General features: G+C 69.0%; 54 protein-coding genes and 2 pseudogenes (2 of these 56 only partly in view). 27 read left to right on the forward strand and 29 right to left on the reverse strand.

The features are described from left to right. The 9 genes and pseudogenes from BJK06_RS04455 to BJK06_RS04490 form a co-directional block, all read right to left on the reverse strand. A protein-coding gene (locus BJK06_RS04455) for an NADPH-dependent FMN reductase (RefSeq protein ID WP_070416869.1) crosses the window boundary here: on the reverse strand, positions 1-485 show its 5' portion. 34 nt of this gene lie to the left of the window's left edge; 485 of the gene's 519 nt are visible here — the first part of the coding sequence; the start codon lies at positions 483-485; its stop codon lies off the left edge, out of view. A gap of 159 nt (positions 486-644) precedes the next feature. Further along, positions 645-1,820, reverse strand: a pseudogene (locus tag BJK06_RS18975) (NtaA/DmoA family FMN-dependent monooxygenase); the annotation flags it as partial. Next, entirely contained in the window at positions 1,799-3,067 is a 1,269-nt protein-coding gene (locus tag BJK06_RS18120; RefSeq protein WP_219810658.1) for an NADH:flavin oxidoreductase/NADH oxidase, read from the reverse strand. The gene BJK06_RS18120 and the pseudogene BJK06_RS18975, both read right to left, overlap by 22 nt. After that, positions 3,067-4,401, reverse strand: coding sequence for an NtaA/DmoA family FMN-dependent monooxygenase (locus tag BJK06_RS04465; RefSeq protein ID WP_022907949.1), 1,335 nt, complete (start codon positions 4,399-4,401; stop codon positions 3,067-3,069). Before BJK06_RS04465 ends, BJK06_RS18120 begins: the two co-directional genes overlap by 1 nt. A gap of 42 nt (positions 4,402-4,443) precedes the next feature. Beyond that, positions 4,444-5,220: an ABC transporter ATP-binding protein gene (locus BJK06_RS04470; RefSeq protein ID WP_070416871.1), complete on the reverse strand. Its 777-nt coding sequence runs from the start codon at positions 5,218-5,220 to the stop codon at positions 4,444-4,446. Further along, positions 5,217-6,065, reverse strand: coding sequence for an ABC transporter ATP-binding protein (locus tag BJK06_RS04475; RefSeq protein ID WP_070416872.1), 849 nt, complete (start codon positions 6,063-6,065; stop codon positions 5,217-5,219). Before BJK06_RS04475 ends, BJK06_RS04470 begins: the two co-directional genes overlap by 4 nt. Positions 6,066-6,084: 19 nt before the next feature. Beyond that, on the reverse strand, positions 6,085-7,707 hold the full coding sequence (locus BJK06_RS04480; RefSeq protein WP_070416873.1) for an ABC transporter substrate-binding protein: 1,623 nt from the start codon (positions 7,705-7,707) through the stop codon (positions 6,085-6,087). A gap of 85 nt (positions 7,708-7,792) precedes the next feature. Next, positions 7,793-8,698 carry an ABC transporter permease gene (locus tag BJK06_RS04485; RefSeq protein ID WP_070416874.1) on the reverse strand — a complete coding sequence of 302 codons (906 nt, stop codon included), beginning with the start codon at positions 8,696-8,698 and terminating at the stop codon, positions 7,793-7,795. Beyond that, positions 8,698-9,828: an ABC transporter permease gene (locus tag BJK06_RS04490; RefSeq protein WP_083295049.1), complete on the reverse strand. Its 1,131-nt coding sequence runs from the start codon at positions 9,826-9,828 to the stop codon at positions 8,698-8,700. The genes BJK06_RS04485 and BJK06_RS04490 overlap by 1 nt, the downstream gene beginning before the upstream one ends. A gap of 254 nt (positions 9,829-10,082) precedes the next feature. Between BJK06_RS04490 and BJK06_RS04495 the strand changes: the two genes are divergently transcribed. From BJK06_RS04495 to BJK06_RS04505, 3 genes are all read left to right on the forward strand, one after another. Beyond that, on the forward strand, positions 10,083-10,811 hold the full coding sequence (locus BJK06_RS04495; protein WP_022907943.1) for a GntR family transcriptional regulator: 729 nt from the start codon (positions 10,083-10,085) through the stop codon (positions 10,809-10,811). Positions 10,812-10,900: 89 nt separating this feature from the next. Beyond that, the gene (locus tag BJK06_RS04500; RefSeq protein WP_083295050.1) at positions 10,901-11,710 is read left to right on the forward strand and encodes an Ltp family lipoprotein; all 810 of its coding nucleotides are present in this window, start codon (positions 10,901-10,903) and stop codon (positions 11,708-11,710) included. Positions 11,711-11,770: 60 nt separating this feature from the next. After that, the gene (locus tag BJK06_RS04505) at positions 11,771-12,205 is read left to right on the forward strand and encodes a VOC family protein (RefSeq protein WP_070416875.1); all 435 of its coding nucleotides are present in this window, start codon (positions 11,771-11,773) and stop codon (positions 12,203-12,205) included. Between the two features lie 6 nt (positions 12,206-12,211). On the opposite strand, the gene BJK06_RS04510 is transcribed toward BJK06_RS04505, so the two are convergent. Next, on the reverse strand, positions 12,212-13,165 hold the full coding sequence (locus tag BJK06_RS04510) for a manganese catalase family protein (protein WP_070416876.1): 954 nt from the start codon (positions 13,163-13,165) through the stop codon (positions 12,212-12,214). Positions 13,166-13,331: 166 nt separating this feature from the next. On the opposite strand from BJK06_RS04510, the gene BJK06_RS04515 reads away from it, so the two are divergent. Together BJK06_RS04515 and BJK06_RS04520 are read left to right on the forward strand one after the other, a co-directional pair. Further along, positions 13,332-14,300 (forward strand): helix-turn-helix transcriptional regulator, encoded by a 969-nt coding sequence (locus tag BJK06_RS04515; RefSeq protein ID WP_070416877.1) that lies wholly within the window; start codon positions 13,332-13,334, stop codon positions 14,298-14,300. 9 nt (positions 14,301-14,309) lie between these two features. Further along, the gene (locus BJK06_RS04520; protein ID WP_070416878.1) at positions 14,310-15,185 is read left to right on the forward strand and encodes a DUF808 family protein; all 876 of its coding nucleotides are present in this window, start codon (positions 14,310-14,312) and stop codon (positions 15,183-15,185) included. Between the two features lie 51 nt (positions 15,186-15,236). On the opposite strand, the gene BJK06_RS04525 is transcribed toward BJK06_RS04520, so the two are convergent. Further along, positions 15,237-16,076: a glycoside hydrolase family 16 protein gene (locus BJK06_RS04525; RefSeq protein ID WP_070416879.1), complete on the reverse strand. Its 840-nt coding sequence runs from the start codon at positions 16,074-16,076 to the stop codon at positions 15,237-15,239. Between the two features lie 187 nt (positions 16,077-16,263). On the opposite strand from BJK06_RS04525, the gene BJK06_RS04530 reads away from it, so the two are divergent. Both BJK06_RS04530 and BJK06_RS04535 read left to right on the forward strand, forming a co-directional pair. Next, positions 16,264-16,617: a helix-turn-helix transcriptional regulator gene (locus BJK06_RS04530; RefSeq protein WP_070416880.1), complete on the forward strand. Its 354-nt coding sequence runs from the start codon at positions 16,264-16,266 to the stop codon at positions 16,615-16,617. Then, positions 16,614-17,297 (forward strand): cation diffusion facilitator family transporter, encoded by a 684-nt coding sequence (locus tag BJK06_RS04535; RefSeq protein ID WP_070416881.1) that lies wholly within the window; start codon positions 16,614-16,616, stop codon positions 17,295-17,297. The genes BJK06_RS04530 and BJK06_RS04535 overlap by 4 nt, the downstream gene beginning before the upstream one ends. Before the next feature lie 15 nt (positions 17,298-17,312). On the opposite strand, the gene BJK06_RS04540 is transcribed toward BJK06_RS04535, so the two are convergent. From BJK06_RS04540 to BJK06_RS04550, 3 genes are all read right to left on the reverse strand, one after another. Next, positions 17,313-19,274, reverse strand: coding sequence for a potassium transporter Kup (locus BJK06_RS04540; protein WP_258027702.1), 1,962 nt, complete (start codon positions 19,272-19,274; stop codon positions 17,313-17,315). A 371-nt stretch (positions 19,275-19,645) separates the two neighbouring features. Then, positions 19,646-20,533, reverse strand: coding sequence for a serine hydrolase (locus tag BJK06_RS04545; protein WP_070416882.1), 888 nt, complete (start codon positions 20,531-20,533; stop codon positions 19,646-19,648). A gap of 157 nt (positions 20,534-20,690) precedes the next feature. Continuing rightward, entirely contained in the window at positions 20,691-21,095 is a 405-nt protein-coding gene (locus BJK06_RS04550) for a hypothetical protein (RefSeq protein ID WP_070416883.1), read from the reverse strand. A gap of 141 nt (positions 21,096-21,236) precedes the next feature. On the opposite strand from BJK06_RS04550, the gene ppk2 reads away from it, so the two are divergent. The 5 genes from ppk2 to BJK06_RS04575 all read left to right on the forward strand — a co-directional run bounded on the left by ppk2 (position 21,237) and on the right by BJK06_RS04575 (position 25,345). Beyond that, on the forward strand, positions 21,237-22,145 hold the full coding sequence (ppk2, locus tag BJK06_RS04555; protein WP_070416884.1) for a polyphosphate kinase 2: 909 nt from the start codon (positions 21,237-21,239) through the stop codon (positions 22,143-22,145). Between the two features lie 72 nt (positions 22,146-22,217). Further along, entirely contained in the window at positions 22,218-23,033 is an 816-nt protein-coding gene (locus tag BJK06_RS04560; protein WP_070416885.1) for a glycosyltransferase family 2 protein, read from the forward strand. Then, positions 23,030-23,866: an endonuclease/exonuclease/phosphatase family protein gene (locus BJK06_RS04565; RefSeq protein ID WP_070416886.1), complete on the forward strand. Its 837-nt coding sequence runs from the start codon at positions 23,030-23,032 to the stop codon at positions 23,864-23,866. The genes BJK06_RS04560 and BJK06_RS04565 overlap by 4 nt, the downstream gene beginning before the upstream one ends. After that, a complete protein-coding gene (locus BJK06_RS04570) occupies positions 23,863-24,486 on the forward strand; it encodes a hypothetical protein (RefSeq protein ID WP_083295052.1) in 624 nt (207 codons plus the stop codon). Before BJK06_RS04565 ends, BJK06_RS04570 begins: the two co-directional genes overlap by 4 nt. A gap of 94 nt (positions 24,487-24,580) precedes the next feature. Beyond that, positions 24,581-25,345 carry a carboxymuconolactone decarboxylase family protein gene (locus tag BJK06_RS04575; RefSeq protein WP_070416887.1) on the forward strand — a complete coding sequence of 255 codons (765 nt, stop codon included), beginning with the start codon at positions 24,581-24,583 and terminating at the stop codon, positions 25,343-25,345. Positions 25,346-25,433: 88 nt separating this feature from the next. Here BJK06_RS04575 and BJK06_RS04580 read toward each other — a convergent pair whose 3' ends face one another. From BJK06_RS04580 to BJK06_RS04595, 4 genes are all read right to left on the reverse strand, one after another. Further along, positions 25,434-26,270, reverse strand: coding sequence for an alpha/beta fold hydrolase (locus BJK06_RS04580; protein ID WP_070416888.1), 837 nt, complete (start codon positions 26,268-26,270; stop codon positions 25,434-25,436). A 56-nt stretch (positions 26,271-26,326) separates the two neighbouring features. Then, positions 26,327-27,043, reverse strand: coding sequence for an alpha/beta fold hydrolase (locus BJK06_RS04585; RefSeq protein WP_070416889.1), 717 nt, complete (start codon positions 27,041-27,043; stop codon positions 26,327-26,329). A gap of 138 nt (positions 27,044-27,181) precedes the next feature. After that, on the reverse strand, positions 27,182-29,905 hold the full coding sequence (locus tag BJK06_RS04590) for an AAA family ATPase (protein ID WP_083295053.1): 2,724 nt from the start codon (positions 29,903-29,905) through the stop codon (positions 27,182-27,184). 124 nt (positions 29,906-30,029) lie between these two features. Further along, complete coding sequence (locus BJK06_RS04595) at positions 30,030-30,773, reverse strand: IclR family transcriptional regulator (RefSeq protein ID WP_070416891.1); 744 nt, start codon at positions 30,771-30,773, stop codon at positions 30,030-30,032. 101 nt (positions 30,774-30,874) lie between these two features. On the opposite strand from BJK06_RS04595, the gene BJK06_RS04600 reads away from it, so the two are divergent. The 5 genes from BJK06_RS04600 to BJK06_RS04625 all read left to right on the forward strand — a co-directional run bounded on the left by BJK06_RS04600 (position 30,875) and on the right by BJK06_RS04625 (position 36,432). After that, entirely contained in the window at positions 30,875-31,489 is a 615-nt protein-coding gene (locus BJK06_RS04600) for a nuclear transport factor 2 family protein (protein WP_070416892.1), read from the forward strand. Beyond that, positions 31,486-32,937, forward strand: coding sequence for an amidohydrolase family protein (locus BJK06_RS04605; protein WP_070416893.1), 1,452 nt, complete (start codon positions 31,486-31,488; stop codon positions 32,935-32,937). The genes BJK06_RS04600 and BJK06_RS04605 overlap by 4 nt, the downstream gene beginning before the upstream one ends. A gap of 515 nt (positions 32,938-33,452) precedes the next feature. Continuing rightward, positions 33,453-34,547, forward strand: a complete 1,095-nt coding sequence (locus BJK06_RS04610) for a hypothetical protein (protein ID WP_156794758.1) — start codon at positions 33,453-33,455, stop codon at positions 34,545-34,547. Continuing rightward, complete coding sequence (locus tag BJK06_RS18460; RefSeq protein WP_156794759.1) at positions 34,547-34,939, forward strand: hypothetical protein; 393 nt, start codon at positions 34,547-34,549, stop codon at positions 34,937-34,939. Before BJK06_RS04610 ends, BJK06_RS18460 begins: the two co-directional genes overlap by 1 nt. 330 nt (positions 34,940-35,269) lie before the next feature. Then, a protein-coding gene (locus tag BJK06_RS04625) for an IS3 family transposase (protein ID WP_156794760.1) occupies positions 35,270-36,432 on the forward strand; the annotation gives its coding sequence in 2 pieces (ribosomal slippage) (positions 35,270-35,552 and positions 35,552-36,432; 1,164 coding nt in all). A 572-nt stretch (positions 36,433-37,004) separates the two neighbouring features. Here BJK06_RS04625 and BJK06_RS04635 read toward each other — a convergent pair. Beyond that, on the reverse strand, positions 37,005-37,409 hold the full coding sequence (locus BJK06_RS04635) for a GNAT family N-acetyltransferase (protein ID WP_070419222.1): 405 nt from the start codon (positions 37,407-37,409) through the stop codon (positions 37,005-37,007). A 54-nt stretch (positions 37,410-37,463) separates the two neighbouring features. Further along, entirely contained in the window at positions 37,464-37,916 is a 453-nt protein-coding gene (locus BJK06_RS04640) for an NUDIX domain-containing protein (protein ID WP_070416899.1), read from the reverse strand. A gap of 919 nt (positions 37,917-38,835) precedes the next feature. Here BJK06_RS04640 and BJK06_RS04650 point away from each other — a divergent pair. After that, complete coding sequence (locus BJK06_RS04650) at positions 38,836-39,672, forward strand: hypothetical protein (RefSeq protein ID WP_070416901.1); 837 nt, start codon at positions 38,836-38,838, stop codon at positions 39,670-39,672. Positions 39,673-40,354: 682 nt separating this feature from the next. Here the strand turns inward: BJK06_RS04650 and BJK06_RS18980 are convergent. Beyond that, a pseudogene (locus tag BJK06_RS18980) lies at positions 40,355-40,585 on the reverse strand (ATPase); the annotation flags it as partial. A gap of 316 nt (positions 40,586-40,901) precedes the next feature. Here BJK06_RS18980 and BJK06_RS04660 point away from each other — a divergent pair. The 5 genes from BJK06_RS04660 (at position 40,902) to BJK06_RS04680 (ending at position 45,907) form a co-directional block, all read left to right on the forward strand. Beyond that, positions 40,902-42,239 (forward strand): MFS transporter, encoded by a 1,338-nt coding sequence (locus BJK06_RS04660; RefSeq protein WP_181015146.1) that lies wholly within the window; start codon positions 40,902-40,904, stop codon positions 42,237-42,239. Beyond that, entirely contained in the window at positions 42,236-43,186 is a 951-nt protein-coding gene (locus tag BJK06_RS04665) for a sugar phosphate isomerase/epimerase (RefSeq protein ID WP_258027703.1), read from the forward strand. The genes BJK06_RS04660 and BJK06_RS04665 overlap by 4 nt, the downstream gene beginning before the upstream one ends. Further along, a complete protein-coding gene (locus BJK06_RS04670; RefSeq protein ID WP_181015147.1) occupies positions 43,183-43,968 on the forward strand; it encodes a hydroxypyruvate isomerase family protein in 786 nt (261 codons plus the stop codon). Before BJK06_RS04665 ends, BJK06_RS04670 begins: the two co-directional genes overlap by 4 nt. A 50-nt stretch (positions 43,969-44,018) precedes the next feature. Continuing rightward, entirely contained in the window at positions 44,019-45,065 is a 1,047-nt protein-coding gene (locus BJK06_RS04675) for an alcohol dehydrogenase catalytic domain-containing protein (protein ID WP_070416904.1), read from the forward strand. 212 nt (positions 45,066-45,277) lie between these two features. Then, positions 45,278-45,907: a GntR family transcriptional regulator gene (locus BJK06_RS04680; RefSeq protein ID WP_258027704.1), complete on the forward strand. Its 630-nt coding sequence runs from the start codon at positions 45,278-45,280 to the stop codon at positions 45,905-45,907. A gap of 864 nt (positions 45,908-46,771) precedes the next feature. On the opposite strand, the gene BJK06_RS18985 is transcribed toward BJK06_RS04680, so the two are convergent. From BJK06_RS18985 to BJK06_RS04690, 3 genes are all read right to left on the reverse strand, one after another. Beyond that, positions 46,772-46,897, reverse strand: a complete 126-nt coding sequence (locus tag BJK06_RS18985; RefSeq protein ID WP_258027705.1) for a hypothetical protein — start codon at positions 46,895-46,897, stop codon at positions 46,772-46,774. A 301-nt stretch (positions 46,898-47,198) separates the two neighbouring features. Continuing rightward, positions 47,199-47,822 carry a flavodoxin family protein gene (locus BJK06_RS04685; protein WP_070416906.1) on the reverse strand — a complete coding sequence of 208 codons (624 nt, stop codon included), beginning with the start codon at positions 47,820-47,822 and terminating at the stop codon, positions 47,199-47,201. Between the two features lie 1,494 nt (positions 47,823-49,316). Then, on the reverse strand, positions 49,317-49,694 hold the full coding sequence (locus tag BJK06_RS04690; protein ID WP_070416907.1) for a helix-turn-helix domain-containing protein: 378 nt from the start codon (positions 49,692-49,694) through the stop codon (positions 49,317-49,319). Positions 49,695-49,837: 143 nt separating this feature from the next. On the opposite strand from BJK06_RS04690, the gene BJK06_RS04695 reads away from it, so the two are divergent. From BJK06_RS04695 to BJK06_RS04710, 4 genes are read left to right on the forward strand one after another with little or no spacing between them, the layout of a single operon-like run. Next, positions 49,838-50,863, forward strand: a complete 1,026-nt coding sequence (locus BJK06_RS04695; RefSeq protein ID WP_258027706.1) for a zinc-binding alcohol dehydrogenase family protein — start codon at positions 49,838-49,840, stop codon at positions 50,861-50,863. A gap of 38 nt (positions 50,864-50,901) precedes the next feature. After that, positions 50,902-51,309 (forward strand): heme-binding protein, encoded by a 408-nt coding sequence (locus BJK06_RS04700; RefSeq protein ID WP_070416908.1) that lies wholly within the window; start codon positions 50,902-50,904, stop codon positions 51,307-51,309. Then, entirely contained in the window at positions 51,306-52,034 is a 729-nt protein-coding gene (locus BJK06_RS04705) for an SDR family oxidoreductase (RefSeq protein ID WP_070416909.1), read from the forward strand. The genes BJK06_RS04700 and BJK06_RS04705 overlap by 4 nt, the downstream gene beginning before the upstream one ends. A gap of 12 nt (positions 52,035-52,046) precedes the next feature. Further along, positions 52,047-52,340, forward strand: a complete 294-nt coding sequence (locus tag BJK06_RS04710) for a putative quinol monooxygenase (protein WP_083295056.1) — start codon at positions 52,047-52,049, stop codon at positions 52,338-52,340. Positions 52,341-52,395: 55 nt separating this feature from the next. On the opposite strand, the gene BJK06_RS04715 is transcribed toward BJK06_RS04710, so the two are convergent. From BJK06_RS04715 to BJK06_RS04735, 5 genes are all read right to left on the reverse strand, one after another. Beyond that, entirely contained in the window at positions 52,396-53,115 is a 720-nt protein-coding gene (locus BJK06_RS04715) for an SDR family oxidoreductase (protein ID WP_070416911.1), read from the reverse strand. A 36-nt stretch (positions 53,116-53,151) separates the two neighbouring features. Further along, the gene (locus tag BJK06_RS04720) at positions 53,152-53,814 is read right to left on the reverse strand and encodes an NAD(P)H-binding protein (RefSeq protein ID WP_070416912.1); all 663 of its coding nucleotides are present in this window, start codon (positions 53,812-53,814) and stop codon (positions 53,152-53,154) included. Between the two features lie 10 nt (positions 53,815-53,824). Then, the gene (locus BJK06_RS04725) at positions 53,825-54,559 is read right to left on the reverse strand and encodes a hypothetical protein (RefSeq protein WP_070416913.1); all 735 of its coding nucleotides are present in this window, start codon (positions 54,557-54,559) and stop codon (positions 53,825-53,827) included. 13 nt (positions 54,560-54,572) lie between these two features. Continuing rightward, positions 54,573-55,454 (reverse strand): alpha/beta fold hydrolase, encoded by an 882-nt coding sequence (locus tag BJK06_RS04730; protein ID WP_070416914.1) that lies wholly within the window; start codon positions 55,452-55,454, stop codon positions 54,573-54,575. A 120-nt stretch (positions 55,455-55,574) separates the two neighbouring features. Next, positions 55,575-56,580 carry the 3' portion of a sodium:proton antiporter gene (locus BJK06_RS04735; RefSeq protein WP_070416915.1) on the reverse strand. The gene runs 569 nt beyond the window's last position, so the window shows 1,006 of its 1,575 coding nt (coding positions 570-1,575); its start codon lies off the right edge, out of view; the stop codon is at positions 55,575-55,577.

Consider the following 56,580-nt stretch of genomic DNA (forward strand, 5'->3'; position numbering starts at 1 on the left):
GCGGCGGCGAGGACGACGTCCCGCCAGCGGGCGAGCCAGCCCTCGGTCGACGACTCGTCGGTGTAGTGCTTGTCGTTCAGGTACAGCCCCTGCACGGGCACGGTGGCGCCGAGCTCGACGAGCACGGGCTTGAGGAACACCTCGGGGGCCATGTGGTGCGCGGGACCGGCGCCGAGCATGAGCGGGACGGCGGTCACCCCGGCGAGCCCGTCGGCCGTCGTGAACTGGTCGAGGAACAGCTTCAGGACGCCCGTGTAGGTGGCCTTGAACGTGGGCGAGGCGACCACGACGAGGTCGGACGCGGCGACGGTCGCGACCGCGGCCTGCACTCCGGGGTCGCCCCAGCCGAGGATCCCCGGTCCGAGGGCGATGACGTCGACGACGTGGTCGGGCGCGGACCCGGTGAGTCGTTCGGCGACGATCGTCGCGGCCTCGAGCGTGTGCGAGCCGGGCTTGGGGTTGCCGGCGACGACGGTGGTGATCATGGCGACCGTTCCTCTCTCTCGGATCTCATCCAACGCCGTGGCGGTTACCCCGTCGTGAAGGTGCCGTTACCGTTCATTGCGCGAGCCGCCCTGGTGGTGGCCACACGGAAACCGCAGGTCAGGGGCGGAGTCGAGCCGCGCCTCCCGGGAACTCGCGTGTCAGAACGCGAGCAGGTTCTCGCGGAACGTCTCGTGCTCGTAGCCGTCCCTGATCAGACCGCGACGCCGGAGCACCGGCGCGAGTCCGTCGCAGACCTCGGTGAGGTTCTTCCGGGTCACCGGGAGTCCGACCAGGAAGCCGTCGGCGCCGGAGGCGGCGATCGCCTCCTCCATCTGGTCGGCGACCGTCTCGGGGCTGCCGACGAGCCGGACCGATCCCGTGGTGTCGCGCTGCGCGGGGAGGGCCTCGCGGAGCGTCTTGCCGTCGGCCTTCGCCAGGAACGCCTCGATGACGCTCTGGTGCCCGTTGCTCTTGCCCTTGAGGTCCGCCGGGAGCGGTTCGTCGAGGTCGAACTGCGCGAAGTCGAACCCGGACGTGTACGACAGGTTCGCCAGCTGCGCGTCGATGTTCTCGCGGGTGGCGGCGAGCTGTCGGGCCTGCTTCGCCTCGGCCTCGTCGTCGGTGTCGGCGAGCACGGGCTCGACGAGGAACAGGATCTTCGCGTCCGTCTCCTCACGGCCGAACCCGACCATCCGTCGGTGCATGTCGTCGACGTACTCGCGCATGGCGTCGACGCCCGGTGCCGAGGCGATGAGCGTGTCGGCGTTGCGCGCGCCGAGGTCGCGACCCGCCGGGGAGCCGCCGGCCTGGCAGACCACCGGGTGTCCCTGGGGGCTGGCGACCGTGTTGAGCGGCCCACGGGTGCGGTAGTACTTCCCCGCGAAGTCGGCGTACCGCACCTTCGTGTGGTCGGCGAAGACACCGGTCGCCTCGTCGAGCACGAGGGCGTCGGCGTCCCACGTGTCCCAGAGCGCCCGGACCGCGTCGATCCACTCGTCGGCCATCGCGTACCGCTCGTCGTGCTCGAAGTGCTGGTCGTAGCCGTAGTTCTGCGCGGCCGCGTGCGGTGAGGCCGTGACGAGGTTGATGCCGACACGGCCGTGCGTCAGGTGGTCGAGCGTGGACATCAGCCGGGCCGCGAGGAACGGCGGGTAGAAGGGCGTCGCGGCGGTCGCGATGATGCCGAGGTGCTTCGTCGCGGCGGCGAGCAGCGGGACCAGCGGCATGGGGTCGTGCCGCACGATCGCGGAGCGCAGCGAGTGCTCGAACGAGGAGCCGAACACGTCGGGGAGGACGGACGAGTCCTCGAGCATCATGAAGTCGAACCCGGCCCGCTCGAGCGAGGTGGCGGCGTCGACGAAGAGCTGCGGGTTGGCGACGTCGTGGCGGACGTTGCCGGACCACTGCCCGTTCCAGCCGTAGACGCCGAAGCCGTAGCCGAGGAACCAACCGAGGTGGAACATGGGTGTGCCTTCCGTGGGAGGTGGTGTGGTGCCGGACGGTGCTGCGCCCGGTGGTACGGCAGCGGGTGGTAGTCGATGGAGGCGCCGAGCTCGGCGGCGGCGCGGAGCCCGAAGCGCGGGTCGCGCAGGAACTCACGGCCGACGAACACGACGTCCGCCCGGCCCTCGGCGATGACCGCCTCGGCCTGGTCGGCGGTGGTGACCAGCCCCACCGCGCCGACCGGTGCACCGGTGGCGGCCCGCAGCCGTTCCGCGTGCCCGACCTGGTAGCCCGGGAACACCGGGATCTCGGCGTGCGGGACCATCCCGCCGGTGGACACGTCGAACAGGTCCGCGCCGGCCGCCACCGCCCAGGAGGCCGTGGTCGCCGTGTCCTGCTCGGTCCAGCCCCCGGGGACCCAGTCGGTCGCCGAGAAGCGCACCAGGATCGGGAACCCGTCGCCGAGGGCGGCGCGCAGGTCGCGGACGACGTCGAGCAGGAGGCGGGCCCGTCCGTGCAGCGAGCCGCCGTACTCGTCGTCGCGCGTGTTGGCGAGCGGGGACAGGAACTGGTGCAGCAGGAACCCGTGCGCGGCGTGCAGCTCGACGAACTCGAACCCCGCGTCGCGCGCCCGGACGCCCGCCGCGACGAACGCCCGGTGGATCCCGCGGACCTCGTCGTTGCTGAGTTCCCGCGGGGCCGCGTACCCGGTGTACGGCACGGTGGACGGTCCCACGACGGGCCACCCGCCGTCCGCCACGGGCACGGTGCCGCGGACCCGGTCCCAGCTCCGCCCGGTGGACGACTTGCGACCGCCGTGGCTCAGCTGGATGCCGATGCGGACGCCCTGGTCGCGGACGAACGCGGTGGTCGGGCGCCAGGCGTCGCGCTGCGCGTCGTCCCAGAGCCCGAGGTCGTACGGCGTGACCCGGCCCTCCGGGGTGACGGCGGTGCACTCCGCCACGATCGCCCCGGCGCCGCCGAGCGCGAGCCCGCCGAGGTGCACGTGGTGGAACGGGGTCAGCATGCCGTCCCGGGCCTCCACCGTGAACATCGTCAGCGCGGGCACCCAGAGCCGGTTGCGGAACCGGGTGCCGCGCAGCTCGATCGCCTCGAACAGCGCCGGGGCGCCCGGCATCAGAACGCCCGCAGGTTCTCGCGGAGCGTCGTGCCGGTGTACTCGTCGCGGATGAGCCCCCGGCGGCGCAGGGCCGGGGAGAGGCCGTCGGCCACCATGGCCATGTTGAGGCGGGTCGTCGGCATGTAGACGAGGAAGCCGTCGCCGCCGACGTGCTCCATGAACTCGCCCATCTTCGCCGCGACGGTGTCCGGCGAGCCGACGAACCCGAGGTCGTTCACCTGGTGCGAGGAGGCGACGACCTCGCGCAGCGTGCGGCCCTGCTGCCCCTCGAAGAGCTTCTCGATCGAGGTGTACTCGCCGTTCTGCTTCGAGATGTCGATGTCCTCGACCCGGGTGTCCGGGTCGATCGCCCCGAAGTCGATGCGACCACCGGACGTGTACGACATGTTCCAGAGGTTGTACTCGATCGCTTTGTCCGACGACATCGCGAGCCGGGCGGCCTCCGATGCGGCCTGCGCCTCGGCGTCGGTGGCGGCGATGGTCGGCGTGACGATGAACAGGAACTTCACGTCGTCCGGGTTCCGGCCGGCGGCGGCGACCCGGGCGCGCATGTCGTCGCGGTACGCCTTCGCGCTCTCGGGCGTCTTCGACAGGGCGATCATCGTGTCGTCGTGGAGCGCGGCGAGCTGCCGGCCCATCTCCGATCCACCGGCCGAGCAGATCGGGACGACGCCCTGCGGCCCCGGGATCGTGTTGAGCGGCCCGCGCGAGCGGAAGAACTCGCCGCGGTGGTCGATCGGGTGCACCTTCGTGTGGTCGGCGTAGACGCCCGCCACCGGGTCGGCGACCACGGCCCCCGGTTCCCAGGACCCCTGCAGGGCCTTGACGACGTCGGCCCACTCGATCGCCATCCGGTAGCGCTCGTCGTGGTCGAGGTGCTGCTCGTAGCCGTAGTTCTGGGCGACGCGGTCGGTGACGCTCGTCACGACGTTCATGCCGATGCGCCCCTCGGTGAGGTGGTCGAGCGTCGTGCCGAGGCGTGCGGCGAGGTACGGCGGGTACTGGATCGTCGAGAACGTCGGGACGATGCCGATGTGCTTCGTGGCCTGCGTCATGAGCGGGACGAGCGGCATGGGGTCGTTCTTCGGCGCCATGAACCCGCGCCGCAGCGAGGTGTCGGCGGTGCCGCGGTACGAGTCCTCGACCATCGCGGTGTCCTCGATGAGGATGTAGTCGAAGCCGCCGCGCTCGAGGTTCTTCGCGAGGTCGATGTAGATGTCGGGCTTCATCCAGTCGGTCACGTTCGTGCCGGTCCAGGGACCGTCGCCGTTCGTGTCGGACCAGGCCTGGATGCCGAAGCCGTTGCCGAGGAACCATCCGAGGTGGAACATGTGGAGCCTTTCGTGTGGGAGGGCGGGCGTGTCCGTGAGGGACTACGCCACGGGCTCCTCGACGGCCAGGTGGGCGTCGACGAGCTTCTGCGTGTACGGGTGTCTGGGGTGTTCGAGGACTTCGAGCGTGCGGCCGGACTCGACCACCTCGCCCTGGTTCATGACGACGAGCTCGCCCGTGATGAACGCGGTCGCCGGCAGCCCGTGCGACACGAACATGAGGCCGGCGCCGTGGTCGTTCGAGTAGCGCTTGAGCAGGTTGAGGACGACGCCCTGCACCGAGACGTCGAGCGCCGAGACGGCCTCGTCGCACACGAGCAGGTCGGGTCGGACGACCAGCGCCCGGGCGATCGACATCCGCTGACGCTGGCCGCCGGAGAGTTCGGACGGGTACCGGTCGACCCAGCTCGGGTCGATGCCGAGCTCCGTGGTGATCTCGCCGATCGCGGCGTCCGCACCGGCGACGTCGTGCCCGCCGAGGATCTGCGCCGGCGTCCGGAGCGACTCGCGGATGCGGTGTCGCGGGTCGAACGTCGAGGTGGTGTCCTGGGCGACGAGCTGCACCCGTCGTCGGTACTCGAGCCGACCGGCACGCGTCGACATGATCGACCGGAGGTCCCGGTCGTCCACGGTGATCGCGCCGGCGGAGGCCCGCTCGAGTCCGGTGACGATCTTCGCCATCGTGGACTTGCCCGAGCCGGACTCCCCCACGATGCCGACGCGCTGGCTCGCGCCGAGGACGAACGAGACGTCCCGGACGGCGGTCTTGCGGCCGTAGCGCCGGGCGACCCCGGTGGCCTCGATGCGGATGCCGGTCATGCCGCCGTTCCTTCCAGTCGGGCGCGGACCGACTCGAGCGTCGGCAGTTCGTCGAGCCGTGCGGACGCCAGGGTCGGCACGCACTCGAGCAGTCCACGGGTGTACGGGTGGGTGGCCTCGTCGAGTCGCGAGGACGGCAGCTGCTCGACGATCTCGCCCTGGTACATGACGACGACGAAGTCGGTGAAGCGCCGGCAGAGCTCGATGTCGTGCGTGATCACGAGCACCGCCGTCCCCTCCTGCTCGGCGAGGTCGACCATGAGCTGCATCGCACCGACGGCGAGCGATGCGTCGAGCGCGCTCGTGGGTTCGTCGGCGATGAGCAGTGCGGGCTTCGAGGCGAGCGCGATGGCCATCATCACGCGCTGCCGCATCCCCCCGGAGAGCTCGTGCGGCTCGGCACCCATGACCCGGTCCGGGTCGGTGATGCCCACGGCACGGAGCCGTTCGAGGGCATCGGCGGTGGCGCGTCGCTTCGACACCCGCTCGGTGGCCCGGAGCACGGCGACCAGCTGGCTGCCGATCGTCCACACCGGGTCGAGCGACGACATCGCGTCCTGGAAGATCATCGACAGCCCGGGGGTCCGGACCGGGATCCGACCGGCCGGCCCGGTCCGCTCGATCGAGCTGCCGTCGAGCTCGAGGGTCTCGACCTCGACGGTCCCGGCGTCGAGGAACCCCGCGATGGCGTTGCCGAGGCTCGTCTTGCCGGAGCCCGACTCACCCACGACGGCGACGCGTTCCCCGCGCCGGACCACGAGGTCGGCGTGGCGGACGGCGTGGTTCGTGCCGTAGGTGACGTTGAGGTCCGTGACCCGGAGGACCGGGGCCGACTGGTCGTTCATGGTGTCTCCCTGTCGTCGCTCAGCTCGAGGCGAGCTGCAGCTGCGAGTAGTCGATGACGTTGTCGGAGCGGAACACGTACCCGTCGACGTCCTTCGCGAAGGCGTTGAGCGGCTGCACGTAGTTGATGTAGATCGTCGGCATCTGGTCTTGCAGGACCTTCTGCGCGGCGTTCCAGTACTTGCCCGCCTCGGCCCCGGTCGGGTCGCCCGCGGCGTTGCCGTCCGCGATGGCCTGGTTGAGCTCGGCGTTGTCGAAGTCCGGCCAGTTGATGGCGGAGCCCGGCGTGTAGAAGAGCGACAGGACGTAGGGCGGCGACTGCACGACCGCGTAGTCGCGACCGAGGGACGCCTCGAACGTCTTCGCGGCGAGTCCGGCCTGGAAGGTCGACGAGTTGACCGTGTCGATGGTCATGTCGAAGCCGGCGTCCTTCACCGCGGTCTGGATCTGGACGGCGGTCTCCTGCAGGTCCGGGACGGAGTTGTTCACGGTGAGGGTGAACTGCACGGGCTCGGTGTACCCGGCGTCGGCCAGGATCTTCTTCGCCTCGGCCGGGTCGGTCTCGTTGGCCCTGAGCCCGCTGCCGTCGAAGCCCGGGTCGGCGTCGGAGAGGATGCTCGAGATGGAGTCGGCCCGACCGTGGTACACGTTCTCGTTGATCTTGTCGTAGGGGATCGCCGCGGCGAGTGCGCGGCGGACGGCGACGTCCTTGAACGTGCCCTTCGTGGTGAGGAGGGGCATGTACACGTACGCGTTCGTCGGCACGTCGAACACCTTCGCGGCGTCGGCGTCCTTGAGCTCGACCTGGTCGGCCGGACGGAGCTGGGCCGCGATCTGCGCGTCGCCGGACTTCACCAGGTTGGCGCGCTGGCCGGCGTCCGCGACCACGCGCTGGACGATCCGGGCGATCGACGGCTTGCCTTCGGCGTACCCGGCGTTCGCGGTGTAGATCGTCTGCTCACCGGGCGTGTAGGTGTCCACCTTGTACGCCCCGAAGCCGAAGTTCGGGTGCGTGCCCGACCACTTCACGGCCCACGGGTCGCTCGACGTGGTGTGCTCCTTGAGGACCTTCGCGTCGTAGATGTTGTAGCCGACGTTCGCGAGCAGGGACAGGGCCGTGTAGCCGTAGCTCGCCTTGTCGAGCGTGAGGGTGACGGTCTCGTCGTCGACCTTCGCGAACTGGTCCGGCTTCGTGATGAACGGGGCGCTGATGAACGGCACGATGCTCGTCTCGACGGCGAACTTGCGCTGGATGCTCCAGATCACGTCGTCGGCGGTGAGTGCGTTGCCCGCCGTCGACTTCGCGTCCGTGTCGAGGTGGAACGTGTAGGTGAGGCCGTCGTCCGAGACGTCGTAGCTCTTCGCGAGGACCGGGGCGAACTTGTTGTAGTCCTCGTGCTCGGCCTGACCGCCGGTGCCGTCGACGTACTCGTTGCGGATGAGCGAGGCTCCGGTGTTCTTGAAGAACTCGGCGGCCTCGTACCCGGTGGCGCTGGTCTCGTACGAGAAGCTCTGCGGCTGGGCCGCGGTGACGATGACGAAGGCGCTGGAGGCGGCGTTCCCGCCGGCGCTGCAGGCCGCGAGACCGAGGGCGCCGACGACCGCGATCGCGGCGGCGGCGATGGTGCGTTTCATGTTCAGCATGGGCACGGGTCTCCTGGGGAAGGGGATGGGACGGGAGGGACGGTGTGGGTGGGGAGGAGGGGTCGCGTGGGGCAGGTGGTCGCCGTCAGACCCGCGACCGGCCGACGAAGGCCGCGACCAGCACAGAGGCGGACCAGACGGAGAGGCCGAGGGCGGCTGCCGGGAAGAGCACCGGCCACCACCGCCCCACCGCGGCGTCCGGGGCACCGGCGGCGAGCATGGTGCCCCACTCCGCGGTCGGTGTCGGGATGCCGACGCCGAGGAAGCCGAGGGCGGCGCAGAAGATGATCGCCATCCCGAAGATCGTCGAGGTGTTCTCGATCGTCGTCCGGGCGGAGTTCGGCAGCACGTGGCCCAGGAGCAGGCGCAGTTCGGACTCGCCGGACATCCGGGCGGCGTCGACGTAGCCGTCCGACCGCGTGCGGAGGACCTCGGTGCGCATCAGCCGCGCCTGGAACGGGATGAGGACGATCGCGAGGGCGAGCGTGATCACCACGGCGTTGCGTCCGAAGAACGACACGATCACGAGTCCGGCGATCATCACCGGGATCGACTGCACGAGGTCGACGGCGCGGCCCAGCAGTCGGGCCACGAACCCGAGCACGGTGCGGTCGCCCTGGTACATGCCCGAGACGAGCCCGATCACGATGGCGACGACGGTGGCGATGACCGTGATGCAGATCGCGATCACGATGTCGAGGCGGAACGCGGTCATCACCCGGGAGTAGACGTCGAGGCCGTTCGCGTCCGTGCCGAACCAGAACTCCCCCGACGGGGCCTCCGACTGCCCGCCGACCACCGACGTGGCCGGGTGGTTCACCAGGTACGGCCCGACGACCGCGAGCACGACGAGCACGGCGAAGGGGACGAGCCGCAGGACGAAGCCGGTGCGCCCGGCCGGTCGACCGACGCGACCGTCCTGCGTCGAGCGGGGGCTCCCCGCTCCGGTGGTCGTCGGCTCGGGCAGCGCGGTGGGGGTGTCGAGCGCCATCAGGCGTCCTTCCCGGCGACGCCGGCGCGCCGCCTCGAGTCGAGGAGCATCGTGACGATGTCCGTGACGAGGTAGATGACGAGGCACATCGCCGCGGTGACGAGGAGGAACGACCGCAGCGCGAAGACGTCGGAGGCGTTCACCGCGTCCACGGCGTACTGCCCGAGTCCGCCGAGACCGAAGAGCGACTCGAGGACCACCGCGCCGCCGAGGAACAGGCCGAACAGCATGCCGAGCGTGGCGACCGCCGAGGGGAGCGCCCGGCGGTAGATGCTCGCGAGGACCGTCCGGCGGGACGCTCCGGACGCCACACGGAACCGGGTGGCGGGGTCGTCGATCGCCTGGTCCAGGTTGACGATGAGCATCTTGATGAGCAGCGGGGAGTGGGCGACGACCATCACGACGACGGGCAGCACGAGGTGCTGCGCGTACGACGCGAAGGCTGCCGGGTCCCCGGCGATGAGCGCGTCCACCATCGGGAAGTTCGTGACGGTGGGCGGCGCGATGAGCAGCGGGTCGAGGCGGCCGCTCGGCGCCGGGGCCCAGTGCAGCTCGGCGTAGAAGACGAAGAGGAACGCGATGCCGATGACGTACTCGGGCAGCGCGCCCGCCGACCGGGCGTAGGCGGTGAGCAGCTTCGCGAAGCGGTTGCGGCGCTGCGTGACGATGAAGTGCGCGGTCACGAGCGACACCGACGAGGCGAGGAGCAGCCCCCAGAACACGAGCTCGAGCGTCGCCGGGACCCGGGTCGCGAGGTCCTGCGCGACCGGTCGGCCGGTGGCGATCGACGTGCCGAAGTCGAGGTGGGCGAGCTGTGTCAGGTAGGTGCCGAGCTGCTGGATCCACGAGCCGGTCAGCCCGTAGGACTCCCGCGCCTGCTCGAGCTCGGCCCCGGACAGGCGGCCGCCGGTGGCCGACACGACCGGGTCACCGGGGATGAGCTGCACGAGGAAGAACGAGACGAGGACGAACACCAGGACGTTGGCGACGGTCAGTCCGGCCGGCCGCAGGAACCAGAGGCGCTCCCGGACGCTTCGTCGCCTCGTCGTCAACGAGGTGTCGAGGGCGGCGAGACGCTCGGCCTCCGCACGGGTCGCATCGTCGACGATGTCGGGCTCTCTCACGGTCATGTGCCGGCCTTCCGTCGCATCGGGTGGTGGTCAGCAATGCTCGCGATCGTTCGTTTCCGACGACCGCTCCGGGTGTAACCGGATCATTAAGCGACCAGCGGCGAAAGGAAAGCCCAGGTGAGAGGGACTTCGTCCGACCGTTCACGCCGTTCGCGCGGTTCGGAGGAATCCGTTGCCCTGCGCGACGAGCGTCGTATACTCACTGCACCCGAGCCGCATCGTGGCGGTGAGATCCTGCGACGATCGGAGTCACGATGAGCGACACGCTGTCCGACCACCCGCGCGCGAAGGGCGGGTCCTCACGCGGCCGTCAGATCTCGGCGAGACGGGTCCGCGACCTCATCACCGCCTCGATCCGCGAGGGGCACATCGCACCCGACGCTCCCCTCGCCGAAGAGGACCTCGTCACGCTGTTCGACACGAGCCGCGGGTCCGTCCGCGCCGCGCTCGCGCAGCTCCGGGACACCGGGTTCCTCGAGCGCCGGCCGCGCGTCGGGACGAAGGTCACGCACCGCGGGGTCGTCGTGCCCCTCACCGACATCGACGCCGACAGCGAGCACGTCTACGTCGAGCGCTTCGAGGACCGCATCGTGCCGAGCTTCCCGCTCGTGCGCGAACGGCTCCGCATCGACGAGGACCACGTCCGGATGATCGAGAACCTGCTCGTCACCGACGACGACGTGATCGGGCTCCGCGCCGCCTACTTCTCGGTGCGCTACACGCACTCCCCCGAGAGCCTGTCCGGGCCGATCAACATGACGACGGTGCTCCGCGACTTCTTCGACGCGTCGCGCGGCGAGGTGCTCGTCACCATCGGCAGCGAGGCGGCCGACGCCCACACGGCGAAGATGCTCGGTACCGAGGTCGGCGCGCCCCTCATCGTGCGCGAGGTCACGTACCACGACCTCGACGGCGTGCCGGTCCAGACCGTCTTCGACCGGTACCGCGGTGACCGGGTGCGGCTCGAGGGTTCCACCCTCTGACCCAGGAGGCGCGGAGCGCCCCGAACTGGGGCCGGGTGATCTGGCTCAACGAACATGAACCATCTCTCACCTTTGCGATACTGATCGGTATGACAACACCCGAGCCGCAGGGGGGCGGCACGTCACCGACTCCTCCCCCGTACCAGCCGCACGCCCCGGCAGGCCAGACCTTCGCTCCGTACCCCGGCGCCCCCACTCCGCAACAGCGCACTGCCGGACTCGCGATCGCCGCGCTGGTCGTCGGGATCGTGGCGTTCGTGTTCGGATGGGTCCCCGTGTTCGGCGCGATCGTCGGCGTGGTCGCCATCGTCCTCGGCGCGATCGCTCTCCGGAAGCGTCAGTCGAAGGGTCTCGCCATCACGGGCCTCGTCCTCGGCGCCGTGGCCACCATCACGTCGATCACCTTCGCGGCCGGACTCGGTGCGTTGGTCGGCACGGCATCCGACTCGGCGACGCAATCGTCCGTCGTCGCGGAGTCGGCCACCCCGGCGCCGGTCGCGGCCGAGGAGTCCGAGAGCGCCTCCCCCTCGGAGAGCTCCGAGTCCGAGCCGTCCGAGGCCCCCTCCGAGAGTACCGAGGCTGCGCCCGCGACGCCCGTGGAGTACACCTCCGCCCTCGTCAAGGCCGAGAGCTACTCCGAGATGATGCACATGAGCAAGGCGGGCATCTACGACCAGCTCACCTCGGAGTACGGCGAACAGTTCTCCGCCGAGGCAGCGCAGTACGCGATCGACCACGTGCAGGCGGACTGGAACGCGAACGCGCTCGAGAAGGCGAAGAGCTACCAGGAGGACATGTCGATGTCCCCCGCCGCGATCCGCGACCAGCTGGTCAGTGAGTACGGCGAGAAGTTCCTGCCGGCCGAGGCCGACTACGCGATCGCGCACCTCAACGACTGACACCGGAACGAGCAGCGGAGGCCCTGTCGAACGACGGGGCCTCCGCTGTATCGTCTGCCCATGGCGACGGTGCGGCAGGTGCAGGTGACGTTCGACTGCGCGGACCCCGAGCGGGTGGCGCGCTTCTGGTGCGAGGTCCTCGGCTACGTGGTGCCGCCGCCACCGGAGGGGTTCGACTCGTGGGACGCCTTCGACCGGGCGCTGCCCCCGGAGCACCGCGGTTCGGCGTTCGCCTGCGTGGACCCGACCGGAGTCGGCCCACGGTTGTTCTTCCAGCGCGTGCCGGAGGGCAAGGTCGTGAAGAACCGCGTGCACCTCGACGTCCGGGTCGGCAGCGGGCTCGTCGGCGCCGAACGGCTCGCCGCCCTCGACGCCGAGAGCGACCGGCTCGTCGCCCTCGGCGCCACGCAGTTCCGCCGCATGCTCGCCGACGAGGTCAACGAGTCGTGCATCGTCATGCAGGACGTCGAGGGCAACGAGTTCTGCCTCGACTGAGACCGGTCAGGCGACGGGGCCGTACACCGGCGTCTCGGCCTGGTCGAGTTCGAGCTCCGCGGTCTGCTGGATGAGTGCGAGCAGATCGGCGTCGAGCCCCGGCGCGAACTCCTCGAGCCGCTCCGGCGCGATGAACGACGGCACCCCGGCGGGTGCCTGCTCGGACGCGTCGAGGTCGGTGCCGTCGTTCGACGGGGAGGCGCCGCGGAAGATCTTCGCGGCCTCGGACGCACCGTCGAGGTCGAAGCTGTACTGCTTGCTCTGCAGCCCCAGGTCGACGAGCGCCTTGACCTCGGGGAAGGCCTCGGCGTTGGTCTTCGGGATCGGCAGGAGCTTCCCCCAGTCGACGCCGAGGGCCTCGAGCGCCTTCGCGTAGGCGTTCTCGTGCGCCTGGTCGCGCACGATCAGGTACGCGATGGTGCTGCGAGCGGTGGGGTTGTCGGTCATCTCGTAGATCCGGCACTTCTGCAGGCGGCCGGTCGACTCGAGCATGAGGTTGTACAGCAGGTCGAGCGGCAGGTTGCCGGAGTTGTACACGTAGCTGCCGCTCCACGGGTTCCCGGCCGCGTCGACCGGCAGGGCTCCCTGGGCACCGACGAGGTAGTGGTGGATGTTGCCCGTGTCGAGCGCGATGTTCAGCGGGGTCGCCCCCTTCGCCCCGGGGGTGTCGAGCGGGTCGGTGGGCGTGCCGGAGTACTCGGGAGCACCGTCGAGCAGCCGTGAGATCGTGGTGCCGATGAGCTCGACGTGGCTGATCTCCTCGGTCCCGACGCCCTGGATGAGGTCGCGGAACGGCTTCGCGGCCGGCCCCCGGAAGTTCATCGCCTGGAACAGGTACTGCATCATCGTGCGCATCTCGCCGAACTGCCCGCCGAGTCCCTCCTGCAGGGCGTTGGCGGCCGCGGGGTCCGGTTCGCCGTCGGCGATCTCGTTGATCCAGGTCTGTGCGTGGAAGTACATGTGGTCCTCCGTCCGAGCGACGGATCCGCCGCTGTCCTCACCGTCCTCGGGGGCGTCTGGCAGCCCGTACGGAACAGCCGCCGAACGCAGTCGCGCCCGTGGTCGGGTGCGCGAACTGCGTCGCGATGTGACCGATCGCGGACGACATGCGCGACACTGGTCGGACATGGTCCACGATGTCGCGCCGATCCACGTCGATCGCCGGGGGTCCTCCCTCGACGACGCCGTGGCGCTGTACGAGCGGGTGTACGACAGCCGTGACATCCACATCGGCGATGCTGCCCGCGACGGGTTCGCCTTCCGCTTCCGGGCCGTCGGCGACCAGGACGTGGTGGTGGGCACCTCGGACGTGGCGGCACGACGGTGGGGCACGATCGTCCCCGGTCACGACTACGTCCTGGCGTGGGCGACCGGCCCCGGCATGACGATCGACACCGGGACCCGCGACCCGGTGCAGCTGCTGCCCGGGATCCCGGTGATGTACCCGGTCGGTCGCGACTTCACGTTCGAGGGGCTCCCCTCGGGACAGCACTCGGTCCGGTTCGGCGGCGCGTTCCTCGAGTCGATCGCCGCTGCGCGCCGCGGCGACGACGAGCCGCGGCAGCTCGCGTTCCGCCGCACGCTGGGGGTGGACGCGCTGCGGCTGCTCCGCAGCCGGATCGGCGAGGCCGCACCGCGCCTCCTGGACCCGACCGCGCCGGAGACGGTCCGCGCACGCTGGAACCAGTCGATCGCGGACGCCGTGGCGGCGGCGTTCGACGCGACGCCGTCGTCGGCGCCCACGGTGGCGGTCGGGTCGTCGACGATCCGGTTCGCCAAGGAGTGGATGGTCGCGAACGCCCGCCGGCCGCTCACGGTCGCCCAGGTGAGCGCTGCTGCCGGGGTGAGCGCACGGGGACTGCAGGCCGCCTTCCAGCGGAACGTCGGCGTCCGGCCGATGCAGTTCCTGCGCGAGGCCCGGCTGCACGGGGTCCGCGCCGAACTGCTCGCGGGCGACCCCGAGCGTGTGACGGTCGCCGAGGTCGCGCTGTCGTGGGGGTTCAACCACCTCGGGCGGTTCTCCGGGTACTACGCCGAGGTGTACGGGGAGTCCCCCTCGCAGACCCTGCGCCGACGGGACGCGCCGAGGCCCTAGTCTGAGCGCATGTCAGTCGGTCTGCTCGCCATCGTCGACGACGTGCTCTCCGCGGCCCTCAAGGCCAGCGCCAAGACCGCTGGCGTCGTGATCGACGACGCCGCGGTGACCCCGCAGTACGTGCAGGGGCTCTCGCCCGCGCGCGAGCTGCCGGTCGTGGGGCGGATCGCACTCGGCAGCCTCTTCAACAAGTTCGTCATCATCATCCCGCTCGCGCTGCTGCTCACCGCGTTCGCGCCGTGGGTGCTGCCGTGGTTGCTGCTGCTCGGCGGCACCTACCTGTGCTTCGAGGGGGCCGAGAAGGTCACCGAGTGGTTCGGCGCGCACCACGTCAGCGAGGCCGAGGAGACCGTCGCCGAGCCGAAGCTCGTGTTCGGCGCGATCCGCACGGACCTCATCCTCAGCACCGAGATCATGCTCATCGCCCTCGCTGGACTCGACCCCGACCTCGGGCTCTGGCCGACGCTCGGCGCGCTCATCGTCATCGGGCTCGTCATGACCGGGGCGGTCTACGGCGCCGTGGCCCTGCTCGTGAAGATCGACGACATCGGGCTGCAGATGATGAAGAACAGCGTCCGTCGCACCCGACGGACCGGCGCGCGGATCGTCCGCGCCATGCCGACCGTGTTCCGTGTGATCGGCATCGTCGGCACGGTGGCCATGCTCTGGGTGGGCGGACACCTCGTGATCGCGAACCTGGCGGAGACCTTCTGGCACGGCCCGTACGACCTGCTGCACGCGATCGAGCACGGCATCGAGGCGACCGGGCCGGTCGTCACGTGGATCGTGGACACCGCGGTGTCGGCGGTGGTCGGGCTCCTGCTCGGCCTGGTGGTCGTCGCCGTCGTGCTGGGCATCGGACGGCTGCGCGGCCGCACCCACTGAGCGGGCGCGACCGCCCCGGTCCTCGCGTCGGTCAGCGGCGCCGGCGCCCGGTCAGTTCCAGATCGCGATCCAGTCCACGCTGACGTGCCCGACCGCGCTCGCCGGGATCGCCCCGCCGTTCGTGGTGGTCTCCGCCTGCATGGTCACGCGGAAGGCCGTCGTCGGCACCGCCTTGGTGGTCGACGAGACGAGCTTGCCGTCCCAGTAGAACCGGACGATGCCCTTGTCCCACTCGGTCGTCGCGACGTGCCAGCCGGTGCTGTCCGAGGGCGCGAAGGTCTCCTTGCCCGGTTCGAACCGCATGCCGAGCGGCGTCCAGCTGCCCGGGACCGCCGAGGCCGGGCGGGGGCGGGCACCGAGGTCGGCCTCGGGCCAGTCGATCTCGCCCTCGTTCCAGTCGTCGCTCGACGGCCAGAGGATCGTCGAGAACTTGTAGCCCTGGGTCTTCGTGGTCTTGTACCGGATCGACACCCGACCCGTCTTGTGCGGGGCGTACCCGTCGGGCATGATCGCCGCGACGAGGGGCTGGCCCTTCTCGGTGTGCAGCGCGAAGTCGAGCACGCCGCCCTTCACGCTCAGGACCTTCGACGGCGCGTACTTCCCCTTGCCGGTCGTGTCCGTGAAGCCGTCGTAGAGACCGATCCGCGGGTACGTCGCCGCGAACTTGCCGACCGGCGCGGCACTGTCGAACCCGGCGCGGAAGGTCTGCTTCCAGGTCCGGCCGTTCGTCGTGACGTTCGTCTTCGGGATCGTCCGGCCGTCCGGCACGGTCGAGGTCGCCTTCGACGAGGCGGGGAGGGCCGCTGCTCCGGCGGGCGCGCCGGCAGCGAGGCTGGTCGCGGCGACGAGTGCGATCGAGAGCGCGGCGACGAGGACGGACGGGGACCGCATGCTGACTGCCTCCTGCGTGGGGGTGTGCGTGTGTTGCGATGGCCGTGGTGCTTGTGCGATGGAGTATCGGGCGTCGCTGCTCGTCGGTTAGTCGATTCCCGGCCTGGATCCCCCGGCGTTCAGGTTCGCTGTACCCGACGTACCCGTCTACCCCCGTTCAGTACAGTCCGTGCTGTACTGTGGGTGCATGCTGCTCGTCGCACCGCGCCTCGAGGTGATGAACCGCCTCGGCCGCGCCCTCGCCGATCCGACCCGCGCGCGGATCCTCCTCCGCCTGCTCGAGTCACCCCGGTACCCCGCCGTGCTCGCCGACGACCTCGGGACCACCCGGGCGAACGTGTCGAACCACCTGGCGTGCCTCCGCGGGTGCGGGATCGTCGTGGCCGTCCCGGAAGGCCGTCGGACCCGCTACGAGATCGCGGACGCGCACCTCGCCCGTGCACTCGAGTCGCTGGTCGACGTCGTGCTGGCGGTCGACGACGGTGTGCCGTGCACCGACGACGCCTGTGCCGTGCCGCTCTGCTGCGGGCCGGGCGCATGAGCGCCGCGCTGCCGCTCGGGCCCCGTCCGACGGCCGTCCGGAGCGCGGTGCTGCGCCGCCGGATCCGATGGATCGTCGCCGCCACCATCACGTACAACGTCGTCGAGGCCGTCGTCGCGATCAGCGCCGGTTCGGTCGCGTCGTCCACCGCCCTGATCGGCTTCGGCCTGGACTCGATCGTCGAGGTGCTCTCCGCGGCCGCGGTCGCGTGGCAGTTCGCTGCGCCCGACCCCGAGCGGCGCGAGCGGACGGCGCTCCGCGTGATCGCCGTCTCGTTCTTCGGGCTCGCCCTGTACGTCTCGGTCGACGCGGTGCTGACACTGACCGGACTGCGCGAGCCGGAGCACAGCACGGTCGGCATCGTGCTCGCCGCGGTCAGCCTGGCCGTGATGCCGTTCCTCAGCCTGCTCGAACGGCGCACGGGCCGCGAGCTCGGTTCGGCGTCGGCCGTCGCGGACTCGAAGCAGACCCTGGTGTGCAGCTACCTCTCCGCCGCCGTCCTGGTCGGCCTGCTGCTGAACACCCTGTTCGGCTGGACCTGGGCGGACCCGGTGGCCGGGCTCGTCGTCGTGGTGTTCGCGGTCCGGGAAGGGCTCGGGGCCTGGCGGGGCGACGCGTGCAAGCAGCCCGTCGCCGCGCTCACCGGCGAGCGCGAGGTCGAGGCCTGCGACTGCTGCTGACGCGGGCGACGGTCGTCAGATCTCGACGTCGCTGCCCATCGTCACGGTGCGGTGCGCCGGCAGCCCGAAGCGGGCGGCCGGGTCGGCGGCGTTGTGCGCCAGCCCGACGAAGAGCTTCTTGCGCCAGCCGACCATGCCCCGGTTCCCCGCCACCGGGCGGAGTGCGCCGCGCGAGATGAAGTACGACGCGTTCGCCATCTCCTCGGGGTCGACGTCGAGCACCTCGGCCAGGCAGGCCGCGTGCAGGGCCTTCGGCAGGTCCTGGTCGTCCGAGAAGCCGAACTTGATCGTGATGTGGTCGATGCCGTCGTCCTCGTAGCCGAGGTCGTCACGGAAGAAGGCCTTGGCGTGCGGCACGTGGGGCACGTTCGCGGTGATGACGGACACGATGACGACCGTCCGGTGCACCACGTGGTTGTGCTCGACGTTCGCCCGGAGCGCCAGCGGCGTCGTCTCCTTGTTGGGGTGCGGGAAGATCGCGACACCCTGCACGCGCGGGATGCCCTTCGTGTTGATCTTCTCGATGAAGTCGGCGAGGGACCCCTCGCGCTCCTTGCGCTCCTCCTGCACGAGCTGCCGGCCACGACGCCACGTGGTCATGAGCGTGATCACCGCGAGCGCGATCAGCAGCGGGACCCATCCGCCGTGCAGGATCTTCGACAGGTTGCCGGCGAGGAACGTCAGCTCGAGCCCGCCGAACGCCACCGCGGCGACGACGAGCTTCCACGTCTTCCAGTGCCACAGCGGCTTCACCACGAGCAGCAGCAGGAGCGTGTCGACGACGAGCGCACCGGTGACGGAGACCCCGTACGCGGTGGCGAGGCTCGCCGAGGAACGGAACGCGAGCATGACGGCCATCACGCCGATGAACAGCAGGAGGTTGACGGCCGGCAGGTAGATCTGGCCGCCCTCCTGTCGGGAGGTCTGCCGGATGGTGAGCGGCGGCAGCAGGCCGAGCTGCACGGCCTGGCGGCTCAGCGAGAACGCCCCGGAGATGACCGCCTGGCTCGCGATGACGGTGGCCATCGTCGCGAGGATCACGACCGGGATCTGCAACGCGCTCGGGAAGAGCAGGAAGAAGGGGTCCTTCGCCGCCCCCGGCTGGTTGAGCACCAGCGACGCCTGGCCGAGGTAGTTCAGCACGAGGGCCGGGAAGACGACGAAGAACCAGGCGCGGAGGATCGGCGTCCGCCCGAAGTGGCCCATGTCGGCGTAGAGGGCCTCGGCGCCGGTGATGACCAGCACGACCGCGCCCATCGCGACGAACGTGATGTACGGGTGCGCGATGAGGAACGCGATGGCCCACGTGGGCGAGAGCCCCTGCAGGACGCCCGGGTGCGCCAGGATGTGCGGCACGCCGGCGGCGGCGATGACGACGAACCAGAGCAGCATCACGGGGCCGAACAGGTTGCCGACCTTGCCCGTGCCGACCCGCTGCACCGCGAACAGCACCACGAGGATGACCGCCGCGATCGGCACGATGAGGTGGCCGACGCTCGGGGCGGCGGTCTGCAGACCCTCGACGGCCGAGAGCACGGACACCGCCGGGGTGATGACGGAGTCGCCGTAGAACAGCGAGACGCCGACGATCCCGATGACGAGGAAGATCGTGGCTCCCCCGCGGCGCTTCGCGTAGAGGCGTCGGGCGAGTGCGGCGAGCGCCATCACCCCGCCCTCGCCGTTGTTGTCGGCGCGCATGAGCACGAGGACGTACTTGATCGAGACGATGATCGTGATGCTCCAGAACATCATCGAGATCACGCCGTAGACGTCCTCCTGGTTGGCCTGCACGATGCCGCCGTCGATCGTGAACACGGTGCGCAGCGCGTACAGCGGGCTCGTGCCGATGTCGCCGAAGACGACGCCGAGGGCGGCCAGGGCGAGGGCGGCGATGCCCTTCGCGGGGCCGTGGGTGCCGGCGTCGTCGGAGGTCTCGATCGTCGGGGTCTGAGAGCGGGTCTCGGTCACGCTCGTCACTTCCGTCTCTTCGCCGTCGGGCGACGGCCGCGGATCATCATCGCACCCGTTCGGCCGGAGCGCTCGCAGCGGGCGCACATGCGCACTCCGGCGGGATCGGGTGCGTTCCCCGGACGAACCCGCCTCCGCCGGAGGAACCTGTGCGGGCCGGAATGCCCGGGGGCGCCGGACACCGCGCACGTCGAGGAACGCGGTCGTACCGTCGGGACAGGACTCCAGGAGGAACCATGAACTTCGACGGCTTCGACCCCGCGGGACTGATCGTCTTCTGCGTGGCGGTGGTGCTGGTCTTCGGCGGACTGATCTCGAGCCGACGGCGCCACTGACGCCCGGCCCTCGGCCCGCGACCCGCGGCCCTCGACCCGCGGCGTTCAGGCCCGGTCGGCCCGTTCCTCCGACTCCAGCTCCGTCGCGACGACCGCCGCGAAGACGTCCGCTCCGAAGTGGTCGTCCGCCGTCACGGTGACGACCGTGTCGCCGTCGAAGAGCAGCATCTGCCCGTACGCGCCGTGCAGCCGCCAGAGTCGGCCGGGGCCGTCCCACCCCGCCATCGCGTACCGCTCGTAGCCGGGGCCCGTGCCGTCGCGCTCAACCCAGTCGGTGTGCATCGCGTCGCACCAGCGTGCGCTCACGATGCGTCGCCCCGCGGACTCTCCGCGGTCGCGCACCAGTCGGCCGATCCGTGCGAGTTCGCCGGTGCGCAGCGCCAGACCCTCGCCGCCGGCGACGTACCCGCTCGGGCAGCGTGCCCACGGCACGTCCTCGATGCCGAGCGGGTCGAACAACCGCCGGGCGACGAACGCGCCGACGTCGCCGACCCGGGTCTCGAGGACCCGCATCGCCGTGTACGTGCTCGCGTTCGCGTACTGGAACACCCGGCCGCGCGAGGGGCGACCGAGGAACTCGGCCGCGAGGTCCGGCCAGTCGGTGAGCTCCGTCTCGGACCACGGCATGTCGACACCGCTCGTCATGGTGAGCAGGTGCCGGAGCGTGATCGCGTCCGTGCCCGCCCCGAAGCGGACGGCGGGCAGGAGGGTCGACACCGGGACGTCCACGTCGACGAGTCCGTCATCGGCGGCGATCCCGGTGGCGAGGACCGCGACCCCCTTGGCCACGGAGTGGACCTCGCGCCGGACGTCGGGCGTCCAGTGGTGCTCGGCGGCGTCGTCCCCGACGAGGACGTGGATGCCGTGGGCGGCGAAGCCGGTGGCGTCGACGTGACGGACGAGGGCGTCGAGGAGGTCGGTCGCGGCGCGCACCCGGCCATCCTCTCGCGGACGCGACCGCGAACGGACGCCGCAGCGGACGGACACCACCGCGAACGGACCGGACCGCAGACGGACGGGAGGCGCGGTGCCAGCCGGCACCGCGCCTCCCGTCCGTCATCGGGTCGCGTCGCGACCCGCACTCCGGTCGTCAGCGACGGCGGAAGTAGCCGTTCGCGCCACCGACGAACATGAGGATGGTCGCGACGATGACTGCGATGCCACCGATCCAGCCGAAGGCGTTCGAACCGGACGCCGCGCCGACACCGACGTTGAGGACCTGCAGGATCGCGAGCACGAGCAGGACGATGCGCGCCCAGTTGCGGCCATCGCGCATCTTGAAGACGATGATGAGCTCGACGATGGCGATGATGAAGCTGATGATCGCGCCAGCGACCACCGGCCCGGTCCCGACGGCGTTCGCTGCGGCCGCGCCACCGCCGCCCGCGACGAGCACGACGATGCCGCTGATGATGTTCGCGAGGACCACGATCAGCCAGATGATGAACGAGACGGTGACGGTGGTCGGACGTCCCGACCGGGTTGTACCTGACATGCTTGCTCCTTCTGCCGCGATCGCGTCCAGCGACCTCACTGTGAACGTACAGCCCTGACGGAAGTTTGTCCGGTGTCCCTGCGGACGCGGCCGGGAAGCGCACGCCAGGATGGGGGTGCAGCACACCGACGAGGAGGACCCGTGGACAAGGCCCAGTACTCGCAGCCCATCCGGGAGTACATCGAGCAGCTCCGGACCGAGGGCTACAGCGTCGCCGACGGGCACACCGCCGACCCGGACCTCATCGACCCGTACGGCAACCCGGTCCTGACCTGGCGCGACGACTACCCGTACGACGAACGCCTCGGCCGCGAGGAGTACGAATACCAGAAGTACCACCTGCAGATCGAGCTGCTGAAGTGCCAGTACTGGCTCGAGGACACCGGGCAGAAGGCCGTCGTGCTCTTCGAGGGTCGCGACGCCGCGGGCAAGGGCGGCACCATCAAGCGGTTCACGGAGCACCTCAACCCCCGGACCTCCCGCGTCGTCGCGCTGAGCAAGCCGAGCGAACGCGAGCGCGGGGAGTGGTACTTCCAGCGCTACGTGCAGTACCTGCCGTCGGCGGGCGAGATGGTCTTGTTCGACCGTTCCTGGTACAACCGCGCCGGTGTCGAGCGGGTGATGGGGTTCTGCTCCGACGACGAGTACGAGTCCTTCATGACGCAGGTGCCGCAGTTCGAGCGGATGCTCGTCGACTCCGGCATCCACCTCACGAAGTTCTGGTTCTCGGTCACCCGCCGCGAGCAGCGCACCCGGTTCGCGATCCGGCAGCTCGACCCCGTGCGGCGGTGGAAGCTGTCCGACATCGACCTGCTCTCGCTCGACCGGTGGGACGAGTACACCGAGGCGAAGACCGCCATGTTCGCCCGGACGAGCAAGCGGTACGCACCGTGGACGATCGTCCGGTCGAACGACAAGAAGCGCGCCCGCCTCAACGCGATGCGGTACTTCCTGACGCAGTTCGACTACCCGGACAAGGCGGTGGACGTGATCGGCCGGCCCGATCCACTCATCGTCCGGCGCGGGAAGCGGGACGTCGACGTGGAGTAGGGGCGGCCAGGAGGCGCGGTGCCGGCCCGCAGCGCTGGGCGCGGTCGGAGCACTGCCTGGTTGGGTGGTGGCATGCGCCGCCCCGACACCGTCACCGTCGTCGTGCCGGTCCTCGACGACGCGGACCAGCTCCGCCGGTGCCTCGCGGCGTTGGCTCGCCAGACGCGGCTGCCCGACGAGGTGGTCGTCGTCGACAACGGCAGTTCGGACGACAGCGTGGCCGTCGCTTCCCAGGCCGGTGCCCGTGTGCTGCACGAACCCGTCCGGGCGATCGCCGCGGCGGCGTCCCGGGGCTACGACGCGGCGACGGGCACCCTGATCGCCCGGCTGGACTCGGACTCCTGCCCGGGTCCGGACTGGCTCGAGCGGGCGCTCCGGCACTTCGACGACGACCGCGTCGTGGCGGTGACCGGACCGGGCGAGTTCCGCGGGCTCGGTCGTCTGGAGCGGGCGTTCTGGCACGTGGCGTACATGCGCGCCTACTTCGCCCTGATGACGGCGGCGCTGTGGCGGCCGCCGTTGTTCGGTTCGAACCTGGTCATCCGACGCCGCGCCTGGGAGGCCGTCCGGTCCCGCGTGCACCGGTACGACGCCGACGTCCACGACGACGTCGACCTGTCCGTGCAGCTCGATCCCGCGTGGCCGGTGGTGCTCGACCGTTCCCTCGTGATGTCCGTGTCGGGCGAGCCCGTCCGCGACCTGCCCGGCCTCGTCGTGCGCACGCGGAAGGCGCTCCGGACACTGGCGCTCGGCGGGTTCCGGATCCTGCCGGTCGTCCGGGCCGTGCGGCGCTGCTGGGCGACGCCCCGTGCCGTGCCCGGTGCCGTGGTCGAGCGCGTCCCCGGACCGGACGTCGTGGAGCCGCTCGAGGAGGTGCCGGCGTCGTGAGCGACTCCCCGCTCGTCGGGCCGCGGTCCGCCCCGGACCTGCACGTCCTGACCCTCAACGTCCGCCGACGCGTCCCGCACCGTCGGACCGACCACCCCGACGCCTGGACGCACCGCCGCGATGCCGTGCTCGAGCTGCTCGGGTCCGAGTCCCCGCACCTCGCCGCCCTGCAGGAGGTCCTGCCCGACCAGGAGCGCTGGCTCACGGAGCGGTTGCAGCCCCGGTGGACCGCGGTGCTCCGGGGTCGCGGGCGCCGTGGCGACGGGGAGCGCGTCGGGATGCTGGTCGACACCGACCGTCTGCGGGTCACCGGTGAGCAGGTCCGGGCGCTGTCCCGCCGGCCGGAGCGGATCGGGAGCCGGTCGTGGGGCACCCTGTTCCCCCGGATCGCCGTCGGCCTCCAGCTCGAGGACCGCCTCACCGGCACGCGCTTCCTCGCCGTGTCCGTGCACCTCGACGTCGCATCGCCCCTGGCACGCCGTCGGTCGGCGGAGCTCCTCGTCCGGTGGGCGGACGAGGCCGGGCTCCCGGTCGTCGTGCTCGGCGACGCGAACGCCCCCGCCGACAGTGCTCCGCACCGGGTCCTCACCGACGCGGGGTTCGCGGACACCTGGACGACGGCGGCCTCGCACGCGTCCGAGCAGTGGGGCACGCACTTGGGCTACCGCGCTCCCCGGCGGGGCGGACGCCGGATCGACTGGATCCTGGCCCGCGGTGCCGACGGGGTGCGTGCCGCCGTGTCGGCGGCGGCCGTGTCGACGCGCCGACCGAGCGGGGTGTGGCCGTCCGACCACGCCGCCGTGCAGGCCGTGCTCCGGTGGGAGGCAGCGTGACCACGACCACCGCGGACCACCGCGTGATCGACCGGCTCGGTGCGACGTTCCTCCGCCGACCCCGCGGGGCCGAGGTCGTCGCCGATGCCGTCCGTGCGGTGACGCTGGTGAGCCTGCCGGTCGCCACGATCGGGTGGGGCTGGATCGCGTTCGCCGTGCTCCTGCTCGCACTGCTCGGGGTCGTCGTCCCCCGCGTGCTCGGACTCCGACCCGCCGTCGACACCGCCGTGTGCGCGCTGGCCCTCGTCGCCGGGTGGAGCAGCGTCCTCGGCTGGTACACCTCGGTGTTCCTGTGGGACAAGGTCGTGCACTTCGTGCTGCTCGCCGCGTTGACCGCGGTGCTCTGGGTGATCGCGAGCGACACCGGGGTGCTGCGCACGGGCGACCGGGTCGGTCGGGTCCAGGCGGTCGTCGTCGCCGGCGTGCTGTCGCTGGCGATCGGGTCCGTCTGGGAGATGTTCGAGTTCCTCGGCCACACCTTCCTCGACCCCACGATCTACGTCGGGTACGAGGACACCATCGGGGACCTGGCCGCCGACCTCGGGGGCGGGGTGCTCGCCGGGCTCCTGCTGCCGTGGGCCGTGCGGGACCGCCGGGTCGTCGCCGGGCCGTCGTCCTGAGCCCAGGCGGGCCGCGCGCGCGGAGGGGTGCCCTGTCGGAGGGTGTCCCAGCGTCCCCTCCCACAGCGGCCGCCGTCGACCTAGCGTCGAGGGCATGCCAGCGAACCCAGCAGCCCAGCGCGAGCACGCCCAGCTCTTCCCGGACCACACCTCGGCCCTCGCCGAGACCGACCCGGGGTTCGCGGCGTCCTTCGCCGACTTCGCCCTCGACGAGACCCTGCGCGACGTCGCGATCACCCGGCACGACCGACTCCTCGTCCAGCTCGGCGCGACGATCGCCGTCGGTGCGCACACCGAGTTCGCCGTCCTCCTCGAAGCCGCGCTCGCGAACGAGGTCACCCCCGTCGAGGCGAAGGAGGTCGTGTACCAGGCCGTCGCCTACGTCGGCTTCGCCCGCACCGTCGACTTCCTCACGATCACCGACGACGCGCTCGTCGCCCGCGGCGTCGCGCTCCCCCTGCCTGATCAGCGCACGACCGACCCCGAGACGCGACTGGCCCGCGGGCGCGAGGTGCAGGGACGGATCGTCGGCGCCGACCGGGTCGACCGGATGTACGACGCCGCGTCGCCCGACACGGTGCACTTCCAGCGGTTCCTCTCCGGCAACTGCTTCGGCGACACGGTGGCCCGCGGCGGGCTGGGCCTCCGGACCCGCGAGCTCGTCACCTTCGCGATGCTCGTCGCGCTCGGTGGCGCCGACGCGCAGGTCCGCGGGCACGTCGCCGGCAACCTCGCCGTCGGCAACCACCGCCGGGACCTGCTCGACGTGCTCACCGTCCTGGTGCCGTTCATCGGGTACCCCCGCACCCTCAACGGACTCGCGGTCGTCGACGACGCGGCGCCCGCGACGGACCGCTGACGGACTGGAGGCGCGGTGCGGGTGAGCCGATCAGCTCACCCGCACCGCGCCTCCAGTCCGGGACGCTGCGTCCGCAGCGTCAGTGCTCTCAGCTCCGGAGGAACGCGAGGATGTCCGGGTTGACGACGTCGGCGTGGGTCGTCAACATGCCGTGCGGGTACCCCTCGTAGATCTTGAGCGTGGCATCGCTGAGGAGCTCCGCCTGCTTCAGCGACGCGTCCCGGTACGGCACGACCTGGTCGTCGTCGCCCTGCAGGACGAGGACGGGAACGGTGATGGCCCTGAGGTCCTCCGTCTGGTCGGTCTCCGAGAACGCCTTGATGCCCTCGAGGTGCGCGAGGGCGCTGCCCGTCATGCCCTGACGCCACCAGTTCGCGATGACCGGCTCCGACGGCGTCGCACCGTCACGGTTGAAGCCGTAGAACGGGCCGGAGGCGACGGCCTGGAAGAACTCGGCACGGTTGGCGGCGAGCGCCTCGCGGAACCCGTCGAAGACCGAGATGTCGGTGCCGTCGGGGTTCGCCTCGGTCGTGACCATGAGCGGCGGCACCGCCGCGACGAGGACGGCCTTGGCGACTCGGCCCTGCGGCTGGCCGTACTGGGCGACGTACCGGGCGACCTGGCCGCCACCGGTCGAGTGGCCGATGTGGATCGCGTCGTGCAGGTCGAGGTGTTCGACCACGGCGGAGACGTCGCTCGCGTAGTGGTCCATGTCGTGGCCGGTGCCGATCTGCGACGAGCGTCCGTGGCCGCGGCGGTCACTGGCGATGACGCGGTAGCCCTCGGCCAGGAAGTACAGCATCTGCGCGTCCCAGTCGTCCGAGGACAGCGGCCAGCCGTGGTGGAACACGATCGGCTGCGCGTCGTGGCTCCCCCAGTCCTTGAAGTAGATCTCTGCACCGTCGTCGGTGGTCACGTATCCCATGGTGGTCTCCCTGTGGTTGTTCGGTGGTTCTCGGTCGGTCGGTCGAGGGGCCGGGGTCAGCTGACCGCGGCGAGGGCGGTGGTGATGACCGCGGCGACCTCGGCGGGGTGGGTCTGCATCACGAGGTGGGGGGCGTCGATCTCGACGACCTCGCGGACGCCGGCGCGCTGGTACCCGAAGCGCTCGACGTCGGGGTTGATGGTGTGGTCGGCGCTGGAGACGATGCCCCAGGACGGCTTGGTCTTCCACGCGGCCGCCGATGCCGGCTCGCCGAACGCGACGGCGGAGAGCGGACGTTGCGACACCGCGAGCACCTGCGCCTCGTCCAGTGCGAGCCCGTCCGCGAAGACGGCGGGGAAGGCGTCGACGGCGACGGAGACGTCCGTGCCGGGCTCGCCGCCGTCCACGGGGTAGGGCGCGTACACGAGGTTCGCGGCGAGGTCGCTGTCCGGGAAGCCGCCCTGCAGGGCACCGAGGCTCTCGCCCTCCTCGAGCGCGTACGCGGCGACGAAGACGAGCCCGATGACGTTCTCGGCGACACCGGCCACGGTCAGGATCGCGCCGCCGTACGAGTGCCCGGCGAGCAGGACCGGTCCGTCGATCTGCTCGACGAAGGACCGGATGTAGGCCGCGTCGCCGGAGAGGCTGCGGTTGAAGACGGGCGGGACGAGGACGTGGTGGCCCTGGTCGAGGAGGACCCTCGTGACGGGGGCCCAGCTGGAGGCGTCGGCGAACGCTCCGTGGACGAGGACGATGGTGGGTGATCCGGGCATGGTGCGGTCCTTCCGGGTCCGCTGCGAGAGGCGCGGACCTGCTTCGTCGAGGGCGGTGCCTGGTGGCGCTGACGACGCTAGGGGCGCGCGGTGGAGGTGCACATCGGTCACGGTGACCGAGATGCGTTGCCGGATGACCTAGTCGCCGGACGAGCCGGCCGCCAGGGCCGCGGCGAGTTCCTGCCGGGCCGAGATCCCGAGCTTCTGGAACGCGGCGTACAGGTGGGCCCCCACCGTCCGCGGGGAGACGAACAGGTGCTCGCCGATGGCCCGGTTGCTCAGTCCTCGTGCCGCGAGCGTGCAGACCCGGAGCTCCTGGGGCGTGAGCAGTTCGACGCCGCCGTGCCCCGCCGCTGCCACCCGCTGCCCGGTCGCCCGGATGGCGTCACGGGTCCGGTCCGCCCACGCCGGCGCGGGCATCGACTCGAACAGCTCGAGGGCGGCGTGCAGGGCGGCGCGGGCGGTGTCCCGCCGACCCGCCCGGCGCAGGCGGCCGCCGAGGCGGAGCAGTGCACGGGCCTGCACGTACGGCACCGGCCACCGTTCGTGCTGCACGGACGCCCACGCCGGTTCGAGGTCGGCGTCGGGGACGAGTGCGAGCCGCGCGTGGTCGCGGGCGGCGCGGACGATCGGCGCGTGCCAGCGGGCGTGGAGCCGCTCGAGGTCCGCGGCCCGCTGCTCGGCATCGGCCCGGTTGCCCGACTCCAATGCGGCGTCGACGAAGTCGTGCGAGGTGATGACGGCGAACGTCGGGTTGAACGCGTCGTGGTCCGGATCGGCCAGTGCCCGGACGGATTCGAGTGCCTCGGCCGCGCGACCGGACACCAGGGACGCCGCCCCCGCGGCGCCGAGCAGGGTCGCGCGCATCGCACTCGACCGGAGCACCTGCGCCCCGGCAGCCGTCCCGCCCGCGATCCGCTCGGGGTCCGGCTGCTTGCCGTCGAGGGCGTCGAACCACGCGAGCGCGCACCGGGTCGCGGCGGTGAAGCCGTCGTCGCCGAGGTCCCGTCCGAGCGAGGAGGCCTCCTCGGCGAGGACCCGCGCCCGCGCGAGGTCCCCACCGAGGAACGTGGTCATCGAGGTCCCCATGAGCGCCTGCGGGAAGGTGCGCAGGTCGCCACGCGCCCGCATGCTCCGGACGGCACGGTCGAGGAGGACGCGTGCCGTCTCGATCTCCCCGACGAGGTTGAGCGCGTACCCGAGGTACCAGGCGGAGCCCTCGTCCTCGGCGGTCGGTGCGGCGGCGAGCGCGCGTTCCAGCACACGGTCGCCACGCACCACCGGCTCGGTCCGGGCCGCGAGCAGGATCGAGCGGGGGTCGTCGTCCGGCAGGGCGAGCGCCTCGACCACGACGAGCATCGGGTCGCCGGGGTCCGGTTCGGCGGTGTGGTCCCAGGCGATCGCGGCGAGGTGCAGCAGCGCCGCGGTGGCGTGGTCGACCCCGCCGCCCTGCTGCATCTCGGAGACGGCGTGCAGGGCTGGCCCGAGGTCGCCCACCGCGAGCCCGGTCCGACCGGTGGGCAGGGTCTCGGCGACGAAGGCCGCGCGTGCTGCGAGGAGCCGGTCGGGTGCCTCGTCGCACGCTCGCTGCACCAGGAGCGAGGCGTCCGCGAGCCGTCCGGACAGCCCGGCGTGCTCCGCCGCGAGGATCCGCCGGCCGACGCGTCGGGCGACGTCCGAGGTCAGCTCGGCCGAGCGCTCGTACGCCCGGCTCGCGACGAACGGATCGGACATCGCCGATCGCTCGTCGCCGATCGCGGCGATCTCGTCCGCGAGGTCGTCGTCGTGGCCGGTCGCCAGTTCGGCCCGCCACCAGACCGTGCGCGCGGGGTCGTGGTCGTGCTCGAGGACCAGGGAACGCAGGACCGCGGTGCGCTCCGTCGGCGACGCGGCGGTGAGGACCGCCGACTGCACGAGCGGGTGCCGGAACCGGATCGCGCGGGGCGCCACCCACTCGAGCAGCGACGACGCCGAGGCCTGCTCCGTCCACGTCGGCGGCGGGAACCTCCCGAGCGTCCGGGCGGCCACCCGCGCGGCCTCCTCGGCGCCGGTACCGCCGGACAGGGCGACGGCGAGGATGGCCAGCCGGACGGGGTGGTCCAGCTCCGCGTACCGCGCGGCGAACTCCTGCTCCACCCGGCCCACCACGGGACGGTCACGGCTCCGGTCCCCCGGTGTCGTGCGGCTGAGTTCGTGCAGCGCGAGCGGGTTCCCCTCGGCGCGGAGCACCAGGTCACGTCGCGCCTGGCCCATCGGCGCCCCGGGGACGGCGTCGAGCAGGCGGCCGGCGTCCGACTCGTCGAGCGGCGTCAGGTGGAGGCGCCGGACCGCGGGGTCGTCCGCGGTCTCGGTCTTCCGGGTCGTGATCACCATGACGATCGGGTCCTGGTCGACCCGCCGGGCCATCATCCGGATCGCCCACTCGGACGCGGCGTCCATCCAGTGCAGGTCCTCGGCGACGACCAGGATCGGGCCCTCCGAGGCGGCGTCGGAGACCAGCGTCAGCGCCGCCAGCCCGGCGAGCAGCGGCGAGGGCTGGATCCCCGTCGCGAGACCGAACGCGACCTCGAGCGCACGACGCTGCGGCGCGGGCAGGTCGGCGATCCCGCTGCGCAACGGGTACAGGAGCAGGTGGAGCGCGGCGTAGGGCTCGGCCGACTCGGCGAGGGTCCCCGCGGTCGAGAGCCGTCGGACGCCGAGGTCGGTCGCGTGGCGGACCAGGTCGGCGACCAGCGTCGACTTGCCGATCCCGGCCTCACCGTCGATGACGAACGCGGAGCCGCCGTCGTGGACGTCGCGGAGGGCGTCCCGCAGGGCGGAGCCCTCCCGCTCGCGCCCGATGACGGGCTGCGCCATCGTCATGTCGCCAGTATGGCAGCGGTGGTGCCGCCGGCGAAGGGCCCGGCATCGGACGGGAGGCGCGGTGCGGGCCGGCACCGCGCCTCCCGTCCGATGCGGTGCCGGACCACGGCACGGCGCGAGCGGGTCAGCGCGTCGCGTCGCGCGTGATCGCCCGTGCGCACGCGTGCAACGCGGGCACGACGGTGCTCGGCTCGGCGTGCCCGGCCGGCATCACGATCGAGAGGGCCGCGACGACGCCCGAGGCGTCCCGGATCGGCGCACCCGCCGCGACGAGCGCACGCGGGGACCGCTGCGAACCGACGGCGGCACCCGTCCGACGGACGGCCGACAGGTACCGGCGGAGCTCGACCGCCGACGTCACCTCGTCGACCGAGGTCCGCACGTCGAACGTCGTGATCGCACGCTCCTGGACCTCGTCGGGCGCGAACGCGAGCAGGACGAGTCCGCCGCCGGTCGCCGCGAGGGGCATCCGGCCGCCGACCCGGTAGTCGACGCTCCGGGTCCCGCGCTTGGGCGAGACGCGCTCGACGAGGACCGCCTCGTCCCCTTCACGGACGCTGAGCATGGCGTGCTGTCCCGTCAGGTCGTGCAGGTCCTGGAGGTACGGCAGGGAGGCCTGGCGGAGCCCCACGCCCCGCGGGGCGAGGGACGACAGTTCGTACAGGCGCAGCCCGATCGTGAACCGGCCGTCGCCCCGGCGTTCGAGGGCGCCCTCGGCGACCAGGCTCCGTGCGATCCGCAGCGTCGAGTTGACGGGCAGGCCACAGCGACGCGCGAGTTCGCTCAGCGTCAGCGTCGGGTGGCGGTCGTCGAAGCACCCCAGGATCGCGAAGGCCCGACCGACCGTCCCCGTGCGAGTGTCGCCCACCGCTGCACCCTACCGCCGACGCCGTCTTCCGCTGAGTGGAAACCCTCGCCGGACCGCTCTCGCGCCGTCCTACGCTCGGCCCCCGGGCGAAGGAGCAGATCGTGGACGACGTCACCGACATCAGTCAGCTCGTGCTGCGCGAACGCCAGGGGCGGGACCGCGGGCGGTGGGACCGCATGCGTGACGCGTGGGAGCCGGACGGCCGCGTGCGCATCAGCTGGTTCGACGGCAACGCGCGGGACTTCGTCGCGGGGTCGATCGCGATGGCCGCCGGTGGGACGGCCGCCACACACCGGATGAGCCCGCCGGTCGTCGACCTCCTCGGTGACCGCGCGATCGTCGCCGCACCGGCGGTCATCGAGGTCCGCGCCGGACTGGGCGGCGCCGAGGTCGACCTGGCCTCGCGCGTCCGGCTGCTGTACCGCGCACGCCGGACCGGCACCGGCTGGCGGCTGGCCGCGATGACGTGCGTCTACGAATCCGACACGGTGACACCGACCGTTCCCGGCACCGTGCCGGACCTGTCCTCCGTCGCGGTCGACGACCGTCGGCCGTCGTACCGATGGCTCGCGACGGTCCTCGGGGCGAGCGGTCACCGCATCGCCGACGACCTGCCCGGCACGGACCGGCCCGGGTCCGTCGAGGCGGTGGAAGCCGCCGAACAGGACTGGCTCGACAGCCACGATCGCGACGACCGGGACGGAGACCGCGCATGAGCCGCTACGTCACCGCACCCACTGCCGACCACGACGTCGTCATCCGCGACGTCACCGTCGTCGACCCGCTCGACGGGACCGCCACGGCCGGGCAGGACGTGCGGTTCACCGGCGCGACCATCGCGTCGGTGTCCGCCACGTCGCAGACCGGGACGGCCGCGGGCCAGCAGGTCGTCGACGGACGCGGCCGGTTCCTGGTGCCGGGCTTCGCGGACATGCACGCCCACCCGCTCAACTCCCCGGACGACGTCGACGGCGCCTACGCACTGATGCTCGCGAACGGGGTGGTCGGGTTCCGCCAGATGTCCGGCTCGCCCGCCCTGCTGGCAGCCCGTGCCGCGGGTGCACTGCCCGCACCGCTCGGCGCTCCGGAACTCCTCGCCACGCCGGGAGACCTCCTCACCCCGGTGAACGCGTCGACCGCGGAGGCCGCCGTCGCGACCGTCCGTGACCAGCACGCCCAGGGTGCCGACTTCGTCAAGGCGGCCCTCGTCGGGCGCGATGCGTTCCTCGCAGCACTCGCTGAGGCAGGTCGGCTCGGCGTCCCGCTCGCAGGACACCTCCCGAACGACGTGGACCCGCGCGAAGCGTCCCGAGGGGGCATGCGAGCGATCGAGCACCTCGGGCCCGGCGCGACCGTGTTCGCCGCGACGTCGTCCCGCGAGGCCGAGGTGCGATCCGCGGTCGGAGCGGCTCGCACGCCGAAGATCCCCACGGTCAGGCTGCCGGGCATGGACCGCGTCATCGGTCGGGTGATCCGCGGCATCGTGGTGAACCCGGCCACGAGGACCTCGGACTCGTCCGCCCGCGCGCTCACGCTCGCCGACGACACGTTCGACGAGGAGGCCGCCCAGGAGTTGGCAGCGCTCTTCGTCGAGCACGAGACCTGGCAGTGCCCGACCCTGGTCCGCCTGCACACGCAACAGTTCCCGAACGCGCCGGAGCACCGACACGACGACCGTCGCCGCTACATCGCACCCGGGGAGCTCCGCTCGTGGGACCGGTCCGGCCGGAAGTTCGCCGGCCTCCCGACGGAGACCCGGGACGCCCTCGAGTCGCACTGGGCGGCCCAACTGCGCCTCGTCGGGCTCCTGGCCGGTGCGGGCGTCCCGATGCTCGCCGGGACGGATGCCGACGGTGCCGCGGGGGTGATCCCGGGCTTCGCGCTCCACGACGAGTTCGGGTACCTCGCCGACGCCGGTCTTGGACCCCTGCAGATCCTCCGGACGGCGACGTCCGACGCGGCGCGGTTCCTCGGGCTCGAGACCGAGACCGGACGCCTGGCACCCGGGTCACGGGCGGACGCGGTGCTGCTCGCCGCCGATCCGATGACGAGTCACACGGCGCTGGGGCGCATCGACGGCGCGGTCCGGGCGGGGTCGTTCTGGGATCGATCGGCGCTGGACGGGATCCTCGAGCGGGTGGCGGGGGCGCCGGGGGCGCGCTGAGCGATCCTGCCCGCTGGGTGACCAGCGAGGTGTTCGGTCTATTCGCGGATGCCAGTGGTGGCACGGATCGCGGATCCCAGTGACAGCGAGCGTTCCACGACTTTTGGGATCCGATTCCACGGTCTCGATAGGACGGCGAGCTCCGGCCGCTCTCTGGACGCACAGTTGCGCCAGATTCGCGCCGATGCACACGACCGCGCTGCTTCGTCAACAGCACCGAACTCGGCGGCGTCGCCGACCACTGGGCGGGCACCATCCACGGGGACACCCCTGGCTCTCTCCCGCTGTCCGCCATCGCCGCGCTCCTCGGCACCACGGTCAACCACATCCGCGACCTCCTCCACGACGTCCGCATCGTCGGACGCCTCGTCCACGAACAAGAGACGGGGTTGCCCGGACCGTGGTGAGGGCTGTAGACAGACCTGTGCACCCTTTCATTGACTCCCCGTTAGGCGTACGCGAGGGTCGCTCATGGGCGGTCGGAGGGGCTGACCGCCTCGAGGGGATTCTGAGCAATGAAGCGCACAACAGCGCTGCTCGGCTCTGCCGTCATGGTCGCAGCAACGATGCTCGCGACCTTGCCGGCGGCAGCCAACGCAGCACCACTGACCCACGACCAGCAGCTCGCACTCGTCCCGCCAGCGGTCACCGCCGCAGGCCTCCGCGACGACCAACTGTCGGTCTGGTACCTCGACGAGGGAAACACCCTGCACGTCGGTCTGACCTCCTACACCACGCAGCAAGCTGAAGCTCTGGTCGACCGACTGGGTACTGACACCGTCATCACCCAGGAGGACCAGCCTGAGGCTGCTATCGGCCACGCACCCAAGTCTTCAGCGGCCGCGAAGCAGCTGCTGAACCCCAGCGCGGGAGCACGCGCATCGGCGACCCCCGCGTCGGGCACTCCCAGCACTGGTGGTGTTCCTGGCGGTCTGACGGTCGGTCCGTACGAACCGTTCCTGACGGTCCCGACTTACCCCGGCGGCGTCCGCATCATCCGGGATGCCGGCGACGAGATCGTCTGGTGCTCTACCACCGCGCTGTGGGGCGGCAAGATGCTCTTCGCCGGTCACTGCGGACCGAACGGTGCGAAGTGGCAGCAGGGGTACTACGACAACGGCACCATCGCGTCCTCCGGCTCCGCCGGCACCGCATCGAGCGTCCACTGGGAAGCCAACAACCCGGACGTCGCACTTCTCAGCGGCGGTAACGGCTTCGACAAGGGCGTGTACCTCAACGGTGACAAGGGCAATGTCACCTACGCTCACATCGCCGGCGCCGCAGTCTCCGCCATCGGTGCCACAATCTGCACCGACGGGACCACCACCGGGTACGTGTGCAACGCGAAGGTCAACATGGTGAACGGCTGCACCAACATGACCGAGGAGGGTAAGACGGTGCACGAATGCGGCATCGACTCCGCGAACAACCCGAACGCCATCGTGACCCGCCCAGGCGATAGCGGCGGTCCCGTGCTCGCTCCGTCCACTGGGGGAAAGTTCCTCGTCACCGGCACCATCTCTGCTGAAAGCAATGGTGGGCACACCGTGTACTACTCGAACGCGAACCGCATCAAGCAGATCCTCGGCACCAGCGTTACAGTCGGTTGATGAGAACCGTCGTGCTCGGAACGGTCTTCGTCGTCCTGACGATGGGTACTCTCGTTGGCTGCTCGGCGAGAGAAGCAGCGCCGTCGCCGACGGTCGTTCCGAGCGCGACTTCGACTTCATCTGCGCTGCCGGTAGTCGCTAGCACGAAGGGCCTTGTGAAGCTCGACTGGTCTTCGACAAGCTCGACGGCGGCCGGCAGCGTGGTCGTGAGTGTGCAAAACAAGGACTGCGTGGCCCCGATGGGCGTCACCGTCGATGAGTCAACAACGACCGTGACGGTTCAGGCTTGGGGCAAGAAGCAACAGGAGCCGTGCGCCGCCGTCGGGTACGCATTGCGCGGCGCATTGCCACTGCAGGAGCCGCTCGGAGACCGCACCCTCAGCCACGGCTGACGTCAACACGAGTACGACCCGCACGGCTTACCGACGGGCATGGAGTGGACGAGGATGACCCGCTCACCTTGTCTCAGCAGACGGCGATCGCTGACGCGAGCGCTTCGCCCGCTACCTCCTGAGGCGCGCCTCCGATACGACGACAGCGCCGCCCACCTGTGGTGGACGGCGATTTCGATGACCTGATGAAGCGTTCGGGACTGCTGCAGGTTTGGTTGACTCCTGACAGGTAGGGGCGTTGGCTCCTGCTGGAAGGATGTGGGGACTGCTGCAGGTTTGGTTGACTCCTGACAGGTAGGGGCGTTGGCTCCTGCTGGAAGGATGTGCGCCATGGTGAAGGCGTATCCGGAAGAGTTCCGCCGTGATGTGATCGCGGTCGCCCGGAAGGGCGAGACGTCGGTGCGGCAGGTCGCGAAGGACTTCGGTGTGTCCGAGTCCTGCCTGGCCCGCTGGTTGCGGCTCGCGGACCGCGACGACGGCATCAATGTTGCAGCGGTGCCGTCGGCGAAAGCGGTCGAGCAGGCGGAGCTGCGGGACGCCCAAAAGCGGATCCGGCTGCTTGAGCAGGAGAACGAGATCCTCCGCCGGGCGGCCGCGTACTTCGCCCAGTCGCAACTCCCAAAATGATCTACCCGCTGGTCCTCGAACTCGCCGACGATCGGATCCCGGTCGCGGTGGCCTGCCGGGTGTTGGGCTTCTCGAAGCAGGCCTTCTATCGGTGGCGTGCCGATCCGGTGACCGATCGAGACTGGGCGGACGCGCACCTGACCAACGCAGCGATCGATGCGCACCGCGACGATCCGACGTTCGGATACCGGTTCATCGCCGATGACCTTCATGCTGCCGGCCACCGAGCATCAGAGCGGCGGGTGTGGCGGCTGTGCTCGCAGCAGCGGCTGTGGTCGTTGCATGCGAAGAAGCGCGGCCTGAATCGCAAGGCCGGGCCGCCAGTGCACGACGACCGGGTCCGGCGTGCGTTCACGGCACCAGACCTCGACAAGCTCTGGCTGACGGACATCACGGAGCACCCGACCGGTGCGGGCAAGCTCTACCTCTGCGCGATCAAGGACGCGTGCTCGCGGCGCATCGTCGGCTACTCGATCAGCGACCGGATGCGGTCCTCACTTGCCGTCGCGGCTCTGCAGATGGCGATTTCCCGCCGGAACCCGTCAGGGACAGTCATCCATTCGGATCGGGGCAGCCAGTTCCGTTCGAAGAAGTTCGTCCGGGCGCTATCGGACGCCGGGCTGCTCGGATCGATGGGGCGCGTCGGCGCGTGCGCGGACAACGCGGCGATGGAATCGTTCTTCGCGCTCCTGCAGAAGAACGTCCTCAACCGGAAGCGATGGTCCACCCGGGAGGAACTCCGGCTGGCGATCATCACCTGGATCGAAGCGACCTACCACCGGAAACGGCGCCAACGAGGTCTGGGGAAATTGACCCCAATCGAGTACGAGACGATCATCAACCCACAGGCCGCACTCGCGGCCTAAACAAACGAGTCAACCAAACCTGCAGCAGTCCCGAGGGTTCGACCGCCCTACTCACCGTCGAGGCGCAGCAAGTACTTGTGGGACGTCGCTGCACGCTATTCAGAGCTTGACTGTGTGGATCAGCTCGACCGCTCCTCGGCTCTATGCCGCACCGAGCTCCTCCAAACCCACGCCGCGAGCTTCGTCTCGCCGCGACCCGCTTCCACCCAGACCGCGTCACGAGTCATGCTCCGCGCAACCGCATCATCGCGGCGGATAAGCCTGTCCGGCAGCTGGAACCAGGCGTACACCGGCATCGGCTGCTCAAGCTCCCGCACGTCCGCGCCGCGTGCCGATTCCTCTAGCGAGAACGGCTGCGGCGGCACCCAACGATTCGAACGACGACGACCCACGAAACGGATCGTACGAAGAGGCACCGACGCTCTCTGCGCGGCCGTATGGCGCACCCGCACTGAGATTCGTTCCGGACCACCTATGTGCGACGGAGATGCTCGCCGCCGCGTACGTCGCTTCGTCACAGCAACCTGAGGAAGCGACGCGACCAGTCAAGGACCGGCTATCGGGACGGCGGATCAGCGCAGATGCACGAGTCCGGCGCGGGTGGGTAGGAAGCCGCAGGCCCCCTCGTAAAAGGGCACCATGTCCTCGCCGTAGTCGACGAACAACCACTCGCAGCCGGCGGCGCGAACCGCTTCGACGGCACAGCGGACGACGGCTGTTCCAAGGCCCTGATGCTGGTAGGTCGGGTGTGTCTTCGTGTCGATGAGAAACGCGTGGTCCGCACCATCCCAAGCGACGTTCACGAAGCCGACCAGCTCACCACCGGGGCCCCTGCCCGCGACCCAACCGAGGGAGCGCGGGCTTACCCGATCCCACCAGCCGGATTCGGGCGACCCTCCATGTGCTGCGGTGAGGTCTGCTAGCTCCTCGTCACTGATGATTGATCGCCAGGTGAGCGTTACGTCGTTGTGCTGCATCGTCCCAAGCTCCCACGAGGAGGCCGAGTCCACTAGGGAACGCTGGAGGATCCACTACCGGGCGGCGTCGGTCAGCACCTGGTCGATCCACTCGTGATGATCGAGTTCGGTGAGTTCGGCGAGAGTCGCCCACCGGGTTTCAAGCACTTCGTCCTCGTCGAGAAGGAACGACGACGTATGCAGTGAGCAGAGGTACGCCACCGTCACGTACCCAACTTGGTCGCCGTTGGGGTAGACGTTCTCGAGGGTGGCGCCGCCGTAAGCCCCGATGATCCGGATGACGTCGCTGCCCACACCGAGTTCTTCTCGCACTTCGCGCAGCAGCGCCGCGCGGGGGTCCTCGCCGGGCTCGATGCCGCCCCCGATCAGGCTCCATCGTCCGGAGTCGCGCTGCCGCGCCAGGAGGAACCGATCGTCGTCTCGGATGACCGCGGTCACGCCCGGGAGGAGCAGGTAGCTGCTCCCGATCCGCTCGCGCAGCAATCGAACGTACTGAGAAGCCGGCATGCTCCGAAGCTACCGTGCGCCGTTCCCGCAGAGGGATCGGCGACCGGACAGAGCTCAGGTCGATGGAGCGGCGTCGGGGCCGATCGCGGTCACTGTCCCGATGAATCGAGCCGGTTCCTCGTCATCAGTGAAGTTCACGGGAGTGAGCTCGGAAACCGGAATCAGCCCACTCGCTCCTTCATCTGTCCTGAACCACACCGCGGGAACGGGGTCGCGGCCCTCCTCTGCTGCCAGCATCGCAGCGGCTGCGAGCTGTGGCCAATGCGCCTCCTGCTCCGCGGAGACTCCCATCGCTACCGTCTGAATCGTCAACACACGCACTCGTTCATAGTGCGCCGGAACATGCTCGAGCGCGTCCCGCATGCCGATCGGCCAGCGGGACGCATCAGGCCTCCCGTGTGTCGGCGTCGTCGATGCCGGTGAGTTGTAGCTACGACACACTGCGGCCGCCGCAACATGTAGTGGTTCTGGGTGTGTCGCACCACAACATGTGGTTCCACGGGTGATTCTGGTACAGGACGTCGGCGCGAACAGGTCGCGCTGTAGGAGCCGGCAAGGAGCGCGGAGATCTTGACGAAGGGCAGCAAGGGAAACGGCCAGTCGCGGAGCTCGATCACGGGGAAGTTCGTGAAGCCCAGCTACGCGAAGTCGCAACCGAACACGACGCAGACCTCGCACAAGAAGAGCAGGTAGCAAGCGCCGCGATGCGGTGACTCGACGGGGAGGGGCAATTCGCCCCTTCCCGTTGCACGCGCTAGATGGCCGCTACTTGGCCTGCTTCGGTGGCCTGATCTGCGATGGTTTCAAGCCGCCACATGCGAGGAAGGCCCACGACGGTGGCCAAGCGGGAGCGCCAGCCAGTGGCGACCTCCTTCCGGTAATCACCTGCGCTGTCGCGTCCACCCGATACGGTCAAGCCATGCCCGATGATGACGAGATTCCCTCGACCGTCACCCCTGCAGAGCTGCGGGCGATGCTCGAGCGGGCTCCGTTGGAAGCGGCGGGCCGAAATCTACGGCTCCTGCCGGCGATGGTCGTGAAGAACACCGACGTGCTGTTCGCTGCTCCCGAGGTCACCCTCGACGACGCGCTCGACATCGCAAGCCATGTCGGCGCGGCGTTCGTCACCCTCGGAAAGCGGACGTTCGACCTGGCGGAGTTCCTCGGCGACGCTGAAGGGGTGCCCGCCAGCCTCCAGAACAACGCCGCGAGTCACGACGGCGACCTCGAGGGGATGGACCTCCAGTTCATCGGCGCGGGGGTGTCCTACGCATGGTGGGCGGCCGTCGACTGGTCGCAGGAGCTGACCGCCGAGCTCGAGGAATGGCAGGAAGACGCGGACGAGAAACGCGACCGGGAACGACGTGAACGGTTGGCGCGTGCGCAGCAACTCATCCAGGCGGCCATCGAAGATGCCGGGGTCAGGGCCGCGAAGCCGATGTCGAGGAAACCGGTCGTTGAAGCGTTCATCCGCAGCCGGATGGAGTCGAAAAACGACGTCGGCGCTGAGTACGCATTGCGGTGGGCGCCGCAGCGGGTTGCTGAGGAGTGGCGGTCCACGTACGCGCTCCTCGACAACAGCGCGAAGGTGTTCATCTCCGACCTCCACGAACTGCCCGAGTGGCAGCGCGCGAAATGGAAGCCATCCGTTCGCCGGGACGTGCTCCTGCGGTACGCAATGAGTCGCACCGGCGGTTGGGCTCCCACTGACAAGTGGTTGAAGGACATGGACGCGAAGTCCGCGCCGACAACCTGACCGGCACGCGAACTTCTTGCTTCGTCCGCGCATACCTCTGACATGAGCAGCAACAGCATCGTCACCAGCGTCACCGGCACGCGGCCCTAGGCCGGTGTCACCGCCGTCGTTCTCGCCCTCTGGTCCTCGGTCGCGGTTGTCGCCGAGTTCGCTCTGCTGCTCACCGCCGGATGGCCGGTCGCAGCCCGAGCGTTCGTCGCCGCCGCTGCCCTGCTGGTCGCCTCCCTCACCGTCGACGCGTGCAAGCGCCTCACCCGGCGCAGGCGTGGCGGCGTCCCGATTGACGATCCTTCAACGGAGCATCGCTTTGCTTGTGCCCGCGGTTGGTCGCACTTACGCTGCCCGCAAGTGGTGGTGGATCGGAACCGGCTTGGTCTTGGCCGTGCTCCTCGTGCTGTGGTTCGTCATGCACCGATACACGAACTTTGGCTCTCGGGCGGCGAAGTTCGAAGGGACTGACCCCGAAGTCGCAGAGGCCCTTCGGCAGGCCGAGGCTGACATCGCGCGGGGACGCATGTACTTCTGACGCTCTCAAGGGCCAGCGAGCCCACGGCTGGCCCGTAGCTGATCCTTAACTCAAACGTCGGCCGCAGGGCGCTTTCCGTCCGAGAGCCCATCGTCGTCGAACTACTTGCGCCGGCCGAGGCCTGCGTTGATGAAGCCGTCGTGCGGCCCACGCCGTCGCGCCGAACTGCGCTTCGACGTCGGCGACGAGCGCGGCGTACGCGGCTCGGAGGCCGGTCTCGACGGCGTCGAGCGAGTAGGTCCAGCGGCCGTCGACGAACTCGTTCTCCCACTCGTGGGACCCGGCGGCGATGGGCACGGGGTCCTCGTCCACCAGGCACGCCTTGATGCGGGTGGAGCCGAGCTCGATCCCGAGTGTTGTGCGGTCTTTCCGACCTGCTGTGTGCAGTCAATTTCCCGCATCGATCGACCTCCAGGTCTGCTGTTGCTGGTGTCGGTTCGTCCGTGATGACGCGGCCGGACCACATTCTGATCGGCAAAAGTCTATAGGTTCCAACTCCCGACAGTGCAGTTGACGGAGTGTCGGAGCCGCGAAACGCTCGCTTGACAACGGAATCCTATAGAGTTTACGCTCGCAAACAGCAAACAGCCGACAACCCGAGCAAACGTGATGACCACGTCATGATCGGGCGGCGACACCGGCACGACCACCAATCAACGGAGATTCCCTCATGCCTCATGCTGTAGTCCCCGCCTCTCCGGAGGTGCCACGAAAGACAGTCCGACGGGTCGTCGTCGCGACGTCCATCGGTACCGTCATCGAGTACTTTGACTTCGCGCTCTACGGTGCCGCCACGGCGCTGGTCTTCGGACCGCTGTTCTTCCCGAACAACGATCCGGTGATCAGCACGATGGCGTCGTTCGGCGTGTTCGCGGCGGCGTTCGTCGTCCGGCCGATCGGCGGGATCATCGCGTCGAACATCGGCGATCGGATCGGTCGCAAACCGATCCTCATCGCCACGATCACGTTGATGGGCATCGCGACGGTCATCACCGGCCTCTTGCCCACGTACGATTCGATCGGCGTCTGGGCGCCGATCTTGCTGATCTTCACGCGGATCCTCCAGGGGCTCGGCGCTGGCGCCGAGTACGCCGGTGCTGCCACTGCGGTCAGCGAGTTCGCTCCACGCCGCCATCTTGCGTTCCTGACGAGTTTCGGTCAGGCTTCCCAGGGCCTCGCGGTCGCATCGGCCACCGGGTTGTTCGCACTCCTGTCGCTGCTGCCGACGGAGACACTGCACGACTGGGCCTGGCGCATCCCGTTCCTCGGCAGCGCCGTGATCTTCGCCGTCGCGATCTACATCCGTCGTCACCTCGACGAGACGCCCGAGTTCAAGAAGGACCTCGGCCTGGAGCAGGAAGCTCAGAAGAAGATCAAGGTCCCCGTGCTCGAGGCGTTCCGACAGGTCCCTGGCCGTGTGATCGCTGGTTTCCTCTGCGGCTCGGGAATCAACGTCGCTGGGTACCTGATCAACACCTTCTCCATCAGCTACATCGTGAACACCCTCGGCATGTCGCCCGTTGTTGGAACCGTCGCCGTCGTCGCCGGCACCGGACTCGCGTTCTTCACGATCCCCCTCCTCGGGGCACTCGCCGACCGAGTGGGCGTCCCGAAGCTGTTTGTCGCGTCGGCCGTGGCGATGATCATCTACATCATCCCGATGTTCCAGCTGTTGGAGACTCGCGTGCCAGGTCTCGTCATCCTCGCGGTGATGATCGGGTACGGCGTCATCCAGGCAGGCGCCCTCGCCAGCCAGGCGGCATTCATGACCGATCTGTTCCCGACGCACTACCGCTTCTCCGGTATCGCGATCGGACGTGAACTCAACGTGGCCTTCCTCGGTGGCACCACGCCGCTCATCGCGACTGCCCTCATCGCCGGTGCTGGCGGCGCATACACCCCGGTGATCATCTTCGTGATCGTTGTGCAGGTGCTCGCCGTGATCGGGATCATTTGGGGCACCGTCCTCCGCGGCCGTCGCACGCACGAGGAACTCACGACCGACACGTACGGCGTGCGGGTCGTCGCCGACGAGTCATGACCACCAACAACACGAAAGGACACGACTTCACCATGAACGCCGCAACCTCACCGATCGCCGCCAACCTCGGCCAGATCGGCTATCGAGCCGACGACGGTGGCCATGTCGTCGACGCGCCGGCAGCCGAGTGGGCACGCACGCTGCGCTCTCTCCGGAAGCTCGGTATCGAGCAGATCGACCCGACTGACATGTGGGTACCGCTCGGGGACCTGCGCGACGATCGCCGCGCAGAGTTCAGCCGGGTCCTCGCCGATGAGGGTCTGTCGATCCCCTCGATCTCGCTGACCCGGCACTCGATCGTGGACCCGGAGGCGGGGGACGCGAACCTGGAAACGGTGCACCGGTACCTCGACATCGCACCCGAGTTCGGCGCATCGGTCGTCAACATCGGCTTCATGGAGGCCTTGACCGAGGAGCAGAAGACCGCTCTGTGGTTCTGGTTGGCGGACGGACACCAGGACGACAAGGCGCTTCGACCGAAAGCCGTCGAGCGTGTCCGGGAACTCGCCGACCACGCTGCGAGCAACGGGCTCCTCCTCAGCCTGGAGATGTACGAGGACACGTTCCTCGGGACCCCGGATGAAGCGGTCGCATTCGTCCAGGACGTCGACCATGCGGCGGTCGGCCTGAACCCGGACATCGGGAACCTGGTCCGACTGCACCGCGACATCGAAGACGTCGAGGCCATGTTCGAGAAGGTCTTGCCTATGTCGAACTTCTGGCACGTGAAGAACTACTCCCGTGACCACGACCCGGCGACCGGCGCGTACGCGACGTCCCCGCAGCCGCTCAAGTACGGCTACATCAACTACCGCAAGGTCTTCGGGCGGGCTATAGAACTCGGGTTCGACGGCGTCATCTGCTGCGAGCACTACGGGGCGGACTCGATCGGCGTCGTCGCCGAGAACATGGCGTACGTCCGCGACGTGTTGGACTACTGGTCGTGAGCATCGTTCCCGGGCCAGCAGACGGCGCCGTCGTCAACCTCTCGACGGTGTACCGCGACCTGCCGTTGCCCGATCGTGCCGCGGCGGCGCGGAGCGACGGTTGGGAGCGGGTCGAGTCGTGGTGGGACTTCGACCACGCGACCCCGCCCGCGGACGACGTCGAAGCGTTCGCCTCGTCGATCGATTCGGCCGGGCTCGAGTTGGTCGCGATCAACTCACACGGCGGTGACCGCGCGGCCGGGGAGCGGGGGCTGGCGTCCCTGCCCTACCGAGTCGACGAATTCCGCGCGAGCATCGACGGGCTCCGGGTCCTGGCGGACCGGCTCGGCGTCAGGACGTTCAACGTGGCCGCCGGCAATCGTGATCTGCGGTACACGACCCGAGAACAACGAGACACGGCGATCGCGAACTACCGGTGGTGCGTGGACGTCGTCGGGTCGTTCGGCGGCACCGTCCTCATCGAGGCGCTCAGCGTCGATGGCGACCCCGACTACCCGTTCCGCACAGGAGATGACGTGGTCGAGTTCCTGTCCGAAGCCGACTTGACGGACCGCGGGATCGGTTTCTTGTTCGACACCTACCACCTCGCCAGCAACGGCGTGGATCTGGTCGCCGCCTGGCAGTCCCTCGCACCGCACGTTCGGCACCTGCAGCTCGCCGACGTCCCGGGCCGCGGCGAACCTGGCTCCGGCACGCTCGACTTCGACGCGTTCCTGGGTGAGGTGCGAGCGAGTGGTTACACGGGCGCGATCAGCCTCGAGTACATGCGGGCCTCGGTCTGATGCGAACGCCTGCTTCATGAACACCGCACCAACACGACAAGGAGTGCACCATGCGTGCCATCATCAAGACTGAACCTGCAACTGGCGCTTCGTTCGTCACGGACTTCCCGGAGCCGACCGTCGGTGACAACGACGTGCTCATGGAGGTGAAGGCCGCCTCTGTGTGCGGTTCCGACCGTGAGTTCTACGAGTGGGGCGAGACGGCCCAGGGATTCCCGATGGAGTTCCCGCGTGTGCTCGGCCACGAAGGCTCAGGGGTCGTCCTCGCGGTCGGCTCCGCAGTGACGCGGGTCAAGGTGGGGGATCGCATCGCTCTCGACTCGCACGCCGCCTGCGGAACCTGCTTCATGTGCACGACCGGCCGTCCGAGCAACTGCCAGCACATGCGACTCCTCGCGAACGACCTCGACGGCGTCTTCGCCGAACGAGTTGCCGTGCCTGAGAGCCTCGTGTTCAAGATCCCGGACTCGATGTCGTTCGAGACCGCGACCCTTCTCGAACCATCGGGCGTCGCCTGGCACGCCATCCAGCGCAGCGGGAAGGACATCGCGGCGAACGTGGTCCTGGTGTCGGGCTGTGGGCCGATCGGCCTGCTCATCGTCAAGTTCGCCCTGATGCTCGGTGCGACGGAAGTCATCGCGACGGAACCGAACGACTACCGGAGAGGCCTCGCTGAGGAGCTCGGGGCGACGGTCTTCTCACCCGGGACCGAGGTGCTCGAGTACATCGACCGGAAGCACGCGCACCGCGGCGGTGTCGACGTCGCGTTCGAGGTTTCCGGTGTCGCAGCCGCCTATCCGACGCTGTTCGATGCGGTTCGTCGGAACGGGCAGGTCGTGTCCGTGGGACACGCGGGGAAGCCGATCTCCCTCAACATCTCCCAGTACATCAATAAGAAGGAGATCACGCTGCACGGGATCTACGGGCGGGCGCTCTGGGACACATGGGAGGAACTGTCCGCGCTGATCGAGTCGGGTCGAGTGGACCTCGAATGGCTCATCACGCACCGGATGCCCCTCGGCGAACTCGGTCCGGTGATCGATCTTCTCAGCGGCGAAGCGAACAAGGTCATCCTCTACCCTGGCCAGACCGCCTGAGCCGGGTAACGACAGGGGCGCCCACGCCGTCCGACGGCCGCCGTGTGGAAAGATGTGTCGGTGCTGCTCGGCGGCGCCGACACATTCTTTTATTCGCCCGCGCCTCGGTGGCTGGCGCACCGATCGTGCCAGAACCCGCTGTTTCGCGTGTCCGGTCTCGTCAGGAGTAGATGGTGGTCAAGCGGGGTGTGCTCCGGAGCGAGGTCCAGTCCATGATCCTCGAGCAACTCACAGAAGGGCGGTGGAAGCCCGGACAGCGGTTGAGCATCGAAGCGCTCGCCCGGGACTTCGAAGTGTCTCCGACACCGGTCCGCGAGGCGCTCGTCTCGTTGGAGCAGTACGGTTCGATCCAGTACTTCGCGAACCGCGGGTACGTCGTCGCAGATCCCCCGTCGGCCGAACAGTTCGGGGAACTCATCGATGCCCGTCAGCTGCTCGAAGGTGCCGCACTCAGCCGGGCGTTCGAGGAATGGTCGGGCTTCGTCGTCGATCTGCGGTCTAGTCACGCCGTCCACGCGGACGCGGTCAGCGCCATCGACGCAGAGGACGGCGTCGATTATGCGCACATCCTGCACTACTTCAACGCCGACGCGGAGTTCCATGCGTCGTTCTTCCGGCATGCACGCAACCGGTACCTCACGTCCATGCGTCGCAATCTCGGTTGGGATGCGCTCCGGATGCGCCAGACCTGGGCACACGGCCCGGAGCGGGTCGACGCCGGCGAAGCTCTCGCCGAGCACTCCGAGATCCTCCGACGGGTGGAAGAGCACAACCATGACGGGGCGCTCCGGGCTCTGAGCGTCCACCTCGAGAACGTCCGCACCAGATCAGGAGGAAAGTGAAGCGAGCCGAGGCATGTGTCTTGAGCGTGAGAAGTGGCGTGGTGTGACGGCGGCGGATCAACTGCCAGCAGAAGCGGTCGATGTCGGAGCCGACTCGTCCGTCGGCCTGGGCGTACTCGCCCAGCTTCGGCGGAACTCTTCCGGATACGCCTTCACCATGGCGCACATTCTTCCAGCAGGAGCCAACGCCCCTACCTGTCAGGAGTCAACCAAACCTGCAGCAGTCCCGTTGGCCCGGGGCCGCCGCTCTTGCCCGCGGAACACGATAGGTCCGGACGGTGTTACACGGGCGGTGTGAGAACGATGCTGGATGTCGATGTGACGATAGTTGGCGACAGAGATCTTGCGATGGCGGTCGCCAAGCTGCCGATGACCGCTGGCCGCCGAGTGGCCGTTGTGACTGACGGGTGCGAGGCATCATCCGCCGGTGCGCGCCTTGTCGAGTTGCCCGGACACGTGGTGAACACGGCGACCCATAACGGGAAGACACTTGTCGCACTGAGCACAGGCGTCCAACTTCGCACGTCTGTGCTGGTGCCCGCCTCGATTCTGAACCCAGCCCTCTTCTGCACACTCGGTTGAGCCTTGACCTTCCGTTGCGTCTCCCGGCACCGCCAGTCGAAAACTGGTGAGGGCTAAGCCCGGCTTCGCCAGCAACCTGGCACCACAGCAATCCACGGAGGCACGTCGTGGTTACGCCGTTGCACAACGCTGGGCCTGAGGGAAGCGGGCCACGTGTGGCGATACCGTCCGGTCCTTGGCGGCTGGCCACCTTCGCCGTCGCCGGAAGTACGATTCTGTGCGGGCTCGCCTGTGGAGTCGGGCGAGTGCTCCTGCGGCAGCCTCCGCAGATCGTTTTTGAACTTACTCGCCCGCGCTCCTCAGCTGCCCGCCGGCGTTCTCGAGGCACACCGTGTACCAGCACAGCATCTGCGCCGCGGCGGCTTCTGCCGTCGCGGAGCGGGGGTTGAAGTCTGCGGACCACGTCACGACGCTGATGTTGCCGCGACTGGCGGCTTTGGCTTCAGCCGCATAGTCGGCGACCGGCCGCGGACTCGGGTCGGCGAAGCGGAACGTCTGTGTTCAATCGGTCTCCGCCACGAGTGCTTCGGCCACCGACTGACCAGCGCCCTGGAGGAACGCCTCCCACACCCTTCCAGGTGTGATGTGCTGCACCCGCTTCACTCCGGCATCCACGAGATGTCGTCGAAGTTCCCGAAACGCTTCCCCACCGTGTCCGGTGAACCGGGGAAGGCAGCTGTCCGCTCAACGTGCGCTGTCGCGTCGGTCATCACACGTACTCGGTGTCCGGCACTGCGGCAACGTTGACAGCGCGTCGACCGGCGATGAAGATTTCCGTCTGGCGAGCGACCTGTCGCCCGAGGTGCTCGGCTGTCTCAATGTCCGAGGGATGCATGGCCTCGGGGGCCAGGTCGTTGTGCGTCTGGCCGGCGGCACCTTGCCAGAAGCCGAGGCGGTTGAGGTCATCTTCGGACTTGTCCGCGAAGTTCCAGCCCGCGGGAAGCGCGAGATTGATCCAGATCATGTGGTGCTGCGCTGCGAGCGCCTGGAAGAATCCAAGCGTGTTCGACTTGTCACCACTTTTGGATCCGGAGTTGGTGAAGCCTGCCGCGAGCTTGTCGGCCCAAGCGCTGCGGAAGAAGCGCCCTCCCGTCAGTTCAGCAAACTTGTGAAACTCGGCGGACGCTCCACCCATGTACGTGGGTGCGCCGAAGATGATGGAATCCGCCCCATCCAGAGCGTCCCAGTCGGCGTCGCTCAGCGTGCTGACATCGATGCGGGTGACAACGGCGCTGCGGTCTGCCGCCCCGCGGGCAACCGCTTCAGCGAGCACTGCAGTGTGGCCGTAACCGGTGTGGTAGGCGACGACGATCGATCCCGAGCTATCGGACATGGCCTTCCGTTTCAGACAAGGAAGCAGTAACCCCCAACGGGCACGCGCTGCTCCGAAGATTCCGACTGCCTGACTGGCAGCACCCGGGCGGAGTCTCTACCCATCCGGCTGTTTCCGACCGTACGGCTGGTCGCGTCCAGCAGCCTGCTCCCAACGGGGACAGGTCACCCTCGCGACGCGCGTCCTTCGCACCGGGGCTTGTCGCCCCGTCATTGCCGGTCGAACGCCGAATTACGAGGGAGTCGCGGGGTGTGCTTCAGATCGCGAGCTGCGTGCCACCCATCTTCGTTTCCGCGGACACTCCCCTCTGGGCACTCATCTTGCTTTCCGAGCTGACGGGAGTCCCGCAAGGGCCGTCGGTCCTCGGGCCGCAGCTCGGCGCCTCCGCCCGAAACACGGCGACCTCGCGCCAACTGATTACCGCTGACCGTCGTCCCAGCCGAAAGTCATCGACTGAGCGCACGTCGCGCCGCCCGAGGCCAACTACGCGAGCGTTCTCGTGCCCGTGAGCCTGCACTCACGACTCGCGAACCCCGCTCGAACGCTCGTCCGTGATCCCGGACGCAATTCCGTGTCGTCGGACCTCCAGAGCCGGCGCGATGTGCGCTGCATAACTTTCAGCGAGTGCGCGGTAGCTCGCCGAGGAACGGACCCGACCGTCCGGCGCCACAGGAATCTCGCTCCGCACCTGCGGAATGTAGATCAGGTTCTCGCCGTCTGCGCAGACGCGCGCACTTTCGGCGTTCAGGCGTTCGGCCCATCGGTCGACCAGACCGCCCCTTCGCAATGGTATTCGCGGAAGCGAGCTTGGCGCGGGAATCGCGGCGACGAAGATTGTCGACTGTGCGCGCTTCCCAAGAGGCACCGTCGCTGCCAGCTCAACCAGGTCGCGGCGCCATCGCGGAACGCTGCAAAGGCGGACGGCGTCTAACACGCCTGCCACCAGGACAACGGCGTCACACTCACCTGCGTCAGCGAGGCTCTCCATGGCGCAGATATTCCTCAAACGTCCGGAAGCGATCACCTGCGGATCAACCTCGACCCCGCGGGCCGTGCGGGCGTGGACAGCCCGCGCGATGAACCCGGCGAGACTCACGCTGTGACTTCGCACTCCCCATCCAGTTGCTGCGTCGGTACCCACCAAGAGCAACCGCAACGGGCGCGGACCATCCACGACGACCGGATCCGCCCTGTCAGGGAGCGGCTGCCGGAGGTAGGAGTTTCGTGCTGGCCGCAGCACCAGCGCCAGTGCCAACCCGAGGAACTGCATGCACCACACAACGCCTCCGCTCACAACGGTGCCTCGGCTGCCAACCTGCCGCGCCTTCTCGAGCTAACCGGATTCTGATCCGGCCGTCCGGTAATCATCGCGGCTCGCATCCCAGCGCGACACGATTCGCCTTTGGTCAGCACACCCGCTCAGTGTCCGTGACGGGGACACGCTTCGCTGCACGATTCATCCGACGATCGAGGGCCCCAAGCCGGAAGGAGTCGTCAGTGTCGCGTCACGTTTTCGTTCACCCAGTCACGCAGATGCGCGAGCGGCGCCGCGGCGCCCAGCCCAAGTGGCGTGAGCGCGTACTCCACACGAAGCGGAACCTCGGCGAATACGGTGCGACTGACAAGCCCAGCGTCTTCCATGCGCTTGAGCGATGCGGACAGCACCTTCGGGCTCACGCCCTGCAGCTGCCGCCGAAGCTCGCCGAACCGTTGCGGGCCATCCTCCAGCACACCAATGGCAAGCGCCGTCCACTTGTTGGCCAGCAAGTCGAGCATCTCGCGGCACGGGCACGCGGCCGCGTACACGTCGTTTCGGTCGCACGTGTCGACGACGTGGACGGCTTCGAGGGGGTGGCTGAGCGTGGCGGTCACAACAAAACGGTAACCCCAGAGCGCACAACCAGCAAGTGTTCAGTTCCTTTCGGTAACCGTGTTCGACCAGGGAATTCCTGGTTACCCGCGGGTAACCAGGAGCCCTTGCGGGTAACCACGACCCCGGGTGCATGGTGATGACCATGACAACGAACGAGGTCCGAGCGATCGGACAGACGGCAGCCCTTCCGGTCACCAGCGCCCGCAGTCTGGTGCCGACCACGATCCCCGAACCAGTCCCCGGGGCGCACGACCTGCTGGTCGCGGTGCATGCGGTTTCGGTGAACCCGGTCGACGTGAAGTTGCGTGGGAACGCCGAGCCGGACGGCGGCGTCCGCGTTCTCGGGTTCGACGCATCTGGCACTGTCCGCGCCGTCGGTGAGGCTGTCACTCTGTTCGCTCCTGGCGACGAGGTCTATTACGCCGGCGCTATTGACCGGCCCGGAAGTAACGCAGAGCTGCAGCTCGTCGACGAGCGCATCGTCGGCCGCCGGCCGACGACGTTGACTCACACGCAGGCCGCTTCCCTCCCGCTCACCGCAATCACCGCCTGGGAAAGCCTGTTCGACAAGCTTCGTATCGACTCCGACGCAACCGGCACCCTCCTCGTCGTCGGCGGCGCGGGCGGCGTTGGTTCGATGGCCATTCAGCTGGCTCGGACTCTTCGACCCGGGGTGCGCGTCATCGCGACAGCCTCACGCGAGGAAAGCGCCGCTTGGGTTCGCGAGCTGGGCGCGGAGACAGTAGTCGACCACCACGGCGACCTGGCCGCCCAGGTGCTCGACATCGCCCCTGATGGCATCGAATGGATCCTCACGACGAATTCTTCCGGCCAGCTGCCGGTCTACGAGCGGATGCTTCGCCCGTTCGGGCAGATCGTCGCCATCGACGACCCCGAGCACGTCGACGTCGTTGCTCTGAAGTCAAAGGCGATCAGCTGGCACTGGGAGTTCATGTTCGCCCGATCGCTGCACCAAGCGAACGACATGCACCGCCAGCACGAGCTTCTGGACACAGTCGCCGACCTCGTTGACGCCGGCCGCATCCGCCACACGGCAACGACAGTGCTCCGCCCGATCAGTGCCGAGACGTTGCGGGAAGCGCACGCGCTCGTCGAAAGCGGCCGCGTCATCGGCAAGGTCGTCGTCACCGACGAACCAGCGTCCTAAGACCCGCCCACCATCAATAACAAACAAGGGAAAAGATCATGACCATCAATCTCTCGCAGGCACAGCGCATCATTGCTGCAGCTGACGCTAAGGCCGCTGAGCTCGGCGTTCCGTCGTCGATCACCGTGCTGGACCTGGGCGCCCGCATGGTCGCCTCCATTCGTCAGGATGGGGCTCCACTGGTCTCGATCGACTCGAGCTTTGCCAAGGCCCGCACCTCCGTGTACTTCGGCGGTGCCGCCACCGGCGACCTTGCGGCGGCGATCCAACCCGGCGCTCCCCTGTACACCCTTGGCGCAGCGAGCACCGAGCCCCTCGCGTTCCTCGCCGGTGGCCTCCCCATCACGGACGAGAGTGGCACCGTTATCGGCGCCATCGGCTCCGGCGGTGGCACGCCCGACCAGGACGCCGTCATCGCCAAGGCCGGCGTCGACGCTGCACGATGAGCGTCATCGACGGTTCCCGTCTGAAGGGCAAGTCGGTTCTCGTTGTCGGTGCCGGATCCGGAATCGGGACGGCAGTCGCGCAAGCCGCTGCTGATGCTGGAGCTACCGTGGTTGTCACCAGCCGGCACATCGACACCGCCGAACAAGTGGCGGAAATCGTTGGCCGCGGAACGTCGGCAATGCACCTCGACCTTGGCGACGAGGACAGTATCCGGAGCGTTGCCCGACGTGTCGGCGCCGTCGATCACGTCGTAACGGTGGCGGCCGACCACGCCAACGGTCCGGTCTCCACGCTCGACGCGACCGACATCGAAGGGGCGTTCCGGGCGAAGGTCATCGGCCCAGTCCTGCTCGCAAAGCACCTGGCGCCGGTGATGTCCCAAGGGGGCTCGTTTGTCCTCTTCTCGGGCTACGTTTCAACGCGGCCGCAGGCGGGACTCGCGGTGATGGCAACGACCAACGGTGCCGTCGACGCGCTCGTTCCAGCGCTCGCGGTCGACTTGGCTCCGATTCGCGTCGTCGGGATCTCACCCGGAGTGGTGGATTCCGGCTCCTGGGATGGCATGGACGACAAGTCGGCGTTCTTCGACGAGGTCACACAGACCAACCCGGCACGCCGGGTGGGTGTGCCAGCCGACATCGCCGATGCCGTCCTGTTCGCACTCGGCAACCCGTTCCTAACCGCGACAACCCTTCATGTCGACGGCGGCCAGCGCGTCGCCTGAATCGAGGAAATCATGAGCATCGCAGTCATCGCTGAAATCGAGCCGGTCCCCTACAACGAGGAGCCGGTGCAGGAAGCCCTGCTCGCGGCGGTCGATCGGGTTCGCTCCGAGGACGCCGGTTGTGAGCGTTACGACCTGCACTGGGACGACAAGAACGGTCGTTTCGTCATGGTGGAGCGGTGGGCGGACCAAGCCGCGTTGGACACGCACGCGGCCGGCGCTGCCTTCGTCGCGCTGACTACCGCTCTCGAGGGGCGGCTAGCGGCCCCGATCACACTCCGCATTCTGCAACCGATCGGACGTTGATCAAACACTGTTGGCTCAGACCCTCACGGGTCTGAGCCAACAGTGTTTTCGGAACTCAGCGGTCGCCGTCGCCGCCAGGCGGCGCAACCAACGATTCGTACCGCTCGTGCACTGGCGCAGCAAGCGAGGACCGAACAGACCGGGTCAGATCATCGGCGAGGACCTCGTGCTCACCCGCCACGACGCCGTCGAAAATGGCGCTCACGACATCCGCCGGGTCGTTCTTCGGCATGTCTCCCGGCGTCATAGGGGTATCTGTGAACGCCAAGTACGCCCCGACGACTTGGACCCCATCACCCGCCAGCTCCAGGCGGATGGAGTCGGTCGCCGACCATAGCGCAGCCTTGGATGCGCTATAGCCGTTGCCGATTGCCAACCAGCTCAGCGCGGATGCGACGTTGACCAGGGCTCCGTGTGAGCGCCGCAATGCCGGGGCGAATGCCCGAGTCACCTGCAGGGGACCGAAGAAGTTCGTTTCCATTTGGTCGCGGACGTTACCGAGGTCGCCGTCCACGAGGGAACCGCTTCGCAACACCCCAGCGTTGTTGATGACGATCGTCGTGTCGTCTGCTTCCTCCGCCACCGCACGCACCGACGGTGGATCCGTCACGTCGAGGCGGACCGGCACGATCCGAGCGTCCGGCCATGGACGCGGTCTTCGAGCAGCGGCGTACACCTTTGCGGCGCCGCGCTCCACCGCCTGCCGGACGAACTCCTCGCCCAGCCCGCCGTTCGCCCCCGTGACGAGGACCACGGCTCCTTGAATGTCCGCCATTTCAGCCTTCCTTCTCAAATCCGGTGAACTGCGTGGTCAATTCGCGACTGGTTGCGCCGCTGACAGCGCCACGCGAAGTGGCAGCTTCCCTGTCGTGATTTCGAGTTGCACGCGTCCCGGGTCAGGACCAACCGCGACGTCCCGCAAGGCGCTCGCAACGTCGGCCCGCGCGATACCGTTGCGTTCCACGCGTAATCCCGCCTCGAACCGACCCGATCCCGGTCCGTCGTGCAACGCGTCGGGCCTCAGGATCACCCAGTCGAGGTTCAGCGTTCGGATGGCCGCGTCGGCATCAGCTTTTGCTCGTAGGTAGATTTGGAACGGGTCGGTCGAGCCCCGCTCGTAGTCATCTGCTCCCGCACCAGAGAGCATCACAAAGCGTCGAACTCCCGCGAAGACCGCTGCCTGGGCCAGCAGAATGGCGCCGTCACGGTCCATTGACAGGGAACGGGCGGTGGTGCTCCGCTGTCCTGACCCTGCTGCGAAGACGACTGCGTCTGCCTCTCGGAGCACGGCAGTGACATCCGTCAGGAGCGTCGCTTCGAGGTCGAGGACCACGGGGATAGCTCCCAACCGGGCGAGGTCCCCGCGATGGTCGGCGTTCCGGACGATTCCAACGGGGACGTGACCGTCGGAGCGGAGCTGTTCGGTGAGTAGCCGGGCGACTTTGCCGTGAGCGCCGGCGATGACGACACGCATGGTTACCGCCTTAGGCGACGACGATGTCGTCGATGCTGATTGAGACGATGAGAGGCTCGGGCAGCGCTCGGCCATCTGCATCCCGGACAAAGATGTTTCGCTCAGTCGCGAGGAGCAAACCGTCGACCCACCTCTGGCCGGTCATGTATTCCACGCTCGGGGAGCCCCCAGCGATGTCCACTTCGTAGTCCCGGCGGCGAAGTACACCGTCGGCGTCGGCGTACAACGTCTGCGTTGGCGTGTGGGTGGCGATGCTGTCCGGGTACGTGACGCGGAGCCTGTCCCATTTCTCGCCGTTCGGCTCTGTCCAGGGGCCGGCTTCTTCGACCTGGACGCCAGGAAATGTGAACGACCACGGCTCGGTGTTGTACGTCCACATGGCGTAGCCGGTGAAGTATGCCAGTTGGAGCCGATTCCACGGTGTCTCGAGGACATGCCCGGCGAACGACGCGCGGGGGTTCGCCAGTTCCTCAATGACTTCGTCGCCGCCGGCGGCCCTCCGGAGCACTGCCACGTGGTCGCCGGTGAACTCAGTGCGGATGTCGTCGGCTCCGAAGTGCTCGAGCGATGTGCGCTGGCGCCGGAGGTCGACGGTGAACCGTCCTTCCTCGGCGATTCCGGGCACCTGCTTGAGGCCCCAGAACGCTCCTCCGAAGTGGCGGTTCGCCGAGATTGTGGAGACGTCAGCCCAGCGGGCGCCGCCGTGGGCTTCGACGATACGGTCGAGCAGAGTCGTGGTGGTCATGATGGCCTCAGGGTTAGGCGGCGGTGGCCGCGGTCAGGAAGTTGTTGACGATGGCTGCCGCCTCGTCTGGGTACTGGAAAATCGACGCGTGAGCTGCGTCCGGGAAAATGTGCAGACGTGCGTTCGGGATGAGTCCTGCGAGGGTGTGGCTGCCAGGCGTCCGGATCATCAGGTCGTCATCGCCTTGCAGAACAAGCGTCGGCTGCTGGATGCCGGTCAGCCGTTCGAGTTTCGATAGGTCCGGCACACCCCAGGCGAGCACAGCGTCGTACTGGGCATCGCGAACAGTAGGAGTCGTCGGAGTATCACGGTCCTGGGCGCGGGCACCCAGTCGACGGAGGAACTCGACACCACGAGCTCGGCTCGTGTCGGTGTGCGCAAAGAAGATGTACAGCAGGCTCTCCGCGGTGGGTGCGTCGTGGCGGGACTCGCGCTCGATGTCTTCTCTCCAGCCATGCATCGTCGGGGCACCAGCAGGGCCAGTCCCGGCGAGGACGAGCCTGCGGACCGCCCACGGCCGGAGAAGTGCAAGGTCCTGAGCGACGAACCCGCCGAGCGAGAACCCAAAGACGTCGAAGCGTCGGAGACGGAGCGCGTCGGTGAAGGCGAGGAGGTCGGTCGCCATCTGCGCAACCGTCGAAGGGACGGTGCCCGTGGACGCTCCGACGCCGGCATTGTCAACGAGGATCACCTCGCGCTGGGCGGCGAGGGGGTCGATCAGAGCGGGATCCCAATTGTCAAGGTTGCCGCGGAAGTGCATCAGAAAGACGAGGGGCACTCCGTCGGTGCTGCTCCCAAATCGCCGGTACGCGTATGTCGTGCCGTTCGCCGCGGTCACGGTCCTGTTGGACGCGGTTGCCGCGGTGTGATCCGCGGTGGTTGCCGTGTTGGTCATTGATGGCTCCTTGGATTTTGCCCGGCCGTATTAGTCGGCGGCGAGGTCGACGTTAAGAGCCGCTAGGAGCCACCGCGTGCTCCTCCGAGGGACACGATCGGGAGCCGCGGACTTAGTCCGTCAGCTCGCGTCGCCCGCGAGTGTGGCTCTCACTGCTTCTTCTTCAATGTCGAGAACGGTGAGGACGGCTCGAACCGTGGACTCCGGGTAGCGCCCTTCGCCTCGCGCCCGAAGGACAGCGCGACGTTCCTCGGCGATTGTCAGCATTCGCAGCTCGGAGTAGGCCGCGGCTCGATCGGCGCGAACCCCGTCATCTCCCACGAGAGTCTCCCCAAGGAACGCCGCATCGATACGGACACGCTCGACGACCCTGTCGTCGAAGACGCCGTCCTCCAACTCCTCCACGAGTCGGAGGCTTTCCGCGCGTGCCTCAGCAAGAAGGAGTTGAGTCTCCATGCGCTCCTGGTCGAGGTCTGGTGGTGGCAACGCGACAAGCCGGATCACCCACGGCAGCGTCAGTCCGATGAGAAGTGTCGCCAGCACGACGATGAAAGCAAGGAATTGCAGGAACGCTCGGTGCGGTGTCTGCTCGGGGAGCAGGAACACCGCGGCCAAAGTAACCACCCCTCGAACCCCAGCCACTGTCACCGGCAGATTCAACCGCCACTGCCAGCTCCGACGTCGCAGACGAGCCGGTCCCCATCGATAGATCGCGGTGATCGCGAGGCTCCACACAAGTCGCGTAGCAACGAGTACGACGACCACTGTGAGGATGATGAGCAGCGCGCGACCGACGCCAATGCTGGATGACAGTGCGCCTCCAAGGATCGCCGGCAGGCTGAGCCCGATGAGCAGAAACACCGCGTTTTCGAGCAAGAACTGGATTGTGCGCCAGTTGAGCGATTCAGCGAGGCGAGCCTCCGCGGATTGGAGAACCGGAGCGCGGAACCCGAGAAACAGTCCAGCGACCACGACTGCGAGAGGACCCGACGCCCCTATGCCGTGCGCGAGGAGGAAGGCGACGTACGGTGTGACGAGGGACAGGCTCGTGTCGAGCACCGCCACCGAGATTCGCCGTCGCACTGCTCCCATCAAAAACGCGACGAGAAACCCAACCCCGATCCCG

It is taken from the genome of Curtobacterium sp. BH-2-1-1 (assembly GCF_001806325.1).
Taxonomy (GTDB): Bacteria; Actinomycetota; Actinomycetes; order Actinomycetales; family Microbacteriaceae; genus Curtobacterium.

Coding starts and splice junctions, on each gene's coding strand:
- BJK06_RS04490 (WP_083295049.1), bottom strand. CDS start 9,828: ATGACCGTGAGAGAGCCCGACATCGTCGACGATGCGACCCGTGCGGAG.
- BJK06_RS04500 (WP_083295050.1), top strand. CDS start 10,901: ATGACAACACCCGAGCCGCAGGGGGGCGGCACGTCACCGACTCCTCCC.
- BJK06_RS04605 (WP_070416893.1), top strand. CDS start 31,486: ATGAGCCGCTACGTCACCGCACCCACTGCCGACCACGACGTCGTCATC.
- BJK06_RS04580 (WP_070416888.1), bottom strand. CDS start 26,270: ATGGGATACGTGACCACCGACGACGGTGCAGAGATCTACTTCAAGGAC.
- BJK06_RS18460 (WP_156794759.1), top strand. CDS start 34,547: ATGAGAACCGTCGTGCTCGGAACGGTCTTCGTCGTCCTGACGATGGGT.
- BJK06_RS04560 (WP_070416885.1), top strand. CDS start 22,218: ATGCGCCGCCCCGACACCGTCACCGTCGTCGTGCCGGTCCTCGACGAC.
- BJK06_RS04515 (WP_070416877.1), top strand. CDS start 13,332: ATGGTCCACGATGTCGCGCCGATCCACGTCGATCGCCGGGGGTCCTCC.
- BJK06_RS04505 (WP_070416875.1), top strand. CDS start 11,771: ATGGCGACGGTGCGGCAGGTGCAGGTGACGTTCGACTGCGCGGACCCC.
- BJK06_RS04465 (WP_022907949.1), bottom strand. CDS start 4,401: ATGTTCCACCTCGGATGGTTCCTCGGCAACGGCTTCGGCATCCAGGCC.
- BJK06_RS04485 (WP_070416874.1), bottom strand. CDS start 8,698: ATGGCGCTCGACACCCCCACCGCGCTGCCCGAGCCGACGACCACCGGA.
- BJK06_RS04475 (WP_070416872.1), bottom strand. CDS start 6,065: ATGAACGACCAGTCGGCCCCGGTCCTCCGGGTCACGGACCTCAACGTC.
- BJK06_RS18120 (WP_219810658.1), bottom strand. CDS start 3,067: ATGCCGGGCGCCCCGGCGCTGTTCGAGGCGATCGAGCTGCGCGGCACC.
- BJK06_RS04685 (WP_070416906.1), bottom strand. CDS start 47,822: ATGTCCGATAGCTCGGGATCGATCGTCGTCGCCTACCACACCGGTTAC.
- BJK06_RS04610 (WP_156794758.1), top strand. CDS start 33,453: ATGAAGCGCACAACAGCGCTGCTCGGCTCTGCCGTCATGGTCGCAGCA.
- BJK06_RS04510 (WP_070416876.1), bottom strand. CDS start 13,165: ATGTACTTCCACGCACAGACCTGGATCAACGAGATCGCCGACGGCGAA.
- BJK06_RS04525 (WP_070416879.1), bottom strand. CDS start 16,076: ATGCGGTCCCCGTCCGTCCTCGTCGCCGCGCTCTCGATCGCACTCGTC.
- BJK06_RS04470 (WP_070416871.1), bottom strand. CDS start 5,220: ATGACCGGCATCCGCATCGAGGCCACCGGGGTCGCCCGGCGCTACGGC.
- BJK06_RS04725 (WP_070416913.1), bottom strand. CDS start 54,559: ATGACCACCACGACTCTGCTCGACCGTATCGTCGAAGCCCACGGCGGC.
- BJK06_RS04575 (WP_070416887.1), top strand. CDS start 24,581: ATGCCAGCGAACCCAGCAGCCCAGCGCGAGCACGCCCAGCTCTTCCCG.
- BJK06_RS04535 (WP_070416881.1), top strand. CDS start 16,614: ATGAGCGCCGCGCTGCCGCTCGGGCCCCGTCCGACGGCCGTCCGGAGC.
- BJK06_RS04650 (WP_070416901.1), top strand. CDS start 38,836: ATGCCCGATGATGACGAGATTCCCTCGACCGTCACCCCTGCAGAGCTG.
- BJK06_RS04700 (WP_070416908.1), top strand. CDS start 50,902: ATGACCATCAATCTCTCGCAGGCACAGCGCATCATTGCTGCAGCTGAC.
- BJK06_RS04665 (WP_258027703.1), top strand. CDS start 42,236: ATGACCACCAACAACACGAAAGGACACGACTTCACCATGAACGCCGCA.
- BJK06_RS04705 (WP_070416909.1), top strand. CDS start 51,306: ATGAGCGTCATCGACGGTTCCCGTCTGAAGGGCAAGTCGGTTCTCGTT.
- BJK06_RS04480 (WP_070416873.1), bottom strand. CDS start 7,707: ATGCTGAACATGAAACGCACCATCGCCGCCGCCGCGATCGCGGTCGTC.
- BJK06_RS04585 (WP_070416889.1), bottom strand. CDS start 27,043: ATGCCCGGATCACCCACCATCGTCCTCGTCCACGGAGCGTTCGCCGAC.
- BJK06_RS04495 (WP_022907943.1), top strand. CDS start 10,083: ATGAGCGACACGCTGTCCGACCACCCGCGCGCGAAGGGCGGGTCCTCA.
- BJK06_RS04675 (WP_070416904.1), top strand. CDS start 44,019: ATGCGTGCCATCATCAAGACTGAACCTGCAACTGGCGCTTCGTTCGTC.
- BJK06_RS04520 (WP_070416878.1), top strand. CDS start 14,310: ATGTCAGTCGGTCTGCTCGCCATCGTCGACGACGTGCTCTCCGCGGCC.
- BJK06_RS04720 (WP_070416912.1), bottom strand. CDS start 53,814: ATGCGTGTCGTCATCGCCGGCGCTCACGGCAAAGTCGCCCGGCTACTC.
- BJK06_RS04710 (WP_083295056.1), top strand. CDS start 52,047: ATGAGCATCGCAGTCATCGCTGAAATCGAGCCGGTCCCCTACAACGAG.
- BJK06_RS04550 (WP_070416883.1), bottom strand. CDS start 21,095: ATGTCAGGTACAACCCGGTCGGGACGTCCGACCACCGTCACCGTCTCG.
- BJK06_RS04590 (WP_083295053.1), bottom strand. CDS start 29,905: ATGACGATGGCGCAGCCCGTCATCGGGCGCGAGCGGGAGGGCTCCGCC.
- BJK06_RS04635 (WP_070419222.1), bottom strand. CDS start 37,409: ATGCAGCACAACGACGTAACGCTCACCTGGCGATCAATCATCAGTGAC.
- BJK06_RS04640 (WP_070416899.1), bottom strand. CDS start 37,916: ATGCCGGCTTCTCAGTACGTTCGATTGCTGCGCGAGCGGATCGGGAGC.
- BJK06_RS04715 (WP_070416911.1), bottom strand. CDS start 53,115: ATGGCGGACATTCAAGGAGCCGTGGTCCTCGTCACGGGGGCGAACGGC.
- BJK06_RS04530 (WP_070416880.1), top strand. CDS start 16,264: ATGCTGCTCGTCGCACCGCGCCTCGAGGTGATGAACCGCCTCGGCCGC.
- BJK06_RS04730 (WP_070416914.1), bottom strand. CDS start 55,454: ATGACCAACACGGCAACCACCGCGGATCACACCGCGGCAACCGCGTCC.
- BJK06_RS04680 (WP_258027704.1), top strand. CDS start 45,278: ATGATCCTCGAGCAACTCACAGAAGGGCGGTGGAAGCCCGGACAGCGG.
- BJK06_RS04695 (WP_258027706.1), top strand. CDS start 49,838: ATGACAACGAACGAGGTCCGAGCGATCGGACAGACGGCAGCCCTTCCG.